The 57,671-nt window shown below is 50.2% G+C and carries 48 protein-coding genes, 15 tRNA genes and 1 other annotated feature (2 of these 64 running past the window's edge); of the genes, 10 read left to right on the top strand and 53 right to left on the bottom strand.

Annotation, left to right across the window (positions count from 1 at the left end):
• Positions 1-176: the start of a 23S rRNA pseudouridine(1911/1915/1917) synthase RluD gene (gene rluD, locus MD588_RS17820; RefSeq protein WP_265698881.1), read on the bottom strand. Its footprint begins 799 nt before the window's first position; 176 of the gene's 975 nt are visible here — the first part of the coding sequence; it begins with the start codon at positions 174-176; the stop codon falls past the left edge of the window.
• Between the two features lie 140 nt (positions 177-316).
• On the opposite strand from rluD, the gene bamD reads away from it, so the two are divergent.
• The 3 genes from bamD to pheA all read left to right on the top strand — a co-directional run bounded on the left by bamD (position 317) and on the right by pheA (position 3,285).
• A complete protein-coding gene (gene bamD / locus MD588_RS17815; protein ID WP_265698879.1) occupies positions 317-1,042 on the top strand; it encodes an outer membrane protein assembly factor BamD in 726 nt (241 codons plus the stop codon).
• A 441-nt stretch (positions 1,043-1,483) separates the two neighbouring features.
• The gene (gene hpf / locus MD588_RS17810; RefSeq protein WP_265698877.1) at positions 1,484-1,831 is read left to right on the top strand and encodes a ribosome hibernation-promoting factor, HPF/YfiA family; all 348 of its coding nucleotides are present in this window, start codon (positions 1,484-1,486) and stop codon (positions 1,829-1,831) included.
• A 122-nt stretch (positions 1,832-1,953) separates the two neighbouring features.
• Positions 1,954-2,075, top strand: a sequence feature (Phe leader region).
• Between the two features lie 28 nt (positions 2,076-2,103).
• Complete coding sequence (pheA, locus tag MD588_RS17805; RefSeq protein ID WP_265698875.1) at positions 2,104-3,285, top strand: prephenate dehydratase; 1,182 nt, start codon at positions 2,104-2,106, stop codon at positions 3,283-3,285.
• 155 nt (positions 3,286-3,440) lie between these two features.
• Here the strand turns inward: pheA and tyrA are convergent, their stop codons facing one another.
• Both tyrA and MD588_RS17795 read right to left on the bottom strand, forming a co-directional pair.
• Complete coding sequence (tyrA, locus tag MD588_RS17800) at positions 3,441-4,568, bottom strand: bifunctional chorismate mutase/prephenate dehydrogenase (protein WP_265698896.1); 1,128 nt, start codon at positions 4,566-4,568, stop codon at positions 3,441-3,443.
• A gap of 146 nt (positions 4,569-4,714) precedes the next feature.
• Positions 4,715-5,782 carry a 3-deoxy-7-phosphoheptulonate synthase gene (locus MD588_RS17795; protein WP_265698873.1) on the bottom strand — a complete coding sequence of 356 codons (1,068 nt, stop codon included), beginning with the start codon at positions 5,780-5,782 and terminating at the stop codon, positions 4,715-4,717.
• Positions 5,783-6,005: 223 nt separating this feature from the next.
• On the opposite strand from MD588_RS17795, the gene MD588_RS17790 reads away from it, so the two are divergent.
• Both MD588_RS17790 and btsR read left to right on the top strand, forming a co-directional pair.
• Positions 6,006-7,721, top strand: a complete 1,716-nt coding sequence (locus MD588_RS17790; protein ID WP_265698895.1) for a sensor histidine kinase — start codon at positions 6,006-6,008, stop codon at positions 7,719-7,721.
• Complete coding sequence (gene btsR / locus MD588_RS17785) at positions 7,718-8,431, top strand: two-component system response regulator BtsR (RefSeq protein ID WP_265698871.1); 714 nt, start codon at positions 7,718-7,720, stop codon at positions 8,429-8,431. The genes MD588_RS17790 and btsR overlap by 4 nt, the downstream gene beginning before the upstream one ends.
• A 32-nt stretch (positions 8,432-8,463) precedes the next feature.
• On the opposite strand, the gene MD588_RS17780 is transcribed toward btsR, so the two are convergent.
• Positions 8,464-8,862 (bottom strand): DUF2799 domain-containing protein, encoded by a 399-nt coding sequence (locus tag MD588_RS17780; protein WP_265698870.1) that lies wholly within the window; start codon positions 8,860-8,862, stop codon positions 8,464-8,466.
• Between the two features lie 388 nt (positions 8,863-9,250).
• Here MD588_RS17780 and MD588_RS17775 point away from each other — a divergent pair, with 388 nt between their 5' ends.
• A complete protein-coding gene (locus MD588_RS17775) occupies positions 9,251-10,735 on the top strand; it encodes a carbon starvation CstA family protein (RefSeq protein WP_265698869.1) in 1,485 nt (494 codons plus the stop codon).
• A 438-nt stretch (positions 10,736-11,173) separates the two neighbouring features.
• On the opposite strand, the gene rplS is transcribed toward MD588_RS17775, so the two are convergent.
• From rplS to ffh, 5 genes are all read right to left on the bottom strand, one after another.
• A complete protein-coding gene (gene rplS / locus MD588_RS17770; RefSeq protein WP_075763066.1) occupies positions 11,174-11,527 on the bottom strand; it encodes a 50S ribosomal protein L19 in 354 nt (117 codons plus the stop codon).
• 34 nt (positions 11,528-11,561) lie between these two features.
• Positions 11,562-12,308 (bottom strand): tRNA (guanosine(37)-N1)-methyltransferase TrmD, encoded by a 747-nt coding sequence (trmD, locus tag MD588_RS17765; protein ID WP_265698868.1) that lies wholly within the window; start codon positions 12,306-12,308, stop codon positions 11,562-11,564.
• Positions 12,309-12,329: 21 nt separating this feature from the next.
• Positions 12,330-12,890 (bottom strand): ribosome maturation factor RimM, encoded by a 561-nt coding sequence (gene rimM / locus MD588_RS17760; RefSeq protein ID WP_265698894.1) that lies wholly within the window; start codon positions 12,888-12,890, stop codon positions 12,330-12,332.
• Positions 12,890-13,138, bottom strand: a complete 249-nt coding sequence (rpsP, locus tag MD588_RS17755; protein ID WP_039468642.1) for a 30S ribosomal protein S16 — start codon at positions 13,136-13,138, stop codon at positions 12,890-12,892. Before rpsP ends, rimM begins: the two co-directional genes overlap by 1 nt.
• A gap of 169 nt (positions 13,139-13,307) precedes the next feature.
• Positions 13,308-14,675, bottom strand: a complete 1,368-nt coding sequence (ffh, locus tag MD588_RS17750; RefSeq protein ID WP_265698866.1) for a signal recognition particle protein — start codon at positions 14,673-14,675, stop codon at positions 13,308-13,310.
• Positions 14,676-14,887: 212 nt separating this feature from the next.
• Between ffh and MD588_RS17745 the strand changes: the two genes are divergently transcribed.
• Together MD588_RS17745 and MD588_RS17740 are read left to right on the top strand one after the other, a co-directional pair.
• Complete coding sequence (locus MD588_RS17745; RefSeq protein WP_265698864.1) at positions 14,888-15,685, top strand: cytochrome C assembly family protein; 798 nt, start codon at positions 14,888-14,890, stop codon at positions 15,683-15,685.
• A 91-nt stretch (positions 15,686-15,776) separates the two neighbouring features.
• Positions 15,777-17,054: an HlyC/CorC family transporter gene (locus MD588_RS17740; RefSeq protein ID WP_265698863.1), complete on the top strand. Its 1,278-nt coding sequence runs from the start codon at positions 15,777-15,779 to the stop codon at positions 17,052-17,054.
• Positions 17,055-17,155: 101 nt separating this feature from the next.
• Here MD588_RS17740 and luxS read toward each other — a convergent pair whose 3' ends face one another.
• From luxS to MD588_RS17590, 30 genes are all read right to left on the bottom strand, one after another.
• The gene (gene luxS, locus MD588_RS17735; protein WP_265698862.1) at positions 17,156-17,674 is read right to left on the bottom strand and encodes an S-ribosylhomocysteine lyase; all 519 of its coding nucleotides are present in this window, start codon (positions 17,672-17,674) and stop codon (positions 17,156-17,158) included.
• Between the two features lie 52 nt (positions 17,675-17,726).
• Entirely contained in the window at positions 17,727-18,338 is a 612-nt protein-coding gene (locus MD588_RS17730; RefSeq protein ID WP_265698861.1) for a transglycosylase SLT domain-containing protein, read from the bottom strand.
• A 141-nt stretch (positions 18,339-18,479) separates the two neighbouring features.
• Positions 18,480-20,048, bottom strand: coding sequence for a glutamate--cysteine ligase (gene gshA, locus MD588_RS17725; protein WP_265698892.1), 1,569 nt, complete (start codon positions 20,046-20,048; stop codon positions 18,480-18,482).
• A 197-nt stretch (positions 20,049-20,245) separates the two neighbouring features.
• Positions 20,246-23,098, bottom strand: a complete 2,853-nt coding sequence (locus MD588_RS17720; protein ID WP_265698859.1) for a M16 family metallopeptidase — start codon at positions 23,096-23,098, stop codon at positions 20,246-20,248.
• A gap of 11 nt (positions 23,099-23,109) precedes the next feature.
• Positions 23,110-23,541 (bottom strand): YqaA family protein, encoded by a 432-nt coding sequence (locus MD588_RS17715; protein WP_265698857.1) that lies wholly within the window; start codon positions 23,539-23,541, stop codon positions 23,110-23,112.
• A 75-nt stretch (positions 23,542-23,616) separates the two neighbouring features.
• Positions 23,617-24,576, bottom strand: a complete 960-nt coding sequence (locus MD588_RS17710; RefSeq protein WP_265698855.1) for an NADP-dependent oxidoreductase — start codon at positions 24,574-24,576, stop codon at positions 23,617-23,619.
• Positions 24,577-24,739: 163 nt separating this feature from the next.
• The gene (locus tag MD588_RS17705; RefSeq protein WP_265698854.1) at positions 24,740-25,870 is read right to left on the bottom strand and encodes a sodium ion-translocating decarboxylase subunit beta; all 1,131 of its coding nucleotides are present in this window, start codon (positions 25,868-25,870) and stop codon (positions 24,740-24,742) included.
• Positions 25,871-25,879: 9 nt separating this feature from the next.
• On the bottom strand, positions 25,880-27,652 hold the full coding sequence (oadA, locus tag MD588_RS17700) for a sodium-extruding oxaloacetate decarboxylase subunit alpha (protein ID WP_265698853.1): 1,773 nt from the start codon (positions 27,650-27,652) through the stop codon (positions 25,880-25,882).
• Between the two features lie 45 nt (positions 27,653-27,697).
• Positions 27,698-27,949: an oxaloacetate decarboxylase subunit gamma gene (locus tag MD588_RS17695; protein WP_265698851.1), complete on the bottom strand. Its 252-nt coding sequence runs from the start codon at positions 27,947-27,949 to the stop codon at positions 27,698-27,700.
• Between the two features lie 695 nt (positions 27,950-28,644).
• Positions 28,645-28,721, bottom strand: a tRNA-Arg gene (locus MD588_RS17690).
• Positions 28,722-28,768: 47 nt separating this feature from the next.
• A tRNA-Arg gene (locus MD588_RS17685) sits at positions 28,769-28,845 on the bottom strand.
• A 72-nt stretch (positions 28,846-28,917) separates the two neighbouring features.
• Positions 28,918-28,994 (bottom strand) — tRNA-Arg (locus MD588_RS17680).
• A 47-nt stretch (positions 28,995-29,041) separates the two neighbouring features.
• Positions 29,042-29,118 (bottom strand) — tRNA-Arg (locus MD588_RS17675).
• Between the two features lie 72 nt (positions 29,119-29,190).
• A tRNA-Arg gene (locus tag MD588_RS17670) sits at positions 29,191-29,267 on the bottom strand.
• A gap of 113 nt (positions 29,268-29,380) precedes the next feature.
• Positions 29,381-29,457: transfer RNA gene (locus tag MD588_RS17665), tRNA-Arg, on the bottom strand.
• A gap of 64 nt (positions 29,458-29,521) precedes the next feature.
• Positions 29,522-29,598: transfer RNA gene (locus MD588_RS17660), tRNA-Arg, on the bottom strand.
• A gap of 59 nt (positions 29,599-29,657) precedes the next feature.
• A tRNA-Arg gene (locus MD588_RS17655) sits at positions 29,658-29,734 on the bottom strand.
• 80 nt (positions 29,735-29,814) lie between these two features.
• Positions 29,815-29,906, bottom strand: a tRNA-Ser gene (locus MD588_RS17650).
• A gap of 11 nt (positions 29,907-29,917) precedes the next feature.
• Positions 29,918-29,994, bottom strand: a tRNA-Arg gene (locus MD588_RS17645).
• Between the two features lie 58 nt (positions 29,995-30,052).
• Positions 30,053-30,129 (bottom strand) — tRNA-Arg (locus MD588_RS17640).
• Between the two features lie 80 nt (positions 30,130-30,209).
• Positions 30,210-30,301: transfer RNA gene (locus MD588_RS17635), tRNA-Ser, on the bottom strand.
• A gap of 11 nt (positions 30,302-30,312) precedes the next feature.
• Positions 30,313-30,389 (bottom strand) — tRNA-Arg (locus tag MD588_RS17630).
• Between the two features lie 72 nt (positions 30,390-30,461).
• Positions 30,462-30,538: transfer RNA gene (locus tag MD588_RS17625), tRNA-Arg, on the bottom strand.
• Positions 30,539-30,574: 36 nt separating this feature from the next.
• Positions 30,575-30,666 (bottom strand) — tRNA-Ser (locus tag MD588_RS17620).
• A gap of 215 nt (positions 30,667-30,881) precedes the next feature.
• Positions 30,882-31,079, bottom strand: a complete 198-nt coding sequence (gene csrA / locus MD588_RS17615; RefSeq protein WP_036818084.1) for a carbon storage regulator CsrA — start codon at positions 31,077-31,079, stop codon at positions 30,882-30,884.
• Between the two features lie 100 nt (positions 31,080-31,179).
• Positions 31,180-32,376 (bottom strand): aspartate kinase, encoded by a 1,197-nt coding sequence (locus MD588_RS17610; RefSeq protein ID WP_265698849.1) that lies wholly within the window; start codon positions 32,374-32,376, stop codon positions 31,180-31,182.
• Between the two features lie 58 nt (positions 32,377-32,434).
• Positions 32,435-35,056, bottom strand: a complete 2,622-nt coding sequence (gene alaS, locus MD588_RS17605) for an alanine--tRNA ligase (RefSeq protein WP_265698848.1) — start codon at positions 35,054-35,056, stop codon at positions 32,435-32,437.
• Positions 35,057-35,343: 287 nt separating this feature from the next.
• Positions 35,344-35,805 carry a recombination regulator RecX gene (gene recX / locus MD588_RS17600; RefSeq protein ID WP_265698847.1) on the bottom strand — a complete coding sequence of 154 codons (462 nt, stop codon included), beginning with the start codon at positions 35,803-35,805 and terminating at the stop codon, positions 35,344-35,346.
• 112 nt (positions 35,806-35,917) lie between these two features.
• Positions 35,918-36,964, bottom strand: a complete 1,047-nt coding sequence (recA, locus tag MD588_RS17595; protein WP_265698846.1) for a recombinase RecA — start codon at positions 36,962-36,964, stop codon at positions 35,918-35,920.
• Between the two features lie 132 nt (positions 36,965-37,096).
• Positions 37,097-37,588 carry a CinA family protein gene (locus MD588_RS17590; RefSeq protein WP_265698845.1) on the bottom strand — a complete coding sequence of 164 codons (492 nt, stop codon included), beginning with the start codon at positions 37,586-37,588 and terminating at the stop codon, positions 37,097-37,099.
• A 205-nt stretch (positions 37,589-37,793) separates the two neighbouring features.
• On the opposite strand from MD588_RS17590, the gene mutS reads away from it, so the two are divergent.
• On the top strand, positions 37,794-40,358 hold the full coding sequence (gene mutS, locus MD588_RS17585) for a DNA mismatch repair protein MutS (RefSeq protein WP_456107236.1): 2,565 nt from the start codon (positions 37,794-37,796) through the stop codon (positions 40,356-40,358).
• 98 nt (positions 40,359-40,456) lie between these two features.
• Here the strand turns inward: mutS and rpoS are convergent, their stop codons facing one another.
• The 13 genes from rpoS to rlmD all read right to left on the bottom strand — a co-directional run bounded on the left by rpoS (position 40,457) and on the right by rlmD (position 54,452).
• Positions 40,457-41,446, bottom strand: coding sequence for an RNA polymerase sigma factor RpoS (gene rpoS, locus MD588_RS17580; protein WP_265698842.1), 990 nt, complete (start codon positions 41,444-41,446; stop codon positions 40,457-40,459).
• A 56-nt stretch (positions 41,447-41,502) separates the two neighbouring features.
• The gene (locus tag MD588_RS17575) at positions 41,503-42,414 is read right to left on the bottom strand and encodes a peptidoglycan DD-metalloendopeptidase family protein (protein WP_265698841.1); all 912 of its coding nucleotides are present in this window, start codon (positions 42,412-42,414) and stop codon (positions 41,503-41,505) included.
• A gap of 6 nt (positions 42,415-42,420) precedes the next feature.
• Positions 42,421-43,050 carry a protein-L-isoaspartate(D-aspartate) O-methyltransferase gene (locus MD588_RS17570; protein WP_265698891.1) on the bottom strand — a complete coding sequence of 210 codons (630 nt, stop codon included), beginning with the start codon at positions 43,048-43,050 and terminating at the stop codon, positions 42,421-42,423.
• A 2-nt stretch (positions 43,051-43,052) separates the two neighbouring features.
• Positions 43,053-43,802 (bottom strand): 5'/3'-nucleotidase SurE, encoded by a 750-nt coding sequence (gene surE, locus MD588_RS17565; protein WP_265698840.1) that lies wholly within the window; start codon positions 43,800-43,802, stop codon positions 43,053-43,055.
• Positions 43,783-44,847, bottom strand: coding sequence for a tRNA pseudouridine(13) synthase TruD (gene truD / locus MD588_RS17560; RefSeq protein ID WP_265698839.1), 1,065 nt, complete (start codon positions 44,845-44,847; stop codon positions 43,783-43,785). The genes surE and truD overlap by 20 nt, the downstream gene beginning before the upstream one ends.
• Before the next feature lie 88 nt (positions 44,848-44,935).
• Positions 44,936-45,409, bottom strand: coding sequence for a 2-C-methyl-D-erythritol 2,4-cyclodiphosphate synthase (ispF, locus tag MD588_RS17555; RefSeq protein WP_265698890.1), 474 nt, complete (start codon positions 45,407-45,409; stop codon positions 44,936-44,938).
• Between the two features lie 5 nt (positions 45,410-45,414).
• Entirely contained in the window at positions 45,415-46,122 is a 708-nt protein-coding gene (ispD, locus tag MD588_RS17550) for a 2-C-methyl-D-erythritol 4-phosphate cytidylyltransferase (RefSeq protein ID WP_265698838.1), read from the bottom strand.
• 86 nt (positions 46,123-46,208) lie between these two features.
• A complete protein-coding gene (gene ftsB / locus MD588_RS17545) occupies positions 46,209-46,481 on the bottom strand; it encodes a cell division protein FtsB (protein WP_265698837.1) in 273 nt (90 codons plus the stop codon).
• A gap of 242 nt (positions 46,482-46,723) precedes the next feature.
• Positions 46,724-48,025 carry a phosphopyruvate hydratase gene (gene eno, locus MD588_RS17540; protein WP_265698836.1) on the bottom strand — a complete coding sequence of 434 codons (1,302 nt, stop codon included), beginning with the start codon at positions 48,023-48,025 and terminating at the stop codon, positions 46,724-46,726.
• Positions 48,026-48,105: 80 nt separating this feature from the next.
• Positions 48,106-49,746 (bottom strand): CTP synthase, encoded by a 1,641-nt coding sequence (locus MD588_RS17535; RefSeq protein ID WP_265698834.1) that lies wholly within the window; start codon positions 49,744-49,746, stop codon positions 48,106-48,108.
• 205 nt (positions 49,747-49,951) lie between these two features.
• Entirely contained in the window at positions 49,952-50,755 is an 804-nt protein-coding gene (gene mazG / locus MD588_RS17530) for a nucleoside triphosphate pyrophosphohydrolase (protein WP_265698833.1), read from the bottom strand.
• 86 nt (positions 50,756-50,841) lie between these two features.
• Positions 50,842-53,067 (bottom strand): GTP diphosphokinase, encoded by a 2,226-nt coding sequence (gene relA / locus MD588_RS17525; RefSeq protein ID WP_265698832.1) that lies wholly within the window; start codon positions 53,065-53,067, stop codon positions 50,842-50,844.
• A gap of 41 nt (positions 53,068-53,108) precedes the next feature.
• Positions 53,109-54,452 (bottom strand): 23S rRNA (uracil(1939)-C(5))-methyltransferase RlmD, encoded by a 1,344-nt coding sequence (gene rlmD, locus MD588_RS17520; RefSeq protein WP_265698831.1) that lies wholly within the window; start codon positions 54,450-54,452, stop codon positions 53,109-53,111.
• A gap of 156 nt (positions 54,453-54,608) precedes the next feature.
• Between rlmD and barA the strand changes: the two genes are divergently transcribed.
• Positions 54,609-57,380, top strand: coding sequence for a two-component sensor histidine kinase BarA (gene barA / locus MD588_RS17515; RefSeq protein ID WP_265698830.1), 2,772 nt, complete (start codon positions 54,609-54,611; stop codon positions 57,378-57,380).
• Positions 57,381-57,471: 91 nt separating this feature from the next.
• On the opposite strand, the gene acpS is transcribed toward barA, so the two are convergent.
• Positions 57,472-57,671, bottom strand: partial view of a holo-ACP synthase gene (gene acpS / locus MD588_RS17510; RefSeq protein WP_265698829.1) — the 3' portion only. It continues 181 nt past the right edge of the window; the window shows 200 of its 381 coding nt (coding positions 182-381); its start codon lies beyond the right edge, outside the window — the gene reads right to left on this strand; its stop codon occupies positions 57,472-57,474.

Raw genomic sequence — 57,671 nt, 5'->3', positions numbered from 1 at the left:
ATTTTGGCACGCGGCTTGTTAACGACCTCGCCGTTAACTGAAACCATGCCATTCAAAATCCAGTCTTTAATCCGCGAACGCGAATAATCTGGGTATAATTCAGCAAGAACCTGGTCGAGACGTAAACCCAACTGACTCTCATTTACTGTATTTGTTAACTCAATTTGCTGTGCCATAGCGAACTTTTTCAAAAAGCGTGGGACTAAACGTCAAACGCTGCGTAAAATAACATTAATAGTGTCATTGTATCTGTTAACGGCTCTGTCCGTAATGGATCCACCGAAATAAAATTTTTATCAAGGAAACAGACGCCGCAATGAAACGCCTGACAATTACGACTTTTCTTGCCGTTGCCATTCTTTCAGGCTGTTCTAGCACTGAAGAAGTAGTACCAGATGTACCGCCATCAGAGCTATATACAACAGCTCAGCAAGCGCTACAGAGTGGGAGCTGGGTAACTGCGATCGAACGACTGGAAACGCTGGATTCACGCTATCCATTTGGTGCTTACTCAGAGCAAGTTCAACTCGATCTGATCTACGCCTATTACAAAAATGATGATCTAGCCCTCGGCGAGGCCACAATTGATCGCTTCAACCGATTAAACCCGGCTCATGAAAAAGCCGACTGGGTATTGTATATGCGCGGTCTGACAAATATGGCGCAAGATCGCAGCTTTATGCACGACATGTTCAGCATTGATCGTCATGATCGTGATCCGGAGCCATCCCGCAAGGCATTCAGAGACTTTAAACGCCTGCTGGAGCGCTACCCGAACAGCCACTATGCAGCCGATGCAAAAGCGCGAATGATCTCCCTCAAAAATCGTCTTGCTGAATATGAACTGGCAGCAGCCGATTTTTACGTGCGCCGTGAAGCTTGGGTCGCCGCAATTAATCGTGCGCAGCTGATCCAAAAGCAATACCCGGACACGCATGCTGCTCGTCAGTCATTGGAGTTAATGCTTACAGCCTACGAGGCCCTCGGACTGCAAGAGCCAATTGAAAACACCAAGAAGCTCATCGCACTGAACCCGCAGTAAGCTTTTTGCTAATCGCTTTCACGGAACCATTTCTGCTTAATTTGCCCTTACAGCAGATTGGTACCAAACCATAAAACAAAACAGCAGCCCATGGGCTGCTGTTTTTATATTCTGCATAAATTTTCTAACTGGCTCGGAAGGGTGACTTTCTTTTGAGCGCTAGCAATACGGTCAATTTTCACTCAAGCCTTTGTTATAGCTCGAATTAACTCCCTAGTTAGCACCAGCCACCAGCGTTCCTGATTTCTTCATACTGCCCTAATTAATCCGTGCTCGACAAGCACTTTCATCAAACTTTTTTGCAACAAGCGAAGACGGATCACAGAATTTTTCTGGACATTATCGCATGCACGCAAACGTGATTAGAGTCACATTATTAAGTCCTGATTTTAGTAATCTGAAGTTAACCCAACGAAGGGTAGCAAAAGAGGAAAGATAATTATGACAGTAAACATCACCGGCAAAAACCTTGATATCACCCCTGCTATCCGCGAACGCATTGAGTTTAAATTCAAGAAGTTAGAAAAGTACCAGGTCCCACTAATCAGCAAACACGCAGTCATCAGCACAGAACCAAACCGACAATTCAAAGTTGAGGCATCTGCAGCAATTCCAGGAGGTCAACTTGTCGCCTCAGCAGAGCACGATGACATGTACGGTGCTATCACTGAAGTTTATCAAAAACTGGAACGCCAACTGAAAAAACAAACTCACAAGCCAGCAGCGCGACGTGCTAGCCATAGCAGCAAGCCCGAGGTTGAGGAACAAGAAGAACAAGCTGAAGCATAATTATTTAGAGGATTCCCAAACAGCCCTGCCCTTGCAGGGCTGTTTACATTCTGCTTGACAAGCCCCTACAGGCTGAATAATGTTGAGTCATATTCATCATAAATTACACAGTTACGAGCAATGCGATCACTTAACCTGTTTTTCTTTAGCTTCTTTTTTATGTCACCTTAGTGGGGGCTATTCGTTACGCAAGAAACAAGCTAAAGACGAACAGACAGCCTCCTTACCAGGGAGGCTTTTTTGTATCGGTAGCAGACAGACAGGGAACCACAATGACAGAACAACAGTATTCACTGGACGACATCCGAAAGAATGTCAGCCGCATAGATAATGAGATCATCAAGCTACTGGCAGAACGTCGCCAGCTAAGTCTGGAAGTTGCCAAAAGTAAAATCCAGACCGCCAAGCCTGTTCGCGATCAGAGCCGCGAGCAAGAGTTATTGTTACGCCTGATTGAAACCGGAAAAGCCGAGCAGTTAGATGCGCAATACGTGACCCAAATTTTCCATACCATCATTGAAGACTCTGTCCTATTCCAGCAAGCTTACCTGCAGAAACTGACCAATCCAGAAAGCCTGCAGCCTGTCGCCAGAGTTTCCTTCCTTGGTGCCAAGGGTTCCTACTCCAATCTGGCCAGTCGTAACTACTTCAGTAAAAAGCAGACCAAACTGGTTGAAATCAGCTGCTCAACCTTCCGTGATGTGCTGAGCGTTGTCGAGACCGGCAATGCGGATTATGGGGTTCTGCCGATTGAAAACACCAGCTCCGGCTCAATTAACGAGGTGTATGATCTGCTACAACATACTAGCCTGTCGATCGTAGGGGAAATCACCCAGCCCATCGAGCACTGTCTGCTCACCGCTGTCGATACCAGCCTTGAGCAAATCGATACCCTATACTCTCACCCACAGCCGCATCAACAGTGTAGCGAGTACCTCCACGCAATGGGGAACATTACCCAGGAATACTGTTCCAGCACGGCCGAAGCAATGAAAAAGGTCGCCGAGCTGAAGCAGCCAAATATTGCAGCCATCGGTAATGCGACCAGTGGGGAGTTGTATGGCTTGACGCCGCTAAAAGGCAACATTGCCAACCAGCAGGAAAACTTTACTCGCTTCATTGTCGTTGCCCGCAAACCGGTAGAAGTTACCTCGCTGATCCCAGCGAAAACCACCCTGATCATGTCTACGGCACAAAAAGCCGGCTCCCTGGTAGAGTGCCTGGTGGTACTGCGTAACCTCAACATCAATATGACCAAGCTGGAATCCCGCCCAGTGATTGGTAACCCATGGGAAGAGATGTTCTACGTGGATGTCGAAGAAAACTTGAAATCGGAAGTGATGCAAAAAGCCCTTGAGGAGCTAACCCGTCTGACGCGTTTTATCAAGGTACTGGGTTGTTACCCGAGCGAGAACGTCAAGCCGACAGAAGTTGAGATTATTGATGAAGTGTAAAACATCGTAGACGTTTATAAGTAAAAAGCGAGAGCCATTCCTGACTCTCGCTTTTTGTTTTTGGGTCCTGCAAGCAGGATTGCACGAACACTGAGGTTATGCTGCTTTTCCCGTCCCGCTTCCCGAAGCGTAACTCGCTTCAGAGGCGAAGCCTTTTATTTTCTATGCGTTGAATCGTTCGCCTGTCTAAGCAATCCCTGGCTCTCGATTAAAAAATGCTGTGCATAGTCCCCAAACCAATGCTCAACTTGGCCAAAGGCCTGCTTAAAAGCCTCTTTGTCTTGGCTATCCAGCATCTTAATCGCTTCACCGAAACGCTGATGGAAGCGCTTAATCATCGCCAGGTTTTGCGGCGACGACATAATAATATCAGCATAAAGCTGAGCATCCTGGGCAAACAAACGGCCTACCATCGCCAGTTCCAAACGGTAGATTGGCGAGCTCAACGACAACAATTGCTCCAGCGTCGGATCTTCTTCGGCAAGATGAACGCCATACACAAAAGAGGTAAAGTGACGCAATGCCTGGATCAGCGTCATTCCCTGATCATGTTCAATCGCACTGATCCGATTCAGGCTGGCTCCCCAGATCTGGAACTGCTCCAGCAACCACTGGTAGCTTTCCGGGTTACGGCCATCACAGTAAGCCACCACCTGTTTTGCCAGGCTCGCAATATCAGGACCGAACATCGGGTGCAGCCCTACCACCGGTCCACGGTGGACTTCCAGCATCGCCTGCAAGGGACCACTTTTCACCGAGGTTAAATCCGCTAAAATGCAGTCATCGGGCAAGTTATCCAGCTTAGCAATCACTTGCTCAGTCAGATTGATCGGCACCGAAACAACCACCATGCCGGCATCAGACAATAGTTCGTCAGCGCGCTCCCAGTCCTGGCTACCCAACTTACGGACCTGGTAGCCTGAAAGCTCAAACAGGCGACAGAAAAGTCCACCCAGCTGACCGTGTCCCCCCACGACCACAATCGGGCGCAAATCGGGTTTCAGACACTTAAAACCAGAGTCATTTTCACTGGCATACGATTCCCGCATAGTACGGCGTAATATATCTTCAATCAGATCCGGCGGAACCCCTTTGCTTTCCGCCTCCTGACGACGAGAAGCCAACATCGCGGCCTCCCGGTCCGGAGCATAGATCGGCAAGCCATGCTGGCTTTTCACGTGGCCAACCTCTTCTACCAGTGCAAGACGGCGAGCTAGCAACTCTACCATCTGCTGATCAACATCATCGATTTGATCTCTTAATTTACTCAGTTCAGCAACCATGATTTTGCGACCCGTATTAATTCTGCTCTTATCCACCACAGCACTTATCATTCTGCCATCCAGAGACAGGCAGCCGGTACAGCCATTGCTGTACCGGCCCGTTAATGGATCTACCGATAAATTGCTACACGACCCTAAAATCCAACCTAATTGCGCTCTTGCAGAAACGGAACCAGCTCGTTTCGAGCATGACGGAGTAACTTTTCCGTATCATCCCAGCCGATACAGGCATCGGTGATAGACACACCATAGGCCATTTCTTCAAGCGGCAAATCGGCGCTTTGATTACCTTCGTTCAGATGACTTTCCAGCATCAAACCGATTATCGATTTGTTGCCTTGTCGGATCTGATGAATGACATCTTCAGCCACCAGCGGTTGACGACGGTAGTCTTTCCTCGAGTTAGCGTGGCTACAGTCTATCATCAAGGACGCAGAAAGGCCTGATGCTGTCATCTCGTTTTCACACTCGGTTACTGAAACTGAATCATAGTTGGTCTGCTTACCGCCGCGTAGGATCACATGGCCGTCAGGGTTCCCCTGAGTATTGAGCAATGCAACCTGCCCTTCTCGGTTAATCCCCATAAAGCGGTGACCCGATGCCGCCGCCTGCATTGCATTGATGGCGGTCCCCAGACTGCCGTCGGTACCATTTTTAAATCCAACCGGCATTGACAGGCCGCTGGCCATTTCACGGTGAGTTTGCGATTCGGTAGTACGGGCACCAATCGCCGCCCAGCTGAACAGATCGCCCAAGTACTGCGGACTGATCGGATCCAGGGCCTCAGTGGCCAACGGGATCCCCATTTCGACAAGATCAATCAGCAACTGACGGCCAATATGCAGCCCCTCCTCGACCTCAAACGAGCCATCGAGATGCGGATCATTAATCAGGCCTTTCCAGCCAACGGTGGTACGCGGCTTTTCAAAGTAAACCCGCATAACAATATATAACTGATCACTCAGTTCCTCAGAAAGCTGTTTCAGCTTCACCGCATATTGTTTTGCCGCTTCAACATCGTGAATTGAACATGGGCCGCACACCACCAACAAGCGGTGATCGCGCTTATGAATGATATCGGCAATCGTCTGACGCGACTGGCGGACGAAATTCAAGGCTTCGTCACTGACTGGCAACTTGCTGCGCAACTCTTTTGGTGTGATCAGGACAGATTCATCTTGAATATGGACATTATTCAGCTGGTCTTTTTGCATGTCGGCTTCCCTGTAATCGTCAATAATTGGCTATTTATAATGAGGTTAAAACAGGTTTGCCCTGCTATGTGGCTTCACCATAACAAGGGATTTCCTCCCTTGGCAACACCCTGTAAAGAAAAAACACCGGTCGTAAATAATTATTTACACCGTTATGATTTTGGCTATCCGTATTAAAGCCAGTTACCATAATTGCAATGCCCACTCGCTTAACCTTATGGCAATGGAACTAATATTTTCTCTTCTACAGCAGCTCAGCGTGTATCTTGTTATCGCTTATCTACTCAGCAAGACCCCGCTGTTCATGCCGATCACCACGGTATCAGGACGTTTGTCACAACGTTTTTCGTGCTACGTTTTGTTTACCCTCTTTTGTATTTTAGGCACTTACTTCGGACTTCACATAGAAGATGCAATCGCCAACACCCGTGCGATTGGTGCTGTAATGGGAGGTTTACTCGGTGGCCCTGTAGTTGGCTTTGCCGTCGGGCTGACGGGTGGCATGCACCGCTACAGCATGGGAGGCTTTACTGATGTTGCCTGTGCAATCTCAACCACCGTGGAGGGATTGATAGGCGGGCTGATGCACAGCTATTTTGTCCGCCGCGGTCAAATCGACCAAATCTTCAAACCGTTTGTTGTATTTACCGTGACCTTAGTAGCCGAGATCGTCCAGATGTTTATCATTCTGATGGTCGCCGAGCCCTTTGATAAGGCCTTGCACTTAGTCAGTGCAATTGCGTTGCCGATGGTGATCGCCAACTCGGTAGGTGCCGGGCTGTTCATGAGCATCATCCAGGATCGCAAAACCATTTATGAAAAATACTCTGCGGCATTTTCAAGCCGGGCCCTGAAAATTGCCCAGCGTTCGGTCGGGATCCTCAGCCAGGGCTTCAATGAAGAAAGCACCAAAGAAATAGCTCAAATCGTCTATGAAGAAACAGGGGTAGGCGCTGTCGCGATCACCGATAGAGATAAGATTCTGGCTTTTATCGGCATCGGTGACGATCATCACTTGCCGGGCACACCGATATCGTCTGGCTATACTCGACGCGCCATCGACGGCTGTGAGTTAGTGTATGCCGACGGCTACGACATTCCCTATCAATGTTCACTGCATGATAAATGCAAATTGGGATCCGCCTTGGTGATCCCGCTCGTTGGCGGTAATAACGAAGTCCTTGGCACCATTAAACTCTATGAGCCGAAGCGCAAGCTGTTCTCAACGGTAAACGTCACGCTCGGAGAAGGGATTGCCAAACTGCTGTCGAACCAGATCCTGACGGGACGTTATGCTCAGCAACAGGCACTGCTCACTCAGGCCGAACTCCGCCTGCTACAAGCCCAGGTGAATCCCCACTTTCTGTTTAATGCCTTAAATACCATCAACGCTGTGGTCCGTCGCGATCCCGATAAAGCGCGTAAACTGATCCAGCACCTTTCCCAGTTCTTTCGCCGCAACCTGAAGCAGAATATCGAGACTGTCACCCTTGAAGAAGAGCTTCAGCATGTTAACGCTTACCTGGAAATAGAGCTGGCACGTTTCTCAGACCGGCTGAGTATCGAGGTCAATGTCGCACCAGAGTTACTGCAGATTAAGCTACCGACTTTTACCCTCCAGCCCCTGGTAGAAAATGCGATAAAACACGGCACCTCTTCGCTGCTGGAAAATGGTAAAGTTACGATTCACGGTTATAACAACAATGGATGCATCATTCTGGAAGTGGAAGACAATGCCGGAAGCTATGCCCCGATCAGCGAAGAAAGCGGACTGGGAATGAAGATTGTAGACAAGCGTTTGAAGAATATGTTCGGTCGCCAATACGGATTATCGATGTCCTACCAACCTAATGAATGGACTCGGGCAACCATCACGATGCCTGTCGATAACCAGCAACACGCCAATGCAAACGGAAACAATGGAGAAACCGCCGCATGATTAAGGCCCTCGTCATCGACGACGAACTTTATGCTCGAGAAGAACTCATCGATTTACTGTCCGAAAGCGGTGAGGTTGAAGTCATCGGCGAATGTAGCAATGCCATTGAAGGGCTTAAAAAAATCAATGCGTTGAAGCCTGATGCTATCTTCCTCGATATTCAGATGCCGCAGATCACTGGCATAGAGATGCTTAGTATGCTCGACCCGGACACCATGCCGAAAGTCGTATTCGTCACCGCCTATGACGAATACGCCCTTAAAGCTTTTGAAGACAACGCCTTCGACTACCTGCTAAAGCCCGTAGAAACTTGCCGACTGGAAAAAACCATCAAACGGCTAAAAAAGGAATGTCAGAGCCAGGACTACTCTCCGCTGGTTGCTGAAATGCTGGAACTCATCCCTTGTACAGGCCATAACCGAATTCTGCTGCTTGATCCGGCCGAGATCGAAACGGCGTATACCGATCTTTCCGGTGTTCATATCATCACCAAAGACGCCAAAGCCACCACCCAACTGACCCTGAAAGTACTGGAAGAAAAAACCCCACTGATCCGCTGCCATCGCCAATACCTGATCCACCCTCAGGCTATCCGCGAGATCAGACTGCTTGAAAACGGGTTGGCCGAAATCACCACTCAACACGGGCACCAAGTCCCTGTCAGCCGCCGGTATCTCAAAGAACTCAAAGACCGGTTTGGTTTAGGCTGAAAACAGCAGCTAGCCCTTGTCACCAGACAGGGCTAGTGTCTACCAACACCATCAAACGACACATACCGCTCAAAGCCTTGCTGCCAGAACATCTGATATAGTCCCCCTTCCTCGCGACGAAACTCACACACGCCCCATTCCATTTTTCCCTCAAGGCCAAGTTGCTTCATCTGCTCTAGGGTACAGTACGTCTCAAGACCTTCTTGATAGCCTTGTAAATATGCCGGATAGTCAACGGAAATATCCTCACCAACTTTCTTGGCATCCCGTAGTAAGGTTTGCTCAGCCGTGGCCTTTTCTCCCCACTTTCCCTTATTGAACCCTAACTGGTGCCAGTTCTCGTCAGCCATCAATAACTGCCTGGAGCCCAAAGTAGAGCACCCCTGTAATAGGCTTCCCAGCAGAACGACGGTAATCACCTGTCTTATCATCATTGCCTCCTTATACCAGAACAGAACACCCCATAAATTACAGTAACTTATATTACTTAATCTAGACTGAACCCTCCGTTCCCATTCCGACATGCCTCGCAAACTTCTAATAATTCCCAACATCCTTTTATTATCGCCAACAGCCGCTCACTCAGCCTACCGACCACTCACCATGCCATACAACCACTCACTGTTTTATCGCGTGCATCTGTTTTCCAGCGCTTTAACATGGCAGCCATCAAAAGAAGTTTTGCGAGTGTTTGGCCGAGGGTGTAATACCAAACGGAATAAGTAAGTGTTCAGATCATTCTTATGCTGGCTGGTATTTAGGCGCGATAGTCGCAAAGCAATACAACTGGAAGTCCAATCGGAATAGAGAGACAAGAGTATGACCTGGTTCCTGATGTGCGTTGCAGCGCTGGTAGGTGGTTACTTCATCTACGGTGCATTTATCGAAAAAGTGTTCGGCGTTAACGAAAAGCGTCAAACCCCAGCCTTTACCAAGCAAGACGGCGTTGACTACGTGCCAATGTCGAACAAGAAAGTTTACCTAGTACAGCTATTGAACATTGCCGGTGTAGGTCCGATCTTCGGTCCTATCATGGGTGCGTTGTACGGCCCGGCAGCCATGCTGTGGATCGTACTGGGCTGCATCTTTGCCGGCGCAGTACATGACTACTTCTCCGGCATGCTGTCTGTTCGTAACGGTGGCGCCTCTGTTCCGACTATCACCGGTCGTTACCTGGGCAACGGTGCAAAACACTTTATGAATATTTTTGCTATCGTACTGTTGCTACTGGTTGGCGTGGTTTTCGTATCAGCACCTGCAGGCATGATCACCAATCTGGTAAACGAGCAGACAGGCATGGGGATGTCGATGACCACCATGGTCGTGATTATCTTTGCCTACTACATCATCGCGACTATCGTTCCGGTTGATAAAATCATCGGCCGTTTCTATCCGCTGTTTGGCGCCCTGCTAATCTTCATGTCGGTTGGTCTTATCACGGCTATCGCCTTCTCAAGTGAACACTCGCTACTGGGTGACTACGAAATGAGCCAGATGTTCACCAACATGAACCCAAATGATCTACCACTTTGGCCAGCTCTGTTCATCACCATTGCCTGTGGTGCTATCTCTGGCTTCCACGCGACCCAGTCACCACTGATGGCGCGCTGCATGGAAAACGAGAAAAACGGTCGTTTCATCTTCTACGGTGCAATGATTGGCGAAGGTGTGATCGCCCTGATCTGGTGTGCGCTTGCCCTGTCTTTCTTCGGCTCGGTTGACGCCCTGAAAGAAGCTGTTGCCAACGGTGGCCCGGGTAATGTGGTATACAGTTCTTCTATCGGCCTGCTAGGCGTATTCGGCGGTATCATTGCTTTCCTTGGTGTGGTTATCCTGCCAATCACTTCAGGCGATACAGCCTTCCGCTCAAGCCGCCTGATCCTGGCTGAATACTTCAACATGGAGCAGAAGTCGCTACGTAACCGCCTGATCATGGCACTACCGCTATTCGTTATCGGCGGCATTCTGACCCAGGTTGACTTCGGTATTATCTGGCGCTACTTCGGCTTTGCCAACCAAAGCACAGCAGTCATGATGCTGTGGACGGCTTCGGCTTACCTACTGCGTCATAACAAACTGCACTGGGTAACGACGATTCCGGCGATGTTCATGACCACGGTATGTATTACCTTTATCCTGAACAACAGCCAGCTTGGCTTCGGGCTGCCAATGACAGTCTCTACCATCGCCGGTGTTGTCGGTGCCATCAGTATCGCAGGCTACGTGATTAAGCGCTCGAAAGGCAAAGGCGAGACTGACCTCGCTGACGAGGAAGAAGCCAAAGCCGCACTGGAAACTGCATAAGGATTTCACCTCTCCCCCTTACTTCTGAAACCAGCCAATCGGCTGGTTTCTTTTTATCTAGCGGTTATATCTGTTCGTACCTCTCAGGCACGTCGTATAGCTTATTCTCAACGACAGACAGAGTAATAGCGCGAAATCCCCTCTTGAGATAAGAATGTTTCCAGGACATTGCTCCCCCAACATTCGATGCTGAAAGTCGGTACTTTACTTCAAACGAAATATCGGTTCTCTAACACTAAGCACGAGTTGCTATAACTCTGCGAAGGTATTACTGATTGCAGTGAATTGATATCAAGATTAAGGGAAGGATATTGGGTAATAACGATAAGCGGCCACATTCTTCCAGGAACTAGGCTCTAGGATCCCGCCCCTGCTTTTCATCCATAAAAAAAGCCCACCTTGCGGTGGGCTTTTTCAATAAACGTCATACGTTTAAGATTACTTGCGAGCAAGCTTCTCTTTGATACGTGCTGCTTTACCAGAACGCTCACGTAGGTAGTACAGTTTGGCACGACGTACTAGACCACGACGCTTAACAGTAATGCTGTCAACTAGTGGAGAGTGTGTCTGGAATGCACGCTCAACACCTTCACCGTTCGAGATTTTACGAACTGTGAATGCAGAATGTAGACCACGGTTACGCTTAGCGATAACTACGCCTTCGAACGCCTGTAGACGCTCACGGTCACCTTCTTTTACTTTAACCTGAACAACAACAGTGTCGCCTGGTGCAAAAGTAGGTAGGTCTTGTTTTAGTTGCTCGTCTTCGAGCTGCTTGATGATGTTACTCATTGGTATACCCTAGAATAAACTGATACTAAATTAATTAATTGCTTGCTTTATATTCGCGTATAAATTCCGCGAGCAAGAATTCCTGATCGTCAGTCAGAGCTAGGTTTTCCAGGAGCTCTGGTCTTCTCAGCCAGGTTCGGCCCAACGATTGTTTCAACCGCCAGCGGCTAATGTCCTTGTGATTTCCAGACAGCAAGACTTTTGGTACTTCCTGCCCGTCCAACATTTCTGGACGCGTATAATGCGGACAATCTAGCAAGCCATTGGCAAAAGAATCTTCTTCTGCAGACGCAAAGTCACCCAGCACACCCGGTACAAACCGGACAACTGCATCAACTAGCGTCATGGCAGGCAGTTCGCCCCCTGTCAGCACAAAATCCCCGATAGACCATTCTTCGTCTACCTCTTGTTGGATAATGCGCTCATCTACCCCTTCATAGCGACCACAGATAAGAATCAAGTTCTCGTTCTGTGCCAGCTCCTCAACACCAGCTTGATCAAGCTTACGGCCCTGAGGCGAAAGGTAAATGACTTTAGCCTGACCTTCAACGGACTGTTTAGCTGTATGGATAGCATCGCGCAAAGGCTGTACCATCATCAGCATGCCAGGTCCGCCACCATAAGGTCGATCATCAACCGTACGGTGTTTGTCATGAGTAAAATCGCGGGGATTCCACGTTTCAACCGACAAAAGGCCTTTTTTTACCGCCTGGCCTGTCACCCCAAAATTGGTAATGGCATTAAACATGTCAGGAAACAGGCTGATTATGCCTACCTTCATTTGTTCACCTATTACCGGGGATTAAAATCCAGGATCCCAGTCAACTTCGATCCGCTGAGCAGTGCGATCAATCGACTTGATGACCTGCTCATCGAGGAACGGGATTAGTCGTTCCTTCTGCCCAAAAGCATCTTTTAGGTTTGCCTTCACAACCAGTACGTCGTTTGAACCTGTTTCCAGGATGTCAGTAACTTTACCCAGGTCGTAACCTTCAGTAGTCACTACTGTCATACCAAACAACTCGCGCCAGTAGAATTCTTCATCTGACAGCGCTGGAAGCTTATCGGACGGTATTGCAACTTCAGCGTTAGTAAACATCTGAGCGTCCTCACGAACGTTCATGCCTTCTAACTTCGCCACCATACCTTGACCATGACGTTTCCACGATTCAACGCGGAACTCCTTCCACTCACCCTTAACTTTCACAAGCCATGGCTGATAGGAAAAAATGCTTTCGGAATCTTCTGTGTAGGAAAAAACTTTGAGCCAACCCTTGATACCGTAGGTGGCACCTAGTTTACCGACAACAATGTGGTCTTGGTTATTTGAACTCATCGTTTCTCTGCTACCAGACATACTAATTAAGCCGCTTTAGCAGCGTCTTTGATTAGCTTAGCTGCGCGGTCAGACACAGTTGCGCCTAGACCAACCCAGTGGTTAACACGGTCAAGGTCTAGACGTAGACGCTCTTCCTGACCCTTAGCTAGCGGGTTGAAGAAACCAATTTTTTCGATGTTACGACCGTCGCGTGCAGCGCGAGAATCAGCAACAACGATTTGATAAAATGGACGCTTCTTAGCGCCGTGACGTGCCAAACGAATGGTTACCATATCGTCCTCTTTGCATTACTGTAAATTAAAGTGGCCCCGCTTGAAATAAACGGGGCCCGTGCCAAATTAAGCTCGGGAATTTTACTCTTAAAACTGACGAATGCAACCGCTTTAGCTACTTTTTCACCAGTTAAGGAAAAATAACCCCGAGGCCTAAGAGATTATTTGCCTAGCGGCCAGGGAACATGCCGCCGCCCGGCATCATGCCTTTCATATTGCGCATCATGTTCTTCATCCCGCCCTTCTGCATCTTCTTCATCATCTTCTGCATCTGGGTAAACTGCTTAAGCAGACGGTTAACATCCTGTACCTGGGTACCTGAACCCATTGCAATACGCTTCTTGCGCGACCCCTTGATAATATCCGGGCGCTGACGCTCACCGGGTGTCATCGAGTTAATAATAGCTTCCATCTGGACGAACATCTTGTCGTCCACCTGATCTTTGACGTTCTCAGGTAGCTGGGACATACCAGGCAGTTTGTCCAGCATTCCCATCATGCCGCCCATGTTTTTCATCTGCTGCAACTGGCCACGGAAGTCTTCAAGGTCAAAGCCTTTCTTCTCTTTAAACTTCTTCGCCAGCTGCTCGGCTTTTTCTTTGTCGACATTACGCTCTAGATCTTCGATCAGAGACAGCACGTCACCCATACCTAAAATACGGGAAGCAACACGATCCGGATGGAAAGGTTCTAGGGCATCGGTCTTTTCACCGACACCCAAGAATTTAATCGGCTTGCCGGTAAGGTGGCGAACAGACAGGGCCGCACCGCCACGGGCATCACCATCGACTTTCGTCAGGATCACACCGGTCAGCGGCAGTGCCTCGTCAAACGCCTTAGCGGTATTAGCGGCATCCTGACCCGTCATGGCATCAACCACAAACAGGGTTTCGACTGGGTTGATGATCTGATGAACGTCTTTGATCTCGCCCATCATTTCTTCGTCGACATGCAGGCGACCCGCGGTATCGACAATCACCACGTCATAAAACTTCAGCTTACCGTGCTCAAGTGCCGCCTTGGCAATATCCACCGGCTTTTGGTCAGCCGATGAAGGGAAGAAATCGATACCGATATCACTGGCCAGGGTTTCCAACTGTTTAATCGCCGCCGGGCGATAAACATCGGCAGAAACTACCAGTACTTTCTTCTTCTGGCGCTCTTTCAGCAATTTACCCAGCTTACCAACACTGGTCGTTTTACCTGCACCCTGAAGGCCAGCCATCAAAATAACTGCCGGCGGCTGACACGACAAGTTCAAGTCTTCGTTAGACTCGCCCATTACCGCTTCAAGCTCGGCCTGAACAATCTTGATGAACTCCTGACCTGGCGTCAGGCTTTTCGATACCTCGGTACCGACAGCGCGCTCTTTAACACGCTTAACAAAGTCACGGACAACTGGAAGCGCAACATCGGCTTCGAGTAACGCCATACGTACTTCACGCAGCGTATCCTTGATGTTGTCGTCCGTCAGGCGACCACGGCCGCTGATATTCTTAAGCGTTCGCGATAAACGCTCCGATAAATTTTCGAACATGTGCTACTCGCTCGTTACGCAACAAAATCTGAGTGATCTGGCTAGTATACCGCAATACAGGGTCTGCTTTCATGTTATCGCCACCACTTTGATGCGAGTTCTATAACGAACTGGGCCTCGTCCCACAGATTCAGGAGGGCTTTGCATTGGCGGCGAGACATTGAGCAGGGTATAATTGCGAATTCTAACCATCTTAAATAGTTAAGTTTACTATGGATATGTTGATAGCCTTAATGGCTGCTTGCTTATATTTTCTTGCTCTCGGGCTGGTCGTGCCAGGCCTGACCAACAGTAATGGTATCAAAACCAAACCGGTTTTCCTGTCAGCGCTGGCAGCGATCACCTTACATATCCTGCTAATAAAAGACTTAATCCTTGGCGGGACGGGCCAGAACCTGAGTATCTTGAATGTGGCTTCATTGATTAGCCTGATCATCGCCTTGCTAACCACATTGGCAATGCTGCGCATGCGCGTCTGGTTCCTGCTGCCGGTGGTATACAGCTTTGCCGCGATTAACTTATCCGCCGCAGTCTTGCTACCCGGTGCGTTCATTACCCACCTCGAAGCACACCCGCAAGTGCTGCTGCACATTTCTCTGGCCTTGTTCTCATATTCAACCCTGATGATTGCCACCCTCTATGCCATTCAACTAGCCTGGCTGGATCATAAGCTCAAGAATAAGAAAAGCCTGCTGATTAATCCTAATATCCCTCCTTTAATGATGGTCGAGAGGCAGCTTTTCAAGATCATCTTGGTCGGAAACTCACTACTGACCGTGACATTGATCACTGGTTTTATCTTTATCCAAGATATGCTGGCCCAGGGAAAGCTTCACAAAGCGGTACTGTCACTGCTGGCATGGGGGGTCTACAGCGTGTTGTTGTGGGGACATTACCAGCTTGGCTGGCGGGGGCGCCGCGTCGTGTGGTTCAGCCTGGTAGGCGCTTTCCTGCTGACTCTGGCTTATTTCGGCAGCCGCTTCGTTAAGGAAATCATCATTGGGGCATAAACAAGTGCCCCTTTTATTACCATACTAACATTGACACCTACCCACTCTGGGTACAAAGTACTTGTAACAGAAACGTTAAGGAAATAGTTTTTTGGACGACATATCCACGGGAGTCTTATTCTCCCTCCTGATATTACTACTCGTCATTTCCGGATACTTCTCCGGTTCTGAAACTGGCATGATGTCACTCAACCGCTACAAGCTGAGACACCTTGCCAACCAAGGACACCGCGGGGCCAAACGAGTTGAAAAACTGCTTTCGCGCCCTGACCGCCTGATCGGGCTGATCCTGATCGGCAATAACCTAGTCAATATTCTTGCCTCTGCCATCGCCACTATTCTGGGGATGCGCCTGTATGGCGATATGGGGGTTGCGATTGCAACTGGTGCACTGACATTAGTCGTACTGGTTTTCGCCGAGGTGACCCCAAAAACCCTTGCAGCCCTTTACCCCGAGCGGGTCTCTTACACCAGCAGTATTGTGCTCAAGATATTGATGAAGCTGCTTTATCCGCTGGTCTGGTTTGTCAACGGGATCACCAACGGCTTCCTGATGCTGCTGGGGCTCAAAGTCGATAACATAAACGACTCCAAGCTTAGCTCAGACGAATTGCGTACCGTCGTTAATGAAGCCGGCGGCTTAATTCCTCGCCGCCACCAGGATATGCTGCTGTCGATCCTCGATCTGGAAAATGTCACGGTGGAAGATCTGATGGTACCACGCAGTGATATTGCCGCGATTAACGTCAATGATGACTGGAAGTCGATTGTTCGCCAGCTAAGCCATTCCGCTCACGGTCGTATCGTCCTGTATCGCGACAATATCGATGAAGTGGTCGGTATGCTGCGGGTACGGGAAGCTTACCGCCTGATGATGGACCGCAATGACTTCAGCAAGGCCAACCTGCTGCGTGCTGCTGATGAGGTCTATTTCATTCCGGAAGGCACGCCATTAAATATCCAGTTACTCAAGTTTCAGCGTAACAAGGAACGTATCGGTCTTATTGTCGACGAGTACGGCGATATTCAGGGATTAATCACCTTAGAAGATATCCTGGAAGAGATCGTTGGTGAGTTTACCACTTCGATCACACCGACACTGGCAGAAGAAATCACCCCTCAGGCCGATGGCAGCCTGATGATCGAGGGCAGTGCCAATATCCGCGATCTCAACAAGAGCCTGAACTGGAACCTGCCAACCGATGGACCGCGTACCCTCAACGGCCTGATTCTGGAACACCTTGAAGATATTCCGGATAGCCAGCTCAGCATCAAAGTCGGCGGCCACCAGATGGAAATCATCGAGGTTTCGGAGAATATGATCAAACTGGTTAAAGTTCTGCCGACCCAGTTGCAGAAAACGGGTTAGCCAGGCTGATATAGAACGAACTAATAAAGCCGGCATCTTGCCGGCTTTGTTATATTTCTACGGTAACCTATACTTCTCTGCTAAATTTTCGCAGAGAACGGCTATTTCACTTTCAGCTCTTGAAGCATAGAGTCCGGCAATGCCAGTTCATCGTTTTTGTTAACGTTGATCCCCTGCTCCAGAATTGTTTTGGCTATCTGCTTGGCCTCGTCGAGTGAATGCATGGTGAAAGTACCGCACTGGTATTCGTTGAGCTCAGGGATCTTGTCCTGAGATTCCACATTTAGCACGTCTTCCATGGCAGCTGTCCAGCTGGCTGCCACTTCCTGCTCACTCGGGGTGCCAATCAGGCTCATGTAGAAACCGGTACGGCATCCCATCGGCGAGATATCAATGATTTCGACACGATCAGAGTTAAGGTGATTGCGCATGAACCCGGCATAAAGGTGCTCGAGGGTGTGAATACCGCGTTCACTCAGAATATCGATATTCGGGCGACAGAAGCGCAGATCAAACACGGTGATGGTGTCTCCCTTGGGTGTCTGCATCGTTTTTGCCACACGAACTGCCGGGGCATGCATCCGGGTGTGGTCAACGGTAAAACTATCTAGTAATGGCATTGCTTCCTTCTCCTTTGCCTGATAATTACCTTACAGATAAACATAGCCTAAGTCAGAACGGCCACCAGCTACGATTATCTTCCAGTTCCTGCCGACACTGCTTCAGCTGCCAGCCATAATTCTTCGCCTGCTGCTCAACCTTGCGTGACACTTTCATCAAGGTCGGTTTGGATTTGTAACTTCCGCGCTTAAAGCCGCCACGCCCTTCATGGTAGGCCAGATACTGATTGTAGGCATCCCACTTTGATACTCCTAACTGGCGCTGAGTCTCAGTGGTGTACCAGCCGACAAACATCATCGAGTCGGCAAAGTCTGTACGCGAGCCGCCATTTCTGGTCGCCTTCTGGTAATCCTCCCATGCGGGATCCTGTGCCTGGGCATAACCATAGGCACTGCTTACCCTGCCCCAGGGAATAAATCCCAGAATATAGTCCTTTGGCGGCCGGGCATCATGGCGGAAGCTGCTTTCTTGCTTGATAAATGCCATCGCAACATGCATTGGGGTTCCCCATTCATCCTGCATATCTAGCGCATCTTCATACCAATCCGGATTTTCCCGGAAGATATTACACAGATTAGATTGATCTTTAGGGGGAGGTGTAGCGCAGCCAGCCAAAGCGAGTGCTAGGCCGGTATATAGGAATAAGCGGGGCGCAGTACGCATATTTTCACCCAAACTTGGAACCAAACGGGGTATTGGTGGTCATAATTAATGACTGACAGTAACGCTGTCGTCATCCCTGCGAAATTTTTATCGGGCAGCAAGGTCGCTGCCCATTTTTTTATCTAAATTTTGACAGCTAGACTACTTCAGATCCGCGAAGTACTCATCCAGAAATTCATCAAACGACAGGGCATCACTTTGTTCTATCTGCTGTTGCTTGGCCTTAGAGGCTTCAGCCTCCTGCTCAAACTCCTTCTGAGAATAAAATGCGTATTCACGCTTTTTAAGCGCCGTAGCGTGCTTATCCGCCAGCTCAACCCCTACCCGGCCAATACCCTCATGCTGCTTAATCTTGTTTAGTAGTTGAGCAGATAAGGTCAGCTCCGGATTATTGATCCATGCTTTCAAACGAGCCACCGTTTGCTGGTAATCATTATTGCCCGCAGCTGCATCCATCGCTTGAGCAACTTGCTCCAGCTCTGTAAAGACACGTAAACCCCAATCCTGTACCGACAGGCGTTCACCATTGCAGCCAATTTTCAATAACAACTCTGGATTGCGGCCATCAAGTACCACGCGGTTCCAGTTGTCACGCCAGCATTCCAACTCGGCATCATCCATCGGGTCGGATGAAGACAAAACAGCCCAGGTAAGGAACAGATCAAGGAAACGTACTTGATCTTCGGTAATACCAATAGGACTAAACGGATTGACATCCAGAGAGCGCACTTCAATATACTCAACACCGCCACGGCCCAAGGCTTCCGAAGGCTTCTCGCCACCAGCCGCTACACGCTTAGGGCGAATAGGTGCATACAGCTCATTTTCTATCTGCAACACATTGGCATTAAGCTGACGATATTCACCACCGACCTTAACGCCGATATTGGCAAATTCATTCGATGGCGTACGGATCGCCTTCTGCAAGCCGTCCAGATACTGCTCCAGGCTATTAAAGCCAATCTTCAGCGAGCTTTGCTCATGATTGGTGTACCCCAGATCGCTGAGACGAAGCGCGGTTGCGTTTGGTAGGTAATACGTACCGTTGCCAACCTGCTCAAAGTTAAGTTCCGATGCGCTGTTCTCTAGGAATGAACCACACAATGCCGGGGAGGCCCCGAACAGGTACGGGATCAGCCAACCAAAACGGTAGTAGTTACGAATCAGGCCAAAGTACGCGTCAGAGACTGCATTCTGTCGCTCTTGCTCTGCCTGGTCACCAAACAGCTGCTGCCAGAAAGCCTCTGGGAACGAGAAATTGAAATGGACGCCGGAAATCACCTGCATCACGCTGCCATAACGATGCTTCAATCCTTCACGGTACAGTGTCTTCATACGGCCAGAGTTTGAGCTACCATACTGCGCCAGCGTAATGTCACCTTCATTACCGACAAAACATGGCATCGACATTGGCCAGAGATTTTCCTGCTCTAGCTTACTGTAGGCAAACTGGTGAATATCACTGAGTTGCGTCAACAGGTGATCAACATTATGCGATACCGGAGTAATAAACTCTAACAGTGATTCGGCAAAGTCGGTGGTCACCCATTTGTTGGTTAACGCCGATCCCAATCCAGCGGGATGCATCTGTGCCGACAGGCTTCCTTGCGGCGTAATTCGTAACGCCTCACGCTCTAGCCCGCGTCCTATCTGAGTCAGTGCATCAGGATTTGCGGAAATCTGCTGCAACCTTTGTGAAAAATCCATCAAGGCCATTCTCAATCAATAACTTTACAAGTGAGGTAGAGTAATCATAATTTATGGCGATTGCCATGATTATTCCTGCGAAACTGTTTTACAGCTCAGAAACAATAATGCCAATTGAAACCAATTTTCCACCTAACCAATGAATGGAAAAAGCCGGCACATATCGTACCGGCCAAAGTATAAATACAGCCCCCAAATGGTTACATTTGTGGTTGTAACGCCTTCACCGGAATACCGAGGCTTTCAAATTGCGGTGTCAGCGATTTCGCATCACCGACCACAATGATCTGATAGTCATCCGGATTAAACCATGCCGCCGCCAACTCATTCAACCGCTCTTTAGTTATGGTTGCAACGATATCATTACGGGTCTCCACGAAGTTTTCCGGCAGAGAGTAGGTCAGGATCTGCCCCAGCAACTGAGCTTTCTTGCCCGGGGTTTCATAGTTAAGGGCATCCTTCTGACCTACCGCCAGGCGCATAAAGGCCACTTCGTCATCGGTCACACCTGCCGTGCTCATTTTCTCCAGCTCGGCAAGGAATTCCTTGAGTGAAGCCAAACTCGCGTCAGCACGTACCTGGGCATAGTAAACCGATAGACCGACCTCTTTGCCGCCACTTTGATAGCCGCCCGCACCGTAGGTATAACCCTTATCTTCACGCAGATTGAGGTTAATCCGGCTGTTGAAGTTACCGGCCAGGTTAAAGTTGGCCAGCTGAGTTTCGAACAACTCGCCCGTGGCATCATAAGGCAGCCCTTGACGCACTAGGCGGATCACCGTCTGGGGCGCTCCCGGCTTGTCCACCATCCACAGGGTCTGCTTAGATAAATCCGGCAGGGCCTGGGCGGTATATACCGGCTTTGGCGCCCCCTGCCAATTGGCAAGGAAGTCTAACTGCGGCGTTAGCTCCTCAGAGGTTGTATCGCCAACCACGACAACATCAGTGCCGTTTGGCGTGTAGTAACGCTGGTAGAATGCCTTCACATCGTCGAGGGTAATCGCTTCGATTGAGGCTTTCGTTCCTTCCGGTGGCAAGCTAAAGCTAGTCCCCTGATACAGGACTTCGCGTGTTGCCTGACCAGCTAACCAAGCCGGACGTTGGTGTTCATAAATAATCCCTTCCAACGCCTGCTGCTTAACTCGATCGAAATCGCCTTGCTTGAATGCCGGATGAAATAATCGTTCCTCCAGAACGGCCAATGTCTGCGGTAAATTCTTCTCCAGCGAGGTTACTGAAACCACGGTACCGTATAGCCCTGCACTGAAGCCAACGGTACTGCCCAGCATATCCAGACGGGAGGATAGCTCTTCAGCTGTCGATTTCTCCGTAGCTTCCAGCATCATTGTCGCCGTCAGTTTTGCCAGGCCAGTTTTCCCGGCGGGCTCGAAGCGACGACCTGCCGGGATCACCATCTGGATCTCGACCGTCGGTGTTTCGCGGTATTTGGTGCCGAGTACCTTGATACCGTTAGCCAGTTCAAACTGATATAGCTCGGGCATCACCGCCTCGACTGGTGACGACGGCTGCGGCATGACAGAGCGATCGAAGTCATCCACCGCTTCCCTTAGCAGTAGCTGTTCGTCAGCAACCTTCTGGTGCTCGGGAATGATCCGCGCCGGCGGGGTAAAGTTAGGTTTCGCAGCCTGCAATGCGGTATTACCTTTCGGTACCACACTCAAAGTAACACTCGGGTTACCATTGATATAGCGCATATACGCCTGCTCCATGCTGGCCGTGGTAACGACACGCAAGTTTCCTAACTCTTCTTTCAGGTAGTTAGGATTATTAAAGAAAGTTTCATAGGCCGCCAGCTGCGAGACCTTGCCGCTGACGCTCTGCAAGCCAAAAATCGCATTCGCTTCGACCATGCCTTTCAGCTCATTCAGCTCCTTGGTATTGACACCGCGCTGCTCCAGGCCATCAAGGATCGTCGTTACCTTGCCGCGCAGATCTTTGAGATTCCCTTTGTCGCCGCTCTGACCAATCGCGTAAACATACATGGTACAGGCCAGCTCGGCGCAATCATGAAAGGCACCGGCATCGACCACATCACCGGTTTTAACCAGGTTCTGATACATCAGGCTGTTCTTGCCGCCGCCAATCACCCGCGCCAGCATATCCAGCGAGGCTTCATCTTCTGCTCCGTTATAGGAGGTCGGCCATGCCATGAGCAGCATTGGTTGCTGGATTTTATCTTCCAGGGTCAGGTAACGGTCAGCATCCAGTGTCACCGGTTTTTTCGCCGCCTTTTCGACTTCCGGCCCACGGGGGATAGAGCCAAAGTATTTGTTCACCCATGCCAGCGTTTGCTCAACATCGATATCACCACCAATGGTCAGGGTGGCGTTGTTCGGCCCGTACCAGCGAAGGAAGAATGCTTTCAAGTCATTAACGTCAACGCGGTCAAGATCCTCCACATAACCTATTGTCTGCCAGGAATATGGGTGCGTGCGAGGGAAAAGAGCCTCACCCATGCGCTCATAAACTAAGCCATACGGGCGGTTCTCATAACGCTGAGCGCGCTCGTTTTTCACGGTAGAACGCTGGATCTCGAACTTACGCTGTGACACGGCCCCGAGTAAAAAGCCCATGCGATCAGATTCCAGCCACAGCATTTTTTCAAGCTGGTTGGCAGGTACCGTTTCAAAATAATTGGTCCGGTCACGGTTGGTGGTTCCATTGAGGGTACCACCCGCCTCGGTGATCAAACGGAAGTGCTCCTGATCACCGACGTTCTCCGAGCCCTGAAACATCATATGCTCGAAGAAATGCGCGAATCCGGATTTCCCCAGCTCCTCACGGGCCGAGCCGACGTGGTAGGTCATATCGACATGAACCAGGGGATCGGAGTCGTCCTCATGAAGCAATACTGTCAGGCCATTGGCCAGAGTGTATTTTGTGTACGGAATAACAGGCTCACCTTGACCGCCTGTCACCTGTTCGATGAAGGTCACCCCTTCAGGTAACTCAGGAACCGCCTCTTTCTCTATCTTCTGGGCACTACACCCGGCGAGAGAAAACAGCGCAACACCTAGAATCCACTTTTGCACGTAAGCATTCCTTATAAAAGACCTTGGACGATCAGAGCCAGTACGGTGTATCGCGCAGCCTTACCAATCATCACAATCAGAAAACTGAGCCAATGGCGCATACGCAACCAGCCTGCCGCCAAACATAACGGGTCACCTATAATCGGTAACCAGCTAAAAAACAATGACCAATAGCCATATTTTTTCAGCCATTGCAGAGCTTTATGACCATGTTTTTCATCAGAAGTTTTATCTGGCAGTAATCTACCCAACCAATAATTGGTCATCCCTCCCAGGGTGTTGCCCAGTGTGGCAACCAAAACAACCAGCCAAACAACATTATCCCCTAATTTGAGGGTTGCGATAAGGTTGGCTTCTGAGCCACCCGGCAATAACGTAGCACTCAGAAACCCGGTGGTGAACAACACCCACAGTGCCGACTCACCATTAAATAACTCTAGCATCGAAACAACTTATTAATAATTATGTAGATTGCACTTTGGCGCCTTATAACACGGCAAAGAGAACCTGCGGGCAGCCTAGTGGCTGCCGCCTATCGACAAAACAACCTTTCCTCGGGTCCGCCCTGATTCAATTTTCTGGTGTGCCTTTTCTCCGTCTGACAAGGCATACCGGGCGGCGACGTGTAACTGCAACGTGCCAGCCTGCAGCATCGCCATCATTGCATTGTTCTGCTCGACAGACGGCGATACCAACATCCCCTCGGCCAGCAACCCACGCTGTCGAGCCTGCTCACATACAGCCTCAGCCGTGATAGTCGGAATCGTCACTACCCGCCCTCCGGGCTTAACACAATTAAGGGCAGCGATACCGACATCTCCCCCCATAAGATCGATCAGTGCATCGATCTGACCTATTTGCTCAGCCAGTGGCCCCTGGCGATAATCAACGGCCGTCGCGCCCAAACTGGCAACAAATGCCACGTTGGCGGACGAGCAGGTCGCAGCCACCTTAGCGCCTTTGGCTACCGCCAACTGGACAGCAATATGGCCAACCCCACCGGCACCAGCGAGGATCAACACCCGCTCGCCAGCGGATATTTGCGCTTTTTCCAAGGCCTGCCAGGCCGTCTGTCCGGCCAAAGGTAGCGCCGCCGCCTCGACCAATGACACGCTCTCGCTCACGAGGCTAAGCGCATCTGCTTCTGCCACCACATACTCGCTATAGCCACCACCCAGCAGCGGAAAGCCGATAAAGCCCGACACCGTGTCTCCAACGCTCAAGTTCGTCACTCCAGAGCCCAGTTCCGCCACGACGCCGGCAATGTCATAGCCCGGAACCCAAGGGAGCTTATCCTTGTTCTGCTGCGCTGCCCACCCCAGTCCGGCACGGGTTTTGGCATCAATCGGGTTCACTCCTGCGTAGGCCACCTTGATCAGTACCTGACTGGCTGTTGGTTGCGGCACCTCTGCAGATTGCATCGCCAGTACCGATGGTTCACCAAACCGGGTAATGGCGAGTTGCTGACACTGTTTCATTCCCTCTTCCTTATATTTGGTTCACGTTCTGATTTCCATCTTACCTGACTGGCGCCATAAAAAAACGGGCAGCGCATTGCTACCCGTTTCAATTTGTTTCAAGCCAATGATGTCAGGCTAACGATATCCTAGGCTACTGGCCGTACCGGCAGCCAAACTCGCGCTATCCGACCAAGGCTAGCAGAATACCAGCAGCAACCGCCGAGCCCAGTACGCCGGCCACGTTAGGCCCCATTGCATGCATCAGCAGGAAGTTATGCGGATTGGCATCGAGACCCACCTTGTTCACCACTCGAGCAGCCATTGGAACCGCCGAGACACCAGCCGCACCAATCAGCGGGTTAATGTCTTCCTTGCTGTAGCGGTTAAGTAATTTCGCCATCAGGACGCCGCCGCCGGTACCGACACTGAATGCCACGGCACCCAATAGCAGAATACCGAGCGTTTCAAACTGCAGGAACTTATCCGCTTCCAGCTTGGAGCCGACACCAAGGCCAAGCATGATAGTCACAATATTGATCAGCTCATTCTGTACTGTATTCGACAGACGCTCCACCACCCCGGACTCACGCATCAGGTTACCCAGGCAGAACATACCGACTAGAGGCGTGGCCGATGGCAGGAACAGAATAGTCATCAACAATACGGCCAGCGGAAACAGAACCTTCTCCGCTTTGCTGACATGACGCAGTTGCTGCATCTCGATAACGCGCTCTTCCGGTGTTGTCAGCGCTTTCATGATCGGCGGCTGGATAATTGGTACCAGAGCCATATAGCTATAGGCCGCAACAGCAATCGCCCCCAACAGATCCGGTGACAACCGGCTGGCCAGGAAAATCGCCGTAGGTCCGTCGGCACCACCGATAATCGCAATCGACGACGCATCCGCCAAGGTAAATTCAATCCCCGGAACCAAGTTAAGCAGGATCGCTCCGAACAGGGTGAAGAAAATACCAAACTGAGCCGCAGCACCTAGCAGCAGGGTCTTCGGGTTGGCAATCAGCGCCCCAAAATCCGTCATCGCCCCCACGCCCATAAAGATCAACAGCGGGAAAACCCCAGTTTCAATCCCGACGTGGTAGATGTAATACAGCAAGCCCCCCGGCTCGGTAAACCCAGCATTGGGAATATTGGCCAGAATGGCACCAAAGCCCATCGGCAGCAGCAGCAAGGGCTCAAAGCCCTTGCGGATAGCGAGAAACAGAAGACCTGAACCCACCAGGATCATAGCCAACTGGCCGAACTCGAAATTAGCTATCCCAGTCTCGAGCCAAAGTTTTAATAAACCGTCCATGGTATCCTCTTATGCCAGGCTCAGGATCGGAGAGCCGACAGTCACTGAGTCACCTTCCTTGACGTGCAGATCCTGCACAATCCCACTGCGAGCCGCACGGACCTCGGTTTCCATCTTCATCGCTTCAAGCACAACCAGCACATCCCCTTCGGAAACGGCATTGCCTGGCTGGACATTGACTTTGAAAATATTACCGGCCAACGGTGCAGGCACCGCTTCAGCAGTGCTGGCGGCAGCAACGGGAGCTGCTGCTGGCACTGCAGCCGTCACCGATGATACTTCTCCGGCAGGGCCAACTTCGACATCATAAACCTGGCCGTTTACCTTCACACTATATGCTTCAACACCACCGGCAGTGACTGCTGGCGCCGCTTGTACAGCAGGCTCAGCCTCAGTACCTGGAGCAGGTTCAAATGCTTCAGGATTATTTCTGTTTTTCAGGAAGTTAAGACCTACCTGAGGGAACAAGGCATAAGTCAACACATCATCAACCTGCTCATCCGCTAGTTTGATACTGTCCGCCTTGGCTTTTGCCACAAGTTCGTCAGTCAGGCTGCCCAGTTCGTCTTCAATTCGGTCGGCAGGACGGCAAGTTACCGGCTCGGCACCTTCTAGCACCCTCGCCTGCAGATCGGCATTGACTGGTGCCGGCGCCTGACCATATTCGCCCTTAAGAACACCAGCCGTTTCTTTGCTAATACTCTTGTAACGCTCACCCGTAAGCACGTTCAATACTGCCTGCGTGCCGACAATCTGCGAAGTTGGCGTAACCAGCGGAATAAAACCTAGGTCTTCACGAACGCGTGGGATCTCTTCCAGCACTTCATCAAAACGATCCGCCGCTCCCTGCTCTTTTAGCTGACTTTCCATATTAGTCAGCATCCCACCCGGAACCTGAGCCAGCAGAATGCGGGCATCGACACCTTTCAGGCTGCCTTCGAACTTGGCATATTTTTTACGGACATCACGGAAGTAACTGGCAATGGGTTCGATCTGCTGCAGGTCGAGGTTGGTATCGCGCTCGGTACCTTCCAGCATCGCAATCACGGTTTCTGTAGGGGTATGGCCATAGGTCTGACTCATTGAGGAAATCGCAGTATCCAGGATATCCAAACCGGCTTCCACCGCCTTCACGGCAGTTGCTGTCGACAGACCGGTTGTTGCGTGACAATGCAGCGCCAATGGCACATCACACGACGCTTTAATGCGTTTGACCAGCTCTTCGGCTTCATATGGCTTAAGTAAGCCAGACATATCTTTAATACAGATAGAGTGACAACCGAGATCCTCAAGACGCTTGGCAAGATCGGTCCAGGTATCAAGGGTATGAACCGGACTCGTGGTATAGGAGATCGTCCCCTGGGCGTGGGCGCCGACATCTACTGTCGCCTTGACCGCTTTTTCAAAATTACGAACATCATTCATCGCATCGAAAATGCGGAAAACATCCATCCCGTTGGCATGGGCTCGCTCGACAAACTTCTCGACCACGTCATCGGCATAATGACGATAACCTAATAAATTCTGGCCACGCAGCAACATCTGCATCGGCGTTTTCGGCATAGCCTGCTTCAGTGCACGCAGGCGCTCCCATGGATCTTCACCCAGGAAACGGATACATGAGTCAAAAGTAGCGCCCCCCCAGGTTTCAAGAGACCAGTAACCTACGTTATCCAGCTGCTCAGCAATTGGCAGCATATCTTCGATACGTAGACGAGTAGCAAAAAGAGACTGATGGGCATCACGTAACACAACGTCAGTGATAGCTAAAGACTTGGACATGCTCACAAACTCCTTGTAATAAAAATCGTCCTGGAAACCACAATGTTAAGCATTACGCTGACGATATTGGCTAACCGCCGCAGTAATGGCCGCCACGACATCGGGCTGTACACCATTGTGATTTGAAGCAACTGTTGTAGCGGGTTGCGCCTTGAGCTCCGGAGTTGCTTCCTTCGAAGCCACTTTCGCCAACAGTTGGACTAAAAAGATCAGGGTGCTGAGAAACACAAATACCACCAACATGCCCGTAGCCATGATCGTCGCTGCTTCCCACAGCAAACTGCCTAAACCTGCCATTATTGCTTCCTTTCATATTGTGATTGGCGAGTTAAGAATTATCATAACAAGCAAAATTATGTCAAATTGATTAACAAGCGAGCCCTAAAAAGAGGAGTTTGAGGTTTTATTTTTCCACTTTGATACAAAAGTGTTAACCAATACTGCAATTTATCACAACTTGCTGAAAAATAACCACCCCAAAGGCTGTATTCACTCCATACCACCACGCTAATACGCGGATTTCTTTAGCCTAAATGGCAAGATCCTTACGCTTACGTTAACGTAATGTTGTATTTATCTTTTATATATATTCCAATAAAAATAATGACATATCAGTTAGTTAAAATTAATTTTCATCCTTCCCGCCAACTTCCACCAAACATATGGTTATTTCTTATAAATAGATGCAGTTAACAAAAGAAAATGGCGATAAGTTCCAGAAAGATTTCAATTGACCCATATATACCCAAACGACTCCCATACATACAGTGTGATGAACGGCAGGCATACAGTGTGATGAACGGCAGGGAAGAGGAGCCAAAGATGCGAAGAAAAGGAGTGATGTGCCTATCGGGACATGATGGGCTTGAACTACTCGACAGATCGAAACCGGCGTAAACCAACCTCGACAGCACGACAGCTGAAAGTCAAAGTATGAAAGAGGAAGTGTTGAGGCATAAAAAAAGCCCAGCCGAAGCTGAGCTTTTGAAAAATGGCGCGCTCGGGAGGATTCGAACCTCCGACCGCCTGGTTCGTAGCCAGGTACTCTATCCAGCTGAGCTACGAGCGCGCAGATGTTTCTTTTTGCTACAGTGACGAATCACTGCCAATCAATAATGGCGCGTCCGGGAGGATTCGAACCTCCGACCGCCTGGTTCGTAGCCAGGTACTCTATCCAGCTGAGCTACGGACGCGCAGGCTTCTTTCAAAAGAAAGAGTCGTGTCAGACCACATCGGATAACCGTTTAATCAAACACTTTAAATAATGGCGCGCTCGGGAGGATTCGAACCTCCGACCGCCTGGTTCGTAGCCAGGTACTCTATCCAGCTGAGCTACGAGCGCGCAGATGTTTCTTTTTGCTACAGTGACGAATCACTGCTAATCAATAATGGCGCGTCCGGGAGGATTCGAACCTCCGACCGCCTGGTTCGTAGCCAGGTACTCTATCCAGCTGAGCTACGGACGCGCAGGCTTCTTTCAAAAGAAAGAATCGTGTCAGACCTCGTCGGCTAGCCGCTTAATCAAACACTTTAAATAATGGCGCGCTCGGGAGGATTCGAACCTCCGACCGCCTGGTTCGTAGCCAGGTACTCTATCCAGCTGAGCTACGAGCGCGCAGAATTTTTTTCCAAAAAAAGCAAAAGCTCATATACCAATGTTCAATTGCGCTGAGCATTGGTTATATAAGTATCAATCCGTTGGTACTTAGCTTTCTGCCTTAAAAGAAATGGCGCGTCCGGGAGGATTCGAACCTCCGACCGCCTGGTTCGTAGCCAGGTACTCTATCCAGCTGAGCTACGGACGCGCAGGCTTCTTTCCGAAGAAAGAATATCACTTTAAATGCTGATGCAATTAAAGATTTTGAAGAATGGCGCGCTCGGGAGGATTCGAACCTCCGACCGCCTGGTTCGTAGCCAGGTACTCTATCCAGCTGAGCTACGAGCGCGCAGAATCTTGTTGTAAGGCAAAGCTGAACAAATGTCTGAAGCTATACCTTTAATAATATGGCGCGTCCGGGAGGATTCGAACCTCCGACCGCCTGGTTCGTAGCCAGGTACTCTATCCAGCTGAGCTACGGACGCGCAGGCTTCTTTCAAAAGAAAGAAAATTTGTCAGAATCTGAAATTGTAGCTGGAAGCATATTTCAGAGACAACAAAAGAATGGCGGTGAAGGAGGGATTCGAACCCTCGATACGGGATAAACCGTATACTCCCTTAGCAGGGGAGCGCCTTCAGCCTCTCGGCCACCTCACCACACAAATCAATGGCGCGCTCGGGAGGATTCGAACCTCCGACCGCCTGGTTCGTAGCCAGGTACTCTATCCAGCTGAGCTACGAGCGCACACTTAATTCGGTTTTACTGCACCGTATCGTAGTAACAATACCATGCATATCAATAATGGCGCGTCCGGGAGGATTCGAACCTCCGACCGCCTGGTTCGTAGCCAGGTACTCTATCCAGCTGAGCTACGGACGCGCAGGCTTCTTTCAAAAGAAAGAAAATTTGTCAGAATCTGAAATTGTAGCTGGAAGCATATTTCAGAGACAACAAAAGAATGGCGGTGAAGGAGGGATTCGAACCCTCGATACGGGATAAACCGTATACTCCCTTAGCAGGGGAGCGCCTTCAGCCTCTCGGCCACCTCACCACACAAATTAATGGCGCGCTCGGGAGGATTCGAACCTCCGACCGCCTGGTTCGTAGCCAGGTACTCTATCCAGCTGAGCTACGAGCGCACACTAATATTTTGTATCAACACCGCTAACTGACGCATAACAAACCGTCTAGTTAAGCCATGTTTAGATGTATGGCGCGCTCGGGAGGATTCGAACCTCCGACCGCCTGGTTCGTAGCCAGGTACTCTATCCAGCTGAGCTACGAGCGCGCAATGTATCTATCGTCGCAATTCCCTAAAAAGGAATGGCGGTGAAGGAGGGATTCGAACCCTCGATACGGGATAAACCGTATACTCCCTTAGCAGGGGAGCGCCTTCAGCCTCTCGGCCACCTCACCGTCTTGCGGGGGCTCATATTACTGCCAGCCAAAAATAAGTCAAACACTTTATCGTCAAAAAATGACATTCACAGTGCGGATGAACACTTAATAGCCAACAAGGCAATTTATCCGGCGTAAGCCCCGCACTATCTTACTTATTTTCAATATCATGGCGCAACGAGCAATTGCTTGGCAGGCACAAAAAAGGCCAGCAATCGCCGACCTTCTTCGAATTAGTAGTTACCAGAACCCTGAGAACCAGTTTCTTTTTCCGCTTGAATTCGCATGTAGATTTCTTCACGGTGAACAGATACTTCTTTTGGTGCGTTAACACCAATGCGAACCTGATTACCTTTAACGCCAAGTACAGTAACGGTAACTTCGTCACCAATCATTAGTGTTTCACCTACGCGACGTGTCAAAATTAGCATTCGTGTGCTCCTTGAGTAATCTCAGTTTATTAAGAGTTAAAGTTTATTATCCAACAATATTATTTATGCCCCCATTAATGAGAGCATAAATGGTCACTGCTCAAGAAACAGCGAGAAGTGGTCGATTATCCAGACTTTCTGGCTCAACCACAAACCTTTTGTGGACGACATCTACAGCTAATTGATGATCTTCCTCATTTATCAACAAAGAAAGGCAATGAGTAGATCGTTTATTCTGACGAACCAGGATGCCAACTTCTGCAAGCGCGGCACAAACATGATCAGCTTTGACCTGCACATTATCACCGACGACCGTCAGGGTTGAAACGGCTGCCACCTGGCGCATCTTATTATCCAGCACGAGGTTTAGCCGTGCCAAATCTTCATTTGCTGTAACTATTTGAGTTAAATCCGCATCAGCGGCGTTACACCAGCACTGCATCCCGAACAGGTTAAGCTGCTCCTGTAATTCAGAAACCGGCATATCGACATCAAGCAGTGTTTGCTGCTTCTTTAGTGCTATTCCCACTACACCTGCGACTGCTGAAGAATCGAAGCTAACCAGTGTTCCCTCTCCTTCCTCGAATGAAGAAAGCACCCTCAGCGGGACACCATGCTGTCGAGCATATTCAACTGACTGTAATTGTAGCACTTTCGCACCGTTTCGCGCCATTGATGTCATATCATCAAAATGAACAACATCAAGACGTCGGGCTTCCGGAACTAAACGTGGGTCGCATGTGTACACACCATCCACGTCGGTAAAGATCTGACACTCATCGGCGTTTAAAGCGCCTGCCAGTGCAACAGCCGTGGTATCCGAACCTCCGCGGCCTAGGGTTGTTATATCCCTATTATCAGTAATGCCTTGAAAACCAGCGACTATCACAATCTGGTCTTGCTCAAGCAATTGTTGAATATAGCTAGGATCAACGTCGGTAATTTTCGCATCGTTAAATTGGCTGTCGGTTTTTATCCCCGCCTGCCAACCGGTCAGCGATATCGCCGCGTGCCCCATTCTATTCAACATCATTGCGAGCAAAGCCATTGAGACTTGTTCACCCGCCGACATGAGAACGTCAAGTTCTCTCGCTGCAGGCACAGCATCTATCTGCTGTGCAAGGCCTAGGAGACGGTTAGTCTCACCAGACATGGCAGAAACAACTACGACAAGTTGTTTGCCTTTTTCTTTGGCTTCAATGATCCGCTCGGCTACAGCTTGAATTCGTTCAATCGAACCAACTGATGTACCACCAAACTTTTGCACTATCAGCGACTTACGCGCAATCTGCGTCACTTTACTTCACCTTCCTGGGGCTAATACCCCGTTACCTAACGTCTTGATAAAGAGCGCCTTACAGGCGCTCAGCGATCCATGCTTGTGCCGACTCCAGCGCAGCAGGAAGAGCACTTGCATCTGTACCACCTGCCTGTGCCATGTCCGGACGACCGCCACCTTTACCACCTACTTGCTGGGCAACCATATTAACAAGCTCACCGGCTTTTACTTTGCCGATCAGATCTTTGGTTACACCAGCGATTAAGCCAACTTTGTCGCCACTGACGTTGCCTAACACAACAATACCGCTGCCTAGCTGGTTCTTCAGTTCGTCAACCATGCCACGCAGTGCTTTGTTGTCAGCTCCGTCTAGCTTAGAGATCAGTACTTTAACGCCATTGATCTCCTGCGCCTGATTGATAAGGCCGGCACTTTCTTGCGCCGCTAGCTTATCTTTCAGTTGCTGAATTTCTTTTTCCAGCTGTTTGCTGTGAGCAACCAGTGCACTCACTTTGGTCGCTACTGATGCCGCGTCTGACTTCACCAAGCCAGCCGTTTCAGACAACAGTGCTTCTTGCGCGTGCAGCGCTTCAATTGCCGCTTCGCCTGTTACCGCTTCAATACGACGGATACCCGCAGCAATACCACCTTCAGAGATGATCTTGAACAAGCCGATATCGCCGGTATTCTTGGCGTGGATACCACCACAAAGTTCGGTCGAGTACTCGCCCATGCTCAGAACACGGACTTCGTCATCATATTTCTCGCCAAACAGAGCCATTGCGCCTTTCTGCTTCGCCGATTCAATATCCATGACGTTAGTATCGATGCTGTGGTTAATACGAATTTGTTCGTTCACCGCACGCTCGATTTCACGCAGCTGCTCCGGCTTAACGGCTTCTAGGTTAGAGAAGTCAAAACGCAGTGCGTCAGGCTTAACCAGCGAGCCCTTCTGCGTCACATGCTCACCAAGCAGGTTGCGTAGTGCCGCATGCAGCAGGTGTGTCGCCGAGTGGTTCAGGCTGATTGCTGCACGGCGCGGAGCATCAACTTGTGCCGTTAGCTTATCGCCAACTTGCAGCACTCCCTCTGCCATTGTGCCTTTATGGCCAATCGCAGCACCGAACTTCTGCGTATCGACAACATCGAACTTCGCACCTTCGGCAACCATCACACCTGCATCACCACACTGACCGCCTGATTCTGCGTAGAATGGTGTGTTATCAAGAACGATTAGTCCTTCTTCACCCGCAGCGATACTGTCTACAGCCTCGCCGTCACGGTAAATAGCAATAACGCTGGCCTGGCCTTCCGTTGCGGTGTAGCCACAGAACTCAGTCTCGGCATCCACTTTGATAGAGGCATTGTAGTCAACGCCGAATTGACCCGCTTCACGAGCACGCTGGCGCTGGGCTTCCATTGCGTCGTTGAAGCCTTCTTCATCGATAGTGAAACCGCGCTCACGAGCAACGTCGTTAGTCAGATCCGCCGGGAAACCGTAGGTATCATACAGTTTGAATACCGTCTCGCCGTCAAGCTCTTTGCCGTCTAAGCTATCCAATGCCTCGTTCAAGATTGTCAAACCACGGTCAAGTGTACGGCCGAAGTTCTCTTCTTCGATTTTCAGTACCTTCTCAACCATTGCCTGTTGTTTCTTCAGCTCTTCACCGGCTGTGCCCATAATTTCAGCCAAAGGACCCACTAGCTTGTAGAAGAAAGCACCGTTTGCGCCCAGCTTGTTACCGTGACGTACGGCGCGACGAATAATACGGCGAAGTACATAACCACGGCTTTCGTTCGACGGCATAACACCATCGACGATCAGGAACGCACATGAACGGATGTGGTCCGCCACAACGCGTAGTGACTGGTTTGACAGGTCATCGTAACCAATGATTTCTGCAGACTTCTTGATTAGCGTCTGGAAAATGTCAATTTCGTAGTTAGAGTGAACGCCCTGCATAATCGCAGCAATACGCTCAATACCCATACCGGTATCAACAGATGGTTTCGGCAATGGCTCCATCGTACCGTCAGCCTGACGGTTGAACTGCATGAATACGTTGTTCCAGATCTCGATGAAACGGTCACCATCTTCTTCTGGCGTACCTGGACGGCCACCCCAAATGTGCTCACCGTGATCATAGAAAATTTCAGTACAAGGACCACATGGACCGGTATCGCCCATCTGCCAGAAGTTATCTGACGCGTATGGTGCACCCTTGTTATCGCCGATGCGTACGATACGATCAGCCGGGATACCCATCTCTTTGTGCCAGATGTCGAATGCTTCGTCGTCTGTCTCGTAAATGGTTACCAACAGGCGATCCTGCGGCAGTTTCAGTACGTCAGTAAGGAACTCCCAAGCATACTTAATTGCGTCTTGCTTGAAGTAGTCACCGAAGCTGAAGTTACCCAGCATTTCAAAGAATGTGTGGTGACGTGCAGTAAAGCCAACGTTTTCAAGGTCGTTGTGCTTACCACCGGCACGTACACAGCGCTGAGCTGTTGTCGCTCGAGTGTAGTTGCGCTTTTCCAGACCTAAAAATGTATCTTTAAATTGGTTCATACCTGCGTTGGTAAACAACAGTGTTGGGTCGTTAGCAGGTACAAGAGAAGAGCTTTCTACGATCTGGTGACCTTTGCTCTCAAAAAACGCAAGAAACGCACGGCGAATCTCATCAGTGCTCATGTACATTGGCAAATCCTGAATAAATGCTTTTATAAAAACCGAAAAAATCGCACTTAAGCGATTATGAAACCCGTCATATGAAGGTTCCGGAAATACTCCGTGAAGCTTATCCAGACAGGTTTCATCGAACTAAAATAGATTCTTTGGCGGCTATTGTAAAACAACGGCAGGCGATACGGGAAATGTTATGTTAAAAATTAGCGTAAATTATATTTTCACGCTTTACTCTGACGGGCGGAATGAGGTTACGCGGCCAAGCCGATACTGACAGCTCAAGGGGACGATTAGGGCTGCTAATATTCGTCTTCGATATTCAGTGCAGATTTGATCTGGTCAAAGTCGAACCCACGGGATTGCATAAAGCGAAAGCGACGGGCTTTTTCTTTTGGGGTATCCATTTCACTCGCTCCAAACTTACGCTGCGCGACTTCACAGGCAAGTTCATACCAATCAATCTCACACTCATCCGCCGTTTGGCTGACAATCGCATGATGGATTCCCTTAATGTGCATTTCCTGCTCAATCCTGAGCCACCCCCACCCCTTGGCGATACCATTTTTCATGATCATTACCGCATAGCGGGCATCATCAAGCCAGTTATAGTCCTGGCAAAAAGCAATGGCCTCGCTAACATCCGGCTCACTGTATCCCCGCATGATTAACTTCTGTCGCAGCTCCTTCTCGGCATGGTCGCGGCGCGACAGGTAGCCAACCGCGGCTTGTTTGGCACTCAGCTTGGGTGCTTGCTTTCTCATTAGCCTTACCTCGATACGAAAAACGGGCCATGTACCAAGTACAGAGCCCGTTCTAATTATCTCGCTTCAGCAAAATTAAAGCGAGATAATGGTATGCTGATTAGCGTGTCGCTTAGAACGCCTGATCTTCCTCAGCATCAGCCATTTCAGCACTCTCTTCCTGTGCTGCTGGCGTTGTCAGCAGAAGGTCGCGCAATTTCTTCTCAAGCTCTTCTGCAATTTCAGGATGCTCACTCAGGTACTTACAAGCGTTTGCCTTGCCCTGGCCAATTTTGTCGCCCTGGTAGCTATACCAAGCGCCCGCCTTTTCAACCATTTTGTTTTTCACGCCCAGGTCAACCAACTCGCCTAGACGGTTGAAGCCCTGACCGTAAAGGATTTGGGTTTCAGCTTGCTTGAACGGTGCAGCAATCTTGTTCTTCACAACCTTAATGCGGGTCTCGTTACCGACGACCTCATCACCATCTTTGATGGCACCGGTGCGGCGGATATCAAGGCGAACAGAAGCGTAGAACTTCAGAGCATTACCACCAGTGGTGGTTTCAGGGTTACCAAACATCACACCGATCTTCATACGGATCTGGTTGATGAAGATGCACATACAGTTCGATGCTTTCAGGTTACCGGTGATCTTACGCATCGCCTGCGAAAGCATACGCGCCTGCAGACCCATGTGGCTATCACCCATCTCGCCTTCGATTTCGGCTTTAGGTGTCAGTGCTGCCACGGAGTCGACAACCAAAATATCAACAGCACCAGAGCGAGCCAGTGCATCAGCAATTTCAAGCGCCTGCTCACCAGTATCTGGCTGAGAAACCAGCAAGTTGTCAATATCAACACCCAGTTTTTGTGCGTAGATAGGGTCTAGAGCGTGCTCTGCATCGATGAATGCACAAGTCTTTCCTTGCTTTTGAGCTGCCGCGATAACTTCCAGCGTAAGCGTTGTTTTACCCGATGATTCTGGGCCATAGATCTCAACGATACGCCCCATTGGTAAACCACCGGCGCCAAGTGCGATATCAAGAGACAGGGAGCCCGTCGAAACGGTTTCGATATCCATGGTACGGTTATCGCCCAACTTCATGATGGAACCTTTACCGAACTGCTTTTCAATCTGGCCTAACGCTGCGGCAAGAGCCTTCTGTTTGTTGTCGTCCATTCGACTCTCCAACGGATGCTTTAATTAAGTACTGATAATGATGATTAGTATACTGTCTATTCATACAGTGTCTAGCACTGGATGAAATTTTTTTTTGCTCAGCGGCGAGCCGCAACATGGTGGTATTTATCCTCAGCCCAGTTGCTGCATGCGCTGCAACATACCAGATAAAGATTTTTCAACAGCTTGCTGTCTGACGGCATTGCGATCCCCGTCAAATAAACAGGTTTCGATTTCCATCCAGCCGGTCTTGTCCGCCCAGGCAAAGCAGACCGTACCAACCGGCTTCACCTCTGTACCACCACCTGGGCCGGCAATACCGCTAATCGCCACGCTAATGGTTGCCGCCGAGTGGCTTAATGCGCCGGATGCCATCTCCCGAACAACCTGCTCGCTCACGGCACCATGGCTGTCCAGCGTTGCCGCCGCCACCCCCAGCATCTGCTGCTTGGCTTCATTGCTATAGGTTACGAACGCCCGGTCAAACCACCCCGAGCTCCCGGCAATATCGGTGATCGCGCTAGAGACACCACCACCGGTACAAGACTCCGCCGTTGTCGCCACCCATCCATGTCGGTTTAATGCATCGCCGAGCTCTTGCGCCAGTTGCTGTATTATCGCCATTTCGCCTCCTTCATTCTGCATGCCAACCATACTCCGCAAACAGACTGTCAGCAACCGTATCCAACGGTATTGGCTCACGGAAAATAGTACCGAAAGATAGCAATTGCCACTTTGCCCCCCAGCCCGATTCACGTATCCTAAGCCCCCAGAAATTTACCCGGTACGTTTCAATCCCGGCACAAATCAAGCAGGCAATATCGTGACAGTGAAAGGTTTAGAAAAGCACACCCCCATGATGCAGCAGTTTTTGAGGATCAAGGCCGAAAACCCTGATGTCCTACTGTTTTATCGGATGGGCGACTTCTACGAACTATTTTTTGATGATGCTAAACAGGCTTCTCAGCTGCTGGATATTTCCTTGACCAAGCGCGGGTCTTCAAACGGCCAGCCGATCCCCATGGCAGGCGTGCCATACCATGCCGTTGAGGGCTACCTGGCCAAGTTGGTTCAGCAGGGCGTCTCGGTGGCCATCTGCGAGCAGATCGGCGATCCAGCCACCAGCAAAGGACCCGTTGAACGCCAGGTCGTTCGTATTGTGACCCCGGGTACGGTCAGTGACGAGGCACTGCTCAACGAGCGTCGTGACAACCTGATTGCCGCCATTTATCAAAACAGTAACGGGTTTGGCTATGCGACGCTGGATATTACTTCCGGCCGCTTTATGCTCACCGAACCTGAAACCGAAGAAGCCATGCAGGCAGAATTGCAACGTACCAGCCCGGCTGAATTGCTGTACCCGGAAGACTTTGCCCTGCCTGGACTATTACAGTCATTAAGCGGCACCCGCCGCCGCCCGGTATGGGAGTTTGACCTAGACACCGCCCGCCAGCAGCTGACAATGCAATTCGGCACCCGAGACCTGGTTGGTTTTGGCGTCGAGAACGCAGAGCGCGGCCTGTGTGCCGCGGGCTGTCTGCTGCAATATGTTAAAGACACCCAGCGTACCGCCTTGCCCCATATCCGAGCGATCACCCAGGACAACAAAGATCATGCCGTTATCCTGGACGCGGCAACCCGACGTAACCTAGAGCTGACCCAGAACCTGGCCGGCGGCTTTGACAATACCCTGGCATCGGTACTGGACCATACGGCGACACCTATGGGTAGCCGCCTGCTAAAACGCTGGCTGCACCAGCCTATCCGCGATCCACAACAGCTCAACCACCGTCTTGACGCCATTGCTGCATTCAAGGATACCGGTCTGTTTACCGATGTCGCTGGTGTGCTCCGCCATATGGGCGATCTGGAACGCATCTTGGCCCGCTTGGCCCTGCGTTCGGCCCGCCCGCGCGACCTCGCCCGTATGCGTACTGCGCTGCAGCACCTGCCGGAAGTGGCAGAGCTGCTGGCCGAGGTCGAACAGCCCCGCATCGGAGAGCTGGCACAGTATGCCGCTCCGATGGATGAACTTTGCGAACTACTTGAACGTGCCATTATCGAAAACCCGCCCGTAGTGATCCGCGATGGCGGCGTTCTGGCACCGGGGTATAACGCCGAGCTGGATGAATGGCGGGACTTGGCAGACGGCGCATCGAAATACCTCGATGAACTCGAAGCCCGTGAACGCGAACACCACGATATCGATAGCCTGAAAGTCGGCTTCAACCAGGTCCATGGTTTCTTCATTCAGGTCAGCCGTGGCCAGAGTCATTTAGTTCCTAGCCACTATGTACGTCGACAGACTCTGAAGAATGCCGAGCGCTATATCATTCCGGAACTAAAAGAACACGAAGACAAGGTACTGAACTCCAAGTCAAAGGCACTCGGACTAGAGAAAAAGCTATGGGAAGAGCTGTTTGATAAACTACTTCCTCACCTCGAACAACTGCAGAATGCGGCCAGCGCGCTATCGGAGCTGGACGTACTGGCCAACCTGGCAGAACGCGCCGATACGCTGAACTACTGCCGCCCCGAGCTAACTAGCGAAACTGGCATTGAAATTAGTGCTGGTCGTCATCCCGTTGTCGAGCAGGTACTGAGTGAGCCGTTTATCGCCAACCCAATTGCCCTGCACAACGATCGCCGGATGCTGATCATTACCGGTCCGAATATGGGGGGTAAATCGACATATATGCGTCAAACGGCACTGATCGCCCTGATGGCTCATGTCGGCTCGTTTGTTCCGGCTGAGTCGGTCAAGATCGGCCCGCTGGATCGCATCTTTACCCGTATTGGTGCATCGGATGATCTGGCCTCTGGTCGCTCGACCTTCATGGTTGAAATGACCGAAACGGCCAATATCTTGCACAATGCCACCCAGAACAGTCTCGTCCTGATGGATGAAATCGGCCGTGGTACCAGTACCTATGACGGCCTGTCCCTCGCCTGGGCGAGTGCCGAGTGGCTGGCTGAAAAAATTGCCGCCATGACGCTGTTCGCAACCCATTACTTTGAGCTGACCGAGCTCCCGTCAATGATGGAAGGACTTGCCAATGTTCACCTCGATGCGGTCGAACACGGTGACGAAATCGCCTTCATGCATGCGGTGCAGGAAGGGGCTGCCAGTAAGTCGTATGGTTTGGCTGTTGCGAGCTTGGCAGGGGTGCCCAAATCGGTGATCAAGCGTGCAAAAATCAAGCTGCAGCAGCTAGAAACCAGCGGCCACCAGCAGGCGGTGAAATCACCGTCTTCGGCACCAAAGGAAGAGCACCAGCTTACCCTGCTACCAGAGCCAAGCGAAGTGGAAGAAGCGTTGGCAACCCTGAATCCTGACGAGCTGACGCCGCGACAGGCCCTTGATGAGCTGTACCGATTAAAGGCTCTTCTCTAAACAAGGGCTGTATAAATTGGAAAAACAAAAAGGACGCATTTTGCGTCCTTTTTTATACCTGACTTACGATATTTAACCGTTTACTTATCACTTATCACTTAAAGTTCCTGAGTAAACAGCGACTCGATATTTAAGCCCTGGTGAGTCAGCATGTCACGTAAACGACGCAATCCTTCAACCTGAATTTGGCGTACTCTCTCACGAGTCAGACCAATCTCACGCCCAACATCTTCAAGCGTCGAGGCTTCATAGCCTAGCAGGCCGAAGCGACGGGCCAACACCTCACGTTGCTTGGGGTTCAGCTCCTGCAGCCAAGTTACGATCGAGGTTTTAATGTCATCATCCTGAGTCGATGTCTCCGGGCCCCCGCTTTTCTCATCGGGAATAATATCCAACAGAGCTTTTTCCGAGTCACCGCCAATCGGATTATCCACCGATCCTACTCGCTCATTCAGGCGTAGCATACGATTGACATCATCAACAGATTTATCAAGCTTCAGGGCAATGTCTTCAGCCGTCGGCTCATGATCCAACTTCTGCGCCAACTCTCGGGCAGTTCGTAGGTAGACATTCAACTCTTTGACAACATGGATCGGCAGGCGGATGGTACGGGTTTGGTTCATGATAGCCCGTTCAATAGTCTGACGGATCCACCAAGTTGCGTATGTGGAAAAACGGAAACCACGTTCAGGGTCAAACTTTTCAACCGCACGGATCAGGCCGAGGTTACCTTCTTCGACCAAATCTAACAGCGCGAGGCCTCGGTTACTGTAGCGGCGGGAAATCTTGACGACTAGACGCAGATTACTTTCGATCATTCGCTTACGGGCAACTTCATCTCCTCGTAGAGCTCGTCGGGCATAAAGGACTTCTTCTTCGGCAGTGAGTAACGGAGAAAATCCAATCTCACCGAGGTAAAGCTGGGTCGCATCCAGTGCTTTTTGCGTTGTTCCGTATTGCGAGATATCAACGTCTTCTGTGGTAGTTTCGGTGGCTGTGGCTTTTGTCTCGATCTCTGCTGAATCTAAATCCATCTCTTCATCAAAATCAAAACTTTCGATATTTGTAGCAGTATTGCTTCTACTCATAGCGCCTCCCAGATGGCGAGTTAGCAAGACATTACAACTTTACTATGCCATGTTATCTACTTTGGCAAATACCTTAACGGGTTAACCGACTTGCCTTTGTAACGGATCTCAAAATGTAGGCGGACACTGTTGGTACCGGAGCTTCCCATTGAAGCAATCTTCTGCCCCGCTTTTACCGTCTGTTTCTCTTTGACCAACACATTATCATTGTGGGCATAGGCGCTGAGGTAGTCATCACTATGCTTAATGATTACAAGGTTGCCATAGCCACGTAATGCATTCCCCGCGTAAACAACGATCCCACCGGCTGAAGCCTGAACGGCCTGCCCTCTTTTTCCGGCGATATCAATACCTTTGTTACCGTTTTCAGCACTGGAGAAATTAGCAATCACCCGACCTTTTGTTGGCCATGTCCAACTGGCTACCTTATTGTTAGTCTTATCCGCCCTTTTTGTAACAACTTTGTTACTTTTTGAATTTTGAGAGTACTCTTTTGTGCGAGCAGGATCAACATCTTTATTGGTTGTTTTTTGTTCAACCGGCTTGGATTTTACTACAGGTTTTGGCTTCGGCTTCGGCTTCGGTTTTGGCGCCGGTGACTTACTTGCTGTTTTTACTGGGGGTTTAACAACAGCCACCGTGCCGGCCTTGCCATATTCAGGAGCAACATACTTCGGTTTCCAGAGCTGCAATTTCTGCCCGGGATAGATCGTATAAGGATGGGAAAGTTTATTGGAGGCGATGATATCTTTGACTTCACGTCCCGTAATATATGAAATGAAATACAAGGTATCCCCTTTATTCACCTCATAGTAGCTACCGCGGAAACTCCCTCTCTCCAGGCTGCCATAGTCTTTACCAATGCTGGCAACCGGGGCTGGGTTGTGGTTACTACAGGCAGACAACAGCAGGCAGACTACTGCCACTGTTGTCGTTCGCCAGTTCGCTTGCTTCACCACCTCGTTCATCAGGATCTACGCCAACTCTCCTGCAACCAAGGGGACAAAACGGACCGCTTCAATATCCTTAGAGAGATATTGATCACCCTGTCTCACTATCTGTTTCAGCACCTGGAACTCATCACCAACCGGAATGATCAAACGACCACCGTCAGCGAGCTGCGCCAGCAGTTCTAGCGGGATGATATCTGCCGCGGCCGTGACAATAATGGCATCAAATGGGCCTTTGCTTGCCCAGCCCTGCCAGCCATCACCGTGCTTGGTGGAAATATTATGCAGATCAAGCTGCTTGAAGCGACGCTTTGCCTGCCACTGCAACGCCTTAATCCGTTCGACAGAAAAGACATGATCAACCAGGTGCGCCAAGATGGCGGTCTGGTAACCGGAGCCCGTTCCAATCTCCAGCACCCGTGAGTGAGGCTTCAGATCAAGTAGCTCGGTCATTTCGGCCACGATGTAAGGCTGCGAAATCGTCTGACCACAGCCAATCGGCAACGCATTATTTTCGTAGGCTTTGTGGGATAAAGCCTCGTCAATGAACAGCTCTCTAGGAACAGCTGCCATCGCCTGCAAGACTTTATCGTTACGGATGCCCAGCTGATGCAAGTATGTCAGCAGGCTACGCCGTTCTTCCGCATAGTGCATCCTTAATCGGTCTCCACTTGTTTTATCCATTGTTCAATGCCGCTTATCGCATCATGCGCTGTCAAATCAACCTGTAGCGGCGTGATCGACACATGGTTATGCTCAATAGCATAAAAGTCAGTACCCGGTCCTGCATCCTGGCAAGCACCTGGGGGGCCCAACCAGTATATTGCCTTACCGCGGGGATCAATGGCCTTTTCCATTTTCTCAGCCCGGTGGCGAGCACCTAGCCGGGTCACCTGCCAGTCGCCCAGCTGCGAATACGGGACGTCAGGCACATTGACATTGATGATTTTATTGGTTGGCAAAGGCTGCTCCGCCAGTTTGCCGACAATCTCTTTGATAACCTGGGCGGCAGTATCAAAATGGGTCGAACCAACAAGGGAAACCGCAATAGCGGGTACACCAAGAAAATGCCCTTCCGTCGCAGCAGCAACGGTGCCTGAATAAAGGACATCATCCCCAAGATTTGCGCCGTGATTGATACCGGCAACGACAATATCCGGGCGATAGTCCAGCCATTCGTTCAATGCAAAGTGGACACAGTCCGTCGGCGTTCCCTCCACCGAAATCCGGCGATGGCCTTCTTCGCGAATACGCAGAGGATTATCTAAGCTGAGAGAGTTTGATGCACCGGAACGGTTACGGTCCGGTGCCACTACTGTCACTTCACCCAGCTCATTTAGCGCAGCGGCAAGTGTATTGATCCCTTCGGCAAAAATACCGTCATCATTACTGATCAGAATTCGCATGTTCGCCATCCTCTAGCTCACGCTCAATCATTAGCTCACGTACCACCGCTGTCGCAAAGCACCCGGCCGGTAGGGCAAACGAAACTACAATGTCTTCACCCTCTTGCTGCCATTCCATCTGTTGTGGCTTAAGCAGCAACAAACGGCGCTCATGGCGCATACGGTTATCGCGGATTAGCTTCAGCAGCAGCGGTTCCTGCTCAACAATACTCATCTCAAACGCCTCAGCGTCTGCGGCTGTTGGCAGGGCATTATCCCCCATCATTGGCGCAGTAATGGCCATTGTGCCATTGTCGATGGCAGCCTGCAGATCCGCAGAGGCGGACTCAGCAATTACACCGCGATCATCACCCTCTTGCAGCAGGCTGTCACCGGCAAGCAAAGTGTGCACCTTTTCCTGCTCGATTCGGTTTGATAGCACCATATTAAACAGCCAGGAGCGTGCGGCAGAAAGATAGAAGCTACGCTTGCTTTTGTCGCGAACCCGAAATTCGTCATTACCCCAGCTACGCGCTTTCACCACATTATTACCACCATGGCCAAAACGCTGCTCACCAAAGTAATTTGGCACGCCCTTCAGGGCCACTTGCTCTAGGCGGGCAATAACATCTTGCGGCTTATCCAATTCCGTCAAGCGTAACTGGAACCAATTGCCAATTAAATCACCAGGGCGTAACTTTTTGTCATGACGAGCAGTTTCCAGCACCTCAATACCTGGATGCTCAGCAACGAACTGGGTCAGATCCGGATCGGTTTTGCCTGGCAAATGAACACTTAACCATTGTTCGGTGACAGCATGGCGATCTTTCAGGCCAGCCCAGCTCACATCACGAGATTTAACCCCGCACGCTTTTGCTAGTTCATTGACCACATATTTGGTGTTCTCACCCGTTTTACGGATTTTCACCATGAAGTGTTCACCAGCTCCGGCAAACTCAAAGCCTAAATTTTCTTTGACGATAAAATGTTCAGGCAGGACTTTGAGTCGCCCCTGGCAGCCAGGTTTTCCGTATAACCAGTTAAAATTGTCCATTACTTTAGACATATATACACCGTTTGTTGTCAGCGATAACTATCGCTGCGAAACTCGCGCAATAACCTCACAGGAGATCATCACAGCGAGCATGAATTACTTATTGTTTGTTGATCAAGACCACTGCTTCACAAGCAATGCCTTCCTTGCGACCAGTAAAGCCTAATCGCTCCGAGGTTGTGGCCTTCACATTAATATTCTCAACGTCCGTTTCCAGATCATCGGCAATCGCCTGACACATCGCGTCAATATGCGGCGCCATTTTCGGAGCCTGGGCGATGATGGTGACATCCAAGTTGCCAAGACGATAGCCCTTGGCCTTTACTTTACTATAGACATCACGCAGCAAAAAACGGCTATCGGCGCCTTCCCATTCAGCATCTGTATCGGGGAAATGGCGGCCAATATCACCGGCTCCGATAGCACCAAGCAGGGCATCACATACGGCATGCAAGGCAACATCGCCATCAGAGTGGGCAATCAACCCCTGCTCGTAGGGAATAGCCACACCACCGATAATTACCGGCCCTGCACCACCAAACTTGTGTACATCAAAACCGTGTCCAATTCGCATCATGGCTAATCCTTCATTAACTGTTGTAGATAAAAACCGGCCAGCGCCAGGTCTTCAGGTTGGGTGACTTTGAGGTTGTCAGCCCGTCCCTTTACTAATTGCGGCACATAGCCACAAAACTCAAGGGCAGACGCCTCGTCGGTGATCACCGCGCCTTGGTCAAGGGCATGGCGCAGCGAGTCGCGAAGTTGCTTCACTCTGAACATTTGCGGCGTCAAGGCATGCCAGAGATTGTCGCGATCCACCGTCTCACGGATCCCCTGCTTCTGGCCTTGAGGCAATACAAAACCCCGCTTCATGGTATCGCGCACCGGCGCTGCCAAAATCGCCCCACACTCGCTTTGAGTTGCCGCGGCAATTAGCCTCTCCAGATCAATGAGCTGCAAACAGGGGCGAGCGGCATCATGGACCAGTACCCAACTATCGTCATCATCAATCGCCGCCAGGCCGGCAAAAACGGAATCGGCACGCTCAGCACCACCATCGACAATCGTGATCCGCGGATCATGTGCTAATGGCAAGGCCGAAAAATAAGGATCGCACTTGCTGATCGCAATGATCACTCGCTCGATAGCGGGATGGCTGAACAACCGATCGATTGTATGTTCTAAAATTGTTTTGCCTGCAATTTGCAGGTACTGCTTCGGACGGTCTGCCGCCATTCGGCTACCGACACCGGCTGCCGGTACTACCGCGGTGATCTTATCGGTCATGGGTAAGGTATTTCATTCTGGGTTAAAGGAATACCACTCTCGTAAGAGGCAACTTCTGAATCAAGAAGCGCAGGTATGTATCGGTATTATTCACCGACGATACGAAAGAAGGTTTCTCCCGGTTTTATCATCCCGAGCTCGTTGCGTGCACGTTCTTCGACCGCTTCCTGTCCACGGTGAAGATCATGAATTTCGGCATACATTTGTTGGTTTCGCTGCACCAGCTCGGCGTTTGCCAACTGCTGAACGGCAACATTTTTCTTCGCCGCCAAGTAATCCATCATGCCATTTTTGCCCAGCCAGAAATCATATTGAAGCCAACATAACACAGCCAGCAGCAAGACAGTCAACAAACGCATGCAACTCCCCGTTCTTTATCGTAATTAATTCAAATTCCGGGCAATTTATCTAACTAAAAGCACTACTGGCAGTGCCAGCCAGACTAACACTTTTAGTTAATGAAATTGCAATTGGCTAATAATCCCATAAAGCGCAGGATGTGACTAGCGTCTGTACTTTATTCGGACATAAAAAAACCGCCTCAAGGAGAGGCGGTTAGATACGATCAGGTGACAATATCACCCACAGGTTAAGCTAATAATTAAGCTTGACCTTTTACTTCTTTAAGACCGTTGTAAGGTGCTTTCTCACCTAGCGCTTCTTCGATACGGATTAGCTGGTTGTACTTAGCAACACGGTCAGAACGGCTCATAGAACCAGTCTTGATCTGGCCAGCAGCAGTACCTACCGCTAGGTCAGCGATAGTTGCATCTTCAGTTTCACCAGAACGGTGAGAGATAACAGCCGTGTAACCAGCATCTTTAGCCATCTTGATTGCAGCTAGAGTTTCAGTTAGAGAACCGATCTGGTTGAACTTGATAAGGATAGAGTTAGCTACGCCTTTCTCGATACCTTCAGCAAGGATCTTAGTGTTAGTAACGAACAGGTCGTCACCTACTAGCTGAAGCTTGTCACCTAGAAGTTCAGTCTGGTGCTTGAAGCCAGCCCAGTCAGACTCGTCCAGGCCATCTTCGATAGAAACGATTGGGTACTGGTTAGCAAGGTCTTGTAGGTAGAAGTTAAACTCTTCAGAAGTGAAGATTTTGCCTTCGCCTTTCATGTTGTAGTTGCCAGCTTCTTTGTCGTAGAACTCAGATGCAGCACAGTCCATCGCTAGAGTAACGTCTTTACCTAGTACGTAACCTGCAGCTTCAACCGCTTCTTTGATTGCAGCTAGTGCAGCAGCGTTTGATTCTAGGTTAGGAGCGAAACCACCTTCATCACCAACAGCAGTGCTTAGGCCTTTAGCCTTAAGAACTTTAGCTAGGTTGTGGAATACTTCAGCACCGATGCGTAGACCTTCTTTCAGAGTCTTAGCGCCAACTGGCTGAATCATGAATTCCTGGATGTCAACGTTGTTATCAGCGTGCTCACCACCGTTGATGATGTTCATCATAGGTAGAGGCATAGAGAACTGACCAGCAGTACCGTTTAGCTCAGCGATGTGCTCGTATAGAGGCATGCCTTTAGCAGCTGCAGCTGCTTTAGCATTCGCTAGAGAAACAGCTAGGATAGCGTTAGCACCGAAGTTTGATTTGTTTTCAGTGCCGTCTAGGTCGATCATTACCTGATCGATAGCAGCTTGGTCTTTAGCGTCTTTACCAACTAGAGCTTCAGCGATAGCACCGTTCACAGCTTCAACAGCTTTAAGAACGCCTTTACCTAGGAAACGAGACTTGTCGCCGTCACGTAGCTCAAGAGCTTCACGAGAACCAGTTGATGCGCCAGATGGAGCAGCAGCCATACCTACGAAACCGCCTTCCAGGTGAACTTCAGCTTCAACAGTTGGGTTACCACGTGAATCGATGATTTCACGACCTAGAACTTTAACGATCTTAGACATTGTGTTTCCTCTTGCTTTATCTTCAATTTAAAAGCTAAAAAAATAGCTGCAGCCATAACCGCTACAGCTATCCGTAATCCTTACTTATTCAGCTCACCGCGTTGGTTTTCGCCAGCCGCTTTTACAAAGCCTTCGAACAATGGGTGACCATCACGAGGCGTTGAGGTGAACTCAGGGTGGAACTGAGCAGCCACAAACCATGGGTGGTTCGGGATCTCAATAATCTCCACCAGCTTCTTGTCTGCAGATAGACCAGAAATCTTCAGACCTGCTTTCTCTAGTTTAGGCAGCAGGTTGTTGTTAACTTCATAACGGTGACGGTGACGCTCATGGATAGTTGGGTTACCGTATAGTTCACGCGCTTTAGAACCTTCAGCCAAGTGACAAAGCTGAGAACCCAGACGCATTGTTCCGCCTAGATCTGATTTTTCTGTACGCTCTTCCACGTTACCTTCGCCATCAACCCACTCAGTGATTAGGCCAACAACAGGGTTCTTAGTATCAGCGTCAAACTCCGTTGAGTGCGCGCCTTCAAGACCAGCAACATTACGTGCAAATTCAATCAATGCCACTTGCATACCCAGGCAGATACCCAGGTAAGGGATTTTGTTTTCACGGGCGTATTGTGCAGTCAGGATCTTACCTTCCACACCACGGCCGCCGAAACCACCAGGTACCAGAATCGCATCAAGCCCCTGAAGTGCTTCTGCACCTTTAGACTCAACATCCTGGGAATCAACATACTTGATCTTCACAGACAGGCGGTTCTTAAGACCTGCGTGCTTCAATGCTTCGTTTACTGACTTGTAAGCATCTGGTAGTTCAATGTACTTACCAACCATACCGATAACAATTTCGGCAGTTGGGTTTGCTTCTTCGTAGATCACCTGTTCCCACTCAGATAGATCAGCTTCTGGTGCTGTAATACCAAAGCGCTGACATACCAGGTCGTCAAGACCTTGAGCCTTAATAAGCTGTGGGATTTTGTAGATAGAATCTACGTCTTTCATTGAGATAACTGCTTTTTCCTGTACGTTACAGAATAGCGCGATCTTCGCACGCTCGTTAGCAGGGATCATACGGTCAGAACGACATACTAGAATGTCAGGCTGAATACCGATAGAAAGTAGTTCTTTAACCGAGTGCTGGGTTGGCTTGGTCTTAACTTCGCCTGCAGCAGCTAGGTATGGAACTAGTGTTAGGTGCATAAACATTGCACGCTCACGGCCTAGTTCAACAGCAAGCTGACGGATTGCTTCCATGAATGGTAGTGATTCGATATCACCAACCGTACCGCCTACTTCGACGATTGCTACGTCGTGGCCTTCAGCACCAGCAATTACGCGCTCTTTAATCGCGTTAGTGATGTGAGGGATAACCTGAATTGTGGCACCAAGGTAATCACCGCGACGCTCTTTACGTAGTACGTCCGCATACACACGGCCGGCAGTAAAGTTATTGCGCTTAGTCATTTTGGTGCGGATGAAACGCTCATAGTGACCTAGGTCAAGGTCAGTCTCTGCACCGTCTTCCGTAACGAATACTTCACCGTGTTGAATAGGGCTCATTGTGCCTGGGTCAACGTTGATGTAAGGGTCTAGCTTCATCATGGTCACGTTAAGACCACGTGCTTCTAGAATAGCCGCTAGAGATGCAGCAGCAATACCTTTACCTAGTGAGGATACGACCCCGCCCGTAACAAAAATATAATTCGTTGTCATGTTTAACCTGGAAGATTGGTGTAGAGGATATAAAAAGTATCTGGACGGGAAATTAGTATACCAGACACACTTTATCGCCACAACGTGAAAACTATCACAGCATTGATCGTTTTTTTTTGTTTCAAATCAAATATACCCAACAGCATGACTATCATCGCACTCTTGGTGTCGATATCCCAACCAAACCGGTGGAGAACCCCGCGGGCTAACGCTCCTGCTGTTTTACCTTATCCCACTCCCTATCGAGCATTTCCAGGGAGCAATCGTCGAGGCGCTTTCCTTGTTCTAGCACACTTTTTTCAACTTCGCGAAACCGCCGCTCAAATTTTTTATTGGCACGCTGCAGGGCAGATTCCGGCTTCACGGTAAGGTGGCGGCTAAGGTTTACGACAGCAAACAACAAATCCCCAACTTCTTCTTCGATCTTATGCTGATCAGGTGACACTTGGATGACTTCATCCATCACTTCGTCAATTTCCTCCCTGACCTTTTCGACAACCGGCCCGACAGTATTCCAGTCAAAACCGTGCTTGGAGCAACGCTTTTGGATCTTGTCTGCTCGGATAAGCGCCGGCAACGCCTTAGGGATATTAGCCAAAATACTGGTGTCTTCGCTTTTGGCCTCGCGCTCTTTGGCTTTCTCTGCTTCCCAGTTGGCATTGATTGCCTCATCGTCTTCAAATTCGGTCTCGCCAAATACATGGGGGTGGCGACGAGTCAGCTTTTCATTAATCCCGGCAACCACATCATCAAAGTCAAATAATCCCTGCTCTTTGCCCAACTGGCTGTAGAAAATCACCTGGAACAGCAGATCCCCAAGCTCTTCCCGCACGTCATTCCAGTCCTGCTGCTCAATCGCATCTGCCACCTCATAGGCCTCTTCGATGGTATGCGGCACAATCGACGCAAAGTCCTGCTTGAGATCCCACGGACAGCCTTTTTGCGGATCCCGCAATGTCGCCATAATCTCAATAAGCTGTTCGATCGGTGTTTGCTGTTTATCGCTCATAGTTACTATTCTTTTTGTCTCTAACGTTAAAAAAACGGGTAGCACAATGCTACCCGCTTCTCCGATTATTAGGTTCTAGCAAGATACTAGTAGAGGCGCTTGGCCTCTGCCACATCCTTGACCTGCTCTATGCGTTTGACGACACGACTCAAGACTTCCAGATCGGTCAGTTCAAGATCGAAGTCCATGATTGACATCTGTTTCTTAAAGTCGATACGGCTCTTCATCCCGGCCACTTTAACTTTTTCATTGGCAAAGGTATTCGTTAGCTCCTTGATCAAGCCGTTACGTTCTGACGCCGTCACCCGAACCGTGATGTTGTAATTACCAACAAAACCACCGCCCCACACCGTATCAATGATCCGCTCCGGTGCATGATGACGCAGCTCTTCCAGCTGCTCACAATCACTACGATGAACAGAGATCCCCCGCCCCTGAGTCACAAAGCCCTGGATCTCGTCGCCCGGAATTGGCTGGCAGCAGCGTGCCAGGTGGGTCATAAGGTTATCAACCCCTTCCACCACCACGGCATCACGCTGCGGCTTCTTACTGGTTTCCGCCTTGATCCTTGCCTCGGCCAATTTTTCCAGCAGCTGCTGATCTTCTTCAGCGGCGGTCGGCTTGTTGACCAACGCATTGATATGGTTAATCACCTGGTTGATACGCAGATCGCCGCTTCCCACCCCGGCATACAGCTCCACAGCCGAGTTGACGTTGAAACGCTTAAGGGCGTAGGCTTCCGCATCTTTCAGGGTCGCACCAATCTTTGCCAGCTCGGTTTCGAGGATCTCACGTCCGGCAGCAATATTCTTGTCACGATCCTGCTTGCGGAACCAGGCGTGTACCTTGGCACGTGCCCGACTGGAAGTAACGAATCCCAGGTTTGGGTTTAGCCAGTCGCGTGATGGATTCGGCTCTTTCTGGGTAATGATCTCGACCTGCTCGCCCATTTGCAGGTGATAGGTAAAGGGCACGATGCGGCCTTCAACCTTGGCACCGATGCAGCGGTGCCCGACCTCGGAGTGAATGTGGTAAGCAAAGTCCAGCGGCGTCGCATTGAGCGGCAGATCAACCACATCGCCTTTTGGTGTAAAGGCATACACGCGGTCATCAAATACCTGGCTCCGTAACTCATCCAGCATTTCACCAGAGTCAGACATCTCCTCTTGCCATGCCAGAAGCTTACGCAACCAGTTAATCTTTTCGTCGTACGATGACTTCGCCCCGCCTGCCGATCCTTCCTTGTACTTCCAGTGCGCCGCCACCCCAAGCTCGGACTCTTCATGCATTTGCTTGGTACGGATCTGGATTTCGATGGTCTTGCCTTCCGGCCCCAGCACAACGGTATGGATAGATTGGTAGCCATTCGGTTTAGGGTTCGCCACATAGTCATCAAACTCTTTTGGCAGGTGACGATACTTAGTATGCACCACCCCCAGCGCGGCGTAACAATCTTGCAGCTGATCAGCAATAATACGGACCGCACGCACATCAAACAGCTCATCGAAGGCCAAACTTTTCTTCTGCATCTTGCGCCAGATGCTGTAGATATGCTTCGGTCGCCCCTGCACTTCCGCATTGATATTTGAGGCTTTCATTGATTCATCTAAGTCTGAGACGAAGTGATCAATATATTGCTCACGGTCAATACGCCGCTCAGATAACTGCTTAGCTATCTGTTTGTAGGTATCCGGCTGACGGTAACGAAAAGCGTAGTCTTCGATTTCCCATTTCAGCTGGCCGATCCCCAGACGGTTGGCCAACGGGGCATATATATTGGCACATTCTTTAGCGGCAGCACGACGAACCTCATCCGGCTCGTCCTTCACTTCACGCAAATTACAGATCCGCTCGGCAAGCTTGATCACCACGCAACGGAAGTCATCCACCATCGACAGCAGCATACGACGGATATTATCCACCTGCGCCGACTGGGCTGCGCCCTCCGTCGTCGCATTCAACTGACCGATTGCCGCCATCTGGCCAACACCGGTTACCATCTGCAAAATCGTGGCGTTGTAATCTTCCTTGATCTGTTCATTATCATAAATGCCCGCTTCAAACAGCGGGAACAGGAGTGCAGCCACCAGCGTATCCTTGTCCATACTAAGGGTAACAAGGATCTCCACCATTTCGCGGCCACGCCATAGCAGTAATGGCGCTGACTCTTCCTCAGTCGTTAATTCGATACACCGTTGGTAAGTTTGCTTGAGGCGATTGGCCACTTTGGTATCTTGCTGCAAACTCTCAATCCAAGATGAAAGCTCAAATTTATTATTTTCCTTTAAATGCGCACCGCGAACTGCGACCATTTCTCTATCCTGTTTTGTTCTCTATTAATGTTGAATAAACACTACTTTTTGGTGCCCAGACTATTTTTTGTAAACAGGGCCATTGACTCTAAATGCCCGGTATGCGGAAACATGTCCAGCATTCCCAAGCGTTCCAACTGATAACCTTGTGTCAGTAATACCTGACTGTCGCGTGCCAGCGTAGCAGGATTACATGAAACGTAAACGACCCTTTCCGGGTTCAAGTTCACAACATGCTGCATCACACCGGCAGCACCGGCCCGTGCAGGATCGAGCAAAATTTTGTTAAAGTGTTCTTGTGCCCATGGCATCGCCGTTACATCCTGCTCCAGGTTTGCCTGGTAAAAACTGGCATTATCCTGCTGATTTATCTGTGCATTCTCTGTGGCACGATGCACCATCTCATCAACACCTTCAACACCGACCAGCGCATTTGCTCGTTTTGCCAGCGGCAGGCTGAAATTACCCAGGCCACAAAATAGATCCAACACCCGATCCTCAGGCTCGACACCCAGCCAGTCTACGGCTTGCTGCACCATCTGCTTGTTGACCTCCCGGTTGACCTGAATAAAGTCCTTCGGAGAAAAATACAGTTTCAGTCCGTCAAGTTCATAATACGGAGCCTGACCAGAAATTCTATCGATTGAATCAGAAGTTGGGGCTAAATAAAGAATAACATCATGCTGCTCAGCAAATTGACGTAATAAGGTCATATCTTTGTCATTAAACGGCTGAAGATGGCGAATTAGTACCACTCGACCATTATCCGCCTCCACCAGCTCAACATGGCCAAGGTGCTTTTGCCCCTTTAGCTGGCTTAACAGACTACGTAATGGCGGTAAAAGTTCATTTAATGACTGTGCCAGCACCGGGCAGTGCTCAACATCAACAATCTCTTTGCTCTGCTTTTTGCGAAAACCAAACTGTAGTTTCCCAGCCCCCGGCTTGATACTGAACCGAGAGCAACGACGGTAATGGAGTTCTCTATCGACAATCGGTGCCGACTGAGTAAAAACCTGCTGGCTTTCGGTTGCGGCAAACTTGCTCATCAGCTCGCCCAGCGATTGCTGCTTCGCTTCAACCTGGCCCGAATGGGATAAATGTTGTAAGTTGCAGCCGCCGCACTGGTCATAGATCGGGCAATGCGGTTTAATACGTGCCTGACTATCAGCAAGACGCTTTATCACTTTGGCACGCGCATACTGCTTCTTGTCTTCTGTCAGCTGAACCAGCGCCTTTTCGCCCGGCAATAAGCCATCGACAAAGACCGGTTTTTTATTGATATGACCAATACCTGCGCCAAGATGATCTAAGCGGCTGATGGCGATTTCTTTGTGTTTGGTATCGGTTACTTTTCGTTTTTGAGGCTTAAAAAAGCGTGCCATAGTGTTTTGACTCACGGAACAGATCGACCAAACTGAGTGATGCAACAGACAGTTTGGCATTAGTTGATTGTCGAATAGCCCTAGTTTCATTAAGCTAGCGGCCACAGATGGACGACAATTCTCCCACAGAATCGCATTCTTGTAATTAAGAGAACCATGACCAAATATGGACTTCGTGCCAGGGTCTTCACCCTGACATTAGCACCAACGCTGATTATTGGCCTGCTATTAAGCGCATTTTTTACTATGAGCCGTTACCGGGATCTTGAACACCAGCTCATTTCGACCGGTGCCAGTATCATCGAACCCCTCGCGATTTCAACCGAATACGGTATGACAGACAAAAACCGCGAAGCCGTCCGTCGCCTGATCAGCTATGCCCACCGCAAGCACTCGCAGATTGTCCGTAGCATTGCGGTGTTCGATGCCAGTAACGAGCTGTTCGTCACCTCCAATTTCCACCGCAATTTTGAAGCCCTGATGTATCCGGATGATCAACCGATCCCCCTGTTACTGGAAACTCGGCTCAATGAAAACTCACTGATCCTGCGTGCACCAATTTTAACCGAGGGCCAGTTCAACACCCCATCGAGACCGGGCTACCGGGCTGAAACGCTCGGCTACATCGCCCTAGAGCTAGATTTAAGTGCACTTCGCCTGCAGCAATACCAGGAGGTCTTTACTGCACTGATGGTGCTGTTACTCGGGCTGACACTGTCCTCGCTGTTTGCCTACCGGTTAATGAAAGACGTCACCCGACCGATTTCGCATATGGTTAGCGTGGTCGATCGGATCCGCCGCGGCCACCTTGATATCCGTATTGAAGGGCAACTGCTCGGTGAGCTCGATACCCTGAAAAACGGTATCAATGCCATGGCAATTTCCCTGTCCGAATACCACATCGAGATGCAGCAGAGCATTGACCAGGCCACCTCGGATCTGCGTGAAACCCTGGAGCAGCTAGAAATCCAGAACGTCGAACTGGATATTGCCAAGAAGCGAGCCCAGGAAGCCGCACGGGTGAAATCAGAGTTCCTGGCCAACATGTCGCACGAACTGCGTACCCCACTGAACGGGGTGATCGGCTTTACCCGCCAGATGCTGAAAACCCGACTCAGCTCAAGCCAGCAAGACTATCTGCAGACCATCGAGAAATCGGCCAACAACCTGCTGACGATTATCAATGACATCCTCGACTTCTCGAAGCTGGAAGCCGGTAAGCTGCTACTGGAAAATATCCCGTTCGACTTTACCGAGTCATTGGATGAGGTAATGAAGCTGCTGGCACCAAGTGCCCACGAAAAAGGGCTAGAACTGACGCTGAAAATTGACAACCGGATCCCGACCGGCCTGATTGGCGACCCGCTACGGATCCAGCAGGTACTGACCAACTTAATCGGTAATGCGGTCAAGTTTACCGAGCGCGGTAATATTGATGTTTCAGTAGAGCTAAAAACCGATAAAGACGAGAACGTCGAGCTACAGTTCATGGTTCGTGATACTGGTATCGGGATTTCCGAACGCCAGCAGGCCCAGTTATTCCAGGCCTTCAGCCAAGCTGATGCCAGTATCTCCCGCCGCTATGGTGGTACCGGGCTGGGGCTGGTGATCACCCAAAAATTAGTCACCCAGATGGGCGGAGAGATCAGCCTGACCAGCCGCCTGCATCAGGGGTCGACATTCTGGTTCAGCCTGCGCCTGGCCAAAACAGACCTGCCGGTATCACAGCCAATTGATACCTCCTCACTGGCTAATAAGAAACTATTGTTGATCGAGCCGAATATGCAGGCCGCCTCGGTGATCCAGCAACGCCTGATCCGGGCAGGTGTTCATGTTACCTACCGCTCCACCATGCCAGATGATGCCGAGCATCATGATTTCGCCTTGCTAAATCTCGCACCGGGCGAGCAACCACCAATTGCGACCCTGCTAGATATGGTATTCAAAGCCGAGCAGATGACCGAAAAAGTGGTGGTGTGCCTGCCAACCACCGAGCTGGCCCTGTCAGAGCGTCTGGTTAACGCAGGGGTATCGGCGTGTCTGCCTAAACCACTGGCCCACCGCAAGCTGCTGGAAACACTGAGCAGCGAACCCGATATGTTGCTGGAAACAACGTCGCCGCTGCTACCAGAACCGGTACAGACCATCCTGCCGCTAACCGTGATGGCCGTTGATGATAACCCTGCCAACCTGAAACTAATTTCCGCCCTGCTTAGCGAGCGGGTCGAAACCGTGATCACCGCAACAGGCGGTCGCAAGGCTGTCGAGTACGCGCACCAGAAAGACTTTGATCTGATCTTTATGGATATCCAGATGCCGGAAATGGATGGTGTCACCGCTTGTCAGGAAATCCATAAAACCGATCTGAACCACAGTACCCCGGTAATTGCAGTGACTGCCCATGCAATGGCTGGAGAGCGAGAACGCCTGATCGATGCCGGCATGGACGACTACCTGACCAAGCCTATCGAGGAGCACATCCTGCTGCAAATCTTGGCTAAATGGACCAATCCTCATGATGCGACATCCGCTCAGGCGACACTAACGGAAGAGGCTGTCGAGGCTGAAGCCGCGGCACCGGCAGTCAATAACAATGTCAGCTGGGACTGGGAGCTCGCCTTAAAACAGGCTGCAGGAAAAGAAGATCTGGCGAAGGATATGCTGCAAATGCTGCTCGATTTTATGCCAGAAGTCGAAATGCTGGTCAACGAGGCACTCGATGGTAAAGATATTGAGCTATGGCCACCGATCCACAAGCTACACGGCAGCTGTGCATACAGTGGTGTTCCCCGCCTGAAAAACCTGTGCTATGCCATCGAGACAGCGTTAAAGGCCGAGGCTACGGTTGAAGATATCGAACCAGAGCTGTTTGAGCTGATCGATGAAATGAACAATGTGGTTAAAGCATCGAAGACCTATCGGCACTGATTTCTAAGGACAAGATCCTGGTTCCGAGAAGAAAGAGCAAAAAGGAGAGCGTTGGCTCTCCTTTTTTATAACGGGTCCGAGGTCCTAGGCTCTAAGATTCTAGAATCACCGTCGCGACCGCATACTTCTTCTCGTCGGCAATCGTGAGGTGAACATGATTCGCACCCATCGCTTCGGCAAGTTCGGCAGCCTTACCCGACAGGGTCAGGATCGGTTTGCCACGTTCGTCGTTGCTGACGGTGAAATCATGGAAGGTCACCCCACAGGCAATGCCGGTTCCCAGCGCTTTGG

The organism is Photobacterium obscurum (assembly GCF_026191635.1).
Taxonomy (GTDB): Bacteria; Pseudomonadota; Gammaproteobacteria; order Enterobacterales; family Vibrionaceae; genus Photobacterium; species Photobacterium obscurum.
This window is presented reverse-complemented; position numbering and strand designations above follow the sequence as displayed.

Bases quoted from the DNA above. Each gene is read 5' to 3' on its own strand.
- bamD (WP_265698879.1), top strand. From the start codon at position 317: ATGAAACGCCTGACAATTACGACTTTTCTTGCCGTTGCCATTCTTTCA.
- hpf (WP_265698877.1), top strand. From the start codon at position 1,484: ATGACAGTAAACATCACCGGCAAAAACCTTGATATCACCCCTGCTATC.
- pheA (WP_265698875.1), top strand. From the start codon at position 2,104: ATGACAGAACAACAGTATTCACTGGACGACATCCGAAAGAATGTCAGC.
- tyrA (WP_265698896.1), bottom strand. From the start codon at position 4,568: ATGGTTGCTGAACTGAGTAAATTAAGAGATCAAATCGATGATGTTGAT.
- MD588_RS17795 (WP_265698873.1), bottom strand. From the start codon at position 5,782: ATGCAAAAAGACCAGCTGAATAATGTCCATATTCAAGATGAATCTGTC.
- MD588_RS17790 (WP_265698895.1), top strand. From the start codon at position 6,006: ATGGAACTAATATTTTCTCTTCTACAGCAGCTCAGCGTGTATCTTGTT.
- btsR (WP_265698871.1), top strand. From the start codon at position 7,718: ATGATTAAGGCCCTCGTCATCGACGACGAACTTTATGCTCGAGAAGAA.
- MD588_RS17780 (WP_265698870.1), bottom strand. From the start codon at position 8,862: ATGATAAGACAGGTGATTACCGTCGTTCTGCTGGGAAGCCTATTACAG.
- MD588_RS17775 (WP_265698869.1), top strand. From the start codon at position 9,251: ATGACCTGGTTCCTGATGTGCGTTGCAGCGCTGGTAGGTGGTTACTTC.
- rplS (WP_075763066.1), bottom strand. From the start codon at position 11,527: ATGAGTAACATCATCAAGCAGCTCGAAGACGAGCAACTAAAACAAGAC.
- trmD (WP_265698868.1), bottom strand. From the start codon at position 12,308: ATGAAGGTAGGCATAATCAGCCTGTTTCCTGACATGTTTAATGCCATT.
- rpsP (WP_039468642.1), bottom strand. From the start codon at position 13,138: ATGGTAACCATTCGTTTGGCACGTCACGGCGCTAAGAAGCGTCCATTT.
- ffh (WP_265698866.1), bottom strand. From the start codon at position 14,675: ATGTTCGAAAATTTATCGGAGCGTTTATCGCGAACGCTTAAGAATATC.
- MD588_RS17745 (WP_265698864.1), top strand. From the start codon at position 14,888: ATGGATATGTTGATAGCCTTAATGGCTGCTTGCTTATATTTTCTTGCT.
- luxS (WP_265698862.1), bottom strand. From the start codon at position 17,674: ATGCCATTACTAGATAGTTTTACCGTTGACCACACCCGGATGCATGCC.
- MD588_RS17730 (WP_265698861.1), bottom strand. From the start codon at position 18,338: ATGCGTACTGCGCCCCGCTTATTCCTATATACCGGCCTAGCACTCGCT.
- MD588_RS17715 (WP_265698857.1), bottom strand. From the start codon at position 23,541: ATGCTAGAGTTATTTAATGGTGAGTCGGCACTGTGGGTGTTGTTCACC.
- MD588_RS17710 (WP_265698855.1), bottom strand. From the start codon at position 24,576: ATGAAACAGTGTCAGCAACTCGCCATTACCCGGTTTGGTGAACCATCG.
- MD588_RS17705 (WP_265698854.1), bottom strand. From the start codon at position 25,870: ATGGACGGTTTATTAAAACTTTGGCTCGAGACTGGGATAGCTAATTTC.
- oadA (WP_265698853.1), bottom strand. From the start codon at position 27,652: ATGTCCAAGTCTTTAGCTATCACTGACGTTGTGTTACGTGATGCCCAT.
- MD588_RS17695 (WP_265698851.1), bottom strand. From the start codon at position 27,949: ATGGCAGGTTTAGGCAGTTTGCTGTGGGAAGCAGCGACGATCATGGCT.
- csrA (WP_036818084.1), bottom strand. From the start codon at position 31,079: ATGCTAATTTTGACACGTCGCGTAGGTGAAACACTAATGATTGGTGAC.
- alaS (WP_265698848.1), bottom strand. From the start codon at position 35,056: ATGTACATGAGCACTGATGAGATTCGCCGTGCGTTTCTTGCGTTTTTT.
- recX (WP_265698847.1), bottom strand. From the start codon at position 35,805: ATGAGAAAGCAAGCACCCAAGCTGAGTGCCAAACAAGCCGCGGTTGGC.
- recA (WP_265698846.1), bottom strand. From the start codon at position 36,964: ATGGACGACAACAAACAGAAGGCTCTTGCCGCAGCGTTAGGCCAGATT.
- MD588_RS17590 (WP_265698845.1), bottom strand. From the start codon at position 37,588: ATGGCGATAATACAGCAACTGGCGCAAGAGCTCGGCGATGCATTAAAC.
- rpoS (WP_265698842.1), bottom strand. From the start codon at position 41,446: ATGAGTAGAAGCAATACTGCTACAAATATCGAAAGTTTTGATTTTGAT.
- MD588_RS17575 (WP_265698841.1), bottom strand. From the start codon at position 42,414: ATGAACGAGGTGGTGAAGCAAGCGAACTGGCGAACGACAACAGTGGCA.
- MD588_RS17570 (WP_265698891.1), bottom strand. From the start codon at position 43,050: ATGCACTATGCGGAAGAACGGCGTAGCCTGCTGACATACTTGCATCAG.
- surE (WP_265698840.1), bottom strand. From the start codon at position 43,802: ATGCGAATTCTGATCAGTAATGATGACGGTATTTTTGCCGAAGGGATC.
- truD (WP_265698839.1), bottom strand. From the start codon at position 44,847: ATGTCTAAAGTAATGGACAATTTTAACTGGTTATACGGAAAACCTGGC.
- ispF (WP_265698890.1), bottom strand. From the start codon at position 45,409: ATGCGAATTGGACACGGTTTTGATGTACACAAGTTTGGTGGTGCAGGG.
- ispD (WP_265698838.1), bottom strand. From the start codon at position 46,122: ATGACCGATAAGATCACCGCGGTAGTACCGGCAGCCGGTGTCGGTAGC.
- ftsB (WP_265698837.1), bottom strand. From the start codon at position 46,481: ATGCGTTTGTTGACTGTCTTGCTGCTGGCTGTGTTATGTTGGCTTCAA.
- eno (WP_265698836.1), bottom strand. From the start codon at position 48,025: ATGTCTAAGATCGTTAAAGTTCTAGGTCGTGAAATCATCGATTCACGT.
- MD588_RS17535 (WP_265698834.1), bottom strand. From the start codon at position 49,746: ATGACAACGAATTATATTTTTGTTACGGGCGGGGTCGTATCCTCACTA.
- mazG (WP_265698833.1), bottom strand. From the start codon at position 50,755: ATGAGCGATAAACAGCAAACACCGATCGAACAGCTTATTGAGATTATG.
- relA (WP_265698832.1), bottom strand. From the start codon at position 53,067: ATGGTCGCAGTTCGCGGTGCGCATTTAAAGGAAAATAATAAATTTGAG.
- rlmD (WP_265698831.1), bottom strand. From the start codon at position 54,452: ATGGCACGCTTTTTTAAGCCTCAAAAACGAAAAGTAACCGATACCAAA.
- barA (WP_265698830.1), top strand. From the start codon at position 54,609: ATGACCAAATATGGACTTCGTGCCAGGGTCTTCACCCTGACATTAGCA.